45 protein-coding genes (2 of these 45 only partly in view) are annotated in these 57,671 nt (G+C 47.5%); 37 read left to right on the forward strand and 8 right to left on the reverse strand.

The window, feature by feature from the left end:
- The 3 genes from B5Z18_RS27585 to B5Z18_RS27595 form a co-directional block, all read left to right on the forward strand.
- A protein-coding gene (locus B5Z18_RS27585; RefSeq protein WP_079472779.1) for a hypothetical protein crosses the window boundary here: on the forward strand, positions 1 to 2,403 show its 3' portion. 1,161 nt of this gene lie to the left of the window's left edge; the window shows 2,403 of its 3,564 coding nt (coding positions 1,162–3,564); its start codon lies beyond the left edge, outside the window; its stop codon occupies positions 2,401 to 2,403.
- A gap of 86 nt (positions 2,404 to 2,489) precedes the next feature.
- On the forward strand, positions 2,490 to 6,929 hold the full coding sequence (locus B5Z18_RS27590) for a DUF6443 domain-containing protein (protein ID WP_143313725.1): 4,440 nt from the start codon (positions 2,490 to 2,492) through the stop codon (positions 6,927 to 6,929).
- 5 nt (positions 6,930 to 6,934) lie between these two features.
- Complete coding sequence (locus tag B5Z18_RS27595) at positions 6,935 to 7,324, forward strand: hypothetical protein (protein WP_079472781.1); 390 nt, start codon at positions 6,935 to 6,937, stop codon at positions 7,322 to 7,324.
- A gap of 135 nt (positions 7,325 to 7,459) precedes the next feature.
- Here the strand turns inward: B5Z18_RS27595 and B5Z18_RS27600 are convergent, their stop codons facing one another.
- On the reverse strand, positions 7,460 to 8,218 hold the full coding sequence (locus B5Z18_RS27600) for a M90 family metallopeptidase (RefSeq protein WP_200817385.1): 759 nt from the start codon (positions 8,216 to 8,218) through the stop codon (positions 7,460 to 7,462).
- A gap of 29 nt (positions 8,219 to 8,247) precedes the next feature.
- A complete protein-coding gene (locus B5Z18_RS27605; RefSeq protein WP_235016039.1) occupies positions 8,248 to 9,867 on the reverse strand; it encodes a M28 family metallopeptidase in 1,620 nt (539 codons plus the stop codon).
- Positions 9,868 to 10,073: 206 nt separating this feature from the next.
- Here B5Z18_RS27605 and B5Z18_RS27610 point away from each other — a divergent pair, with 206 nt between their 5' ends.
- Genes B5Z18_RS27610 through rpiA form a run of 5 tightly spaced genes read left to right on the forward strand, consistent with a single transcriptional unit; the run spans position 10,074 to position 15,584 of the window.
- Positions 10,074 to 10,997 carry a dihydrodipicolinate synthase family protein gene (locus B5Z18_RS27610; RefSeq protein ID WP_079472784.1) on the forward strand — a complete coding sequence of 308 codons (924 nt, stop codon included), beginning with the start codon at positions 10,074 to 10,076 and terminating at the stop codon, positions 10,995 to 10,997.
- Complete coding sequence (locus tag B5Z18_RS27615) at positions 10,994 to 12,583, forward strand: aldehyde dehydrogenase (NADP(+)) (protein ID WP_079472785.1); 1,590 nt, start codon at positions 10,994 to 10,996, stop codon at positions 12,581 to 12,583. Before B5Z18_RS27610 ends, B5Z18_RS27615 begins: the two co-directional genes overlap by 4 nt.
- Before the next feature lie 14 nt (positions 12,584 to 12,597).
- Entirely contained in the window at positions 12,598 to 13,599 is a 1,002-nt protein-coding gene (locus tag B5Z18_RS27620; RefSeq protein ID WP_079472786.1) for a 4-hydroxyproline epimerase, read from the forward strand.
- An 11-nt stretch (positions 13,600 to 13,610) separates the two neighbouring features.
- Positions 13,611 to 14,855: an NAD(P)/FAD-dependent oxidoreductase gene (locus B5Z18_RS27625; protein ID WP_079472787.1), complete on the forward strand. Its 1,245-nt coding sequence runs from the start codon at positions 13,611 to 13,613 to the stop codon at positions 14,853 to 14,855.
- A 27-nt stretch (positions 14,856 to 14,882) separates the two neighbouring features.
- Complete coding sequence (rpiA, locus tag B5Z18_RS27630) at positions 14,883 to 15,584, forward strand: ribose-5-phosphate isomerase RpiA (RefSeq protein ID WP_079472788.1); 702 nt, start codon at positions 14,883 to 14,885, stop codon at positions 15,582 to 15,584.
- Here rpiA and B5Z18_RS27635 read toward each other — a convergent pair.
- Positions 15,550 to 16,833: an MFS transporter gene (locus B5Z18_RS27635; RefSeq protein ID WP_079472789.1), complete on the reverse strand. Its 1,284-nt coding sequence runs from the start codon at positions 16,831 to 16,833 to the stop codon at positions 15,550 to 15,552. The genes rpiA and B5Z18_RS27635 overlap by 35 nt on opposite strands.
- Positions 16,834 to 17,092: 259 nt before the next feature.
- Here B5Z18_RS27635 and B5Z18_RS27640 point away from each other — a divergent pair, with 259 nt between their 5' ends.
- Together B5Z18_RS27640 and B5Z18_RS27645 are read left to right on the forward strand one after the other, a co-directional pair.
- Positions 17,093 to 17,284 (forward strand): cold-shock protein, encoded by a 192-nt coding sequence (locus B5Z18_RS27640; protein ID WP_079472790.1) that lies wholly within the window; start codon positions 17,093 to 17,095, stop codon positions 17,282 to 17,284.
- A gap of 157 nt (positions 17,285 to 17,441) precedes the next feature.
- The gene (locus B5Z18_RS27645; RefSeq protein WP_079472791.1) at positions 17,442 to 18,161 is read left to right on the forward strand and encodes a hypothetical protein; all 720 of its coding nucleotides are present in this window, start codon (positions 17,442 to 17,444) and stop codon (positions 18,159 to 18,161) included.
- A 471-nt stretch (positions 18,162 to 18,632) separates the two neighbouring features.
- Here B5Z18_RS27645 and B5Z18_RS27650 read toward each other — a convergent pair whose 3' ends face one another.
- Entirely contained in the window at positions 18,633 to 19,586 is a 954-nt protein-coding gene (locus B5Z18_RS27650) for a nitrilase family protein (RefSeq protein WP_079472792.1), read from the reverse strand.
- A 120-nt stretch (positions 19,587 to 19,706) separates the two neighbouring features.
- Between B5Z18_RS27650 and B5Z18_RS27655 the strand changes: the two genes are divergently transcribed.
- The 22 genes from B5Z18_RS27655 (at position 19,707) to B5Z18_RS27760 (ending at position 49,560) form a co-directional block, all read left to right on the forward strand.
- Positions 19,707 to 21,947 carry a helix-turn-helix domain-containing protein gene (locus B5Z18_RS27655; protein ID WP_079472793.1) on the forward strand — a complete coding sequence of 747 codons (2,241 nt, stop codon included), beginning with the start codon at positions 19,707 to 19,709 and terminating at the stop codon, positions 21,945 to 21,947.
- A 158-nt stretch (positions 21,948 to 22,105) separates the two neighbouring features.
- Positions 22,106 to 22,861, forward strand: coding sequence for a (Fe-S)-binding protein (locus B5Z18_RS27660; protein ID WP_079472794.1), 756 nt, complete (start codon positions 22,106 to 22,108; stop codon positions 22,859 to 22,861).
- Entirely contained in the window at positions 22,842 to 24,218 is a 1,377-nt protein-coding gene (locus tag B5Z18_RS27665; protein WP_079472795.1) for a lactate utilization protein B, read from the forward strand. Before B5Z18_RS27660 ends, B5Z18_RS27665 begins: the two co-directional genes overlap by 20 nt.
- Positions 24,215 to 24,787 (forward strand): LutC/YkgG family protein, encoded by a 573-nt coding sequence (locus B5Z18_RS27670; RefSeq protein ID WP_079472796.1) that lies wholly within the window; start codon positions 24,215 to 24,217, stop codon positions 24,785 to 24,787. The genes B5Z18_RS27665 and B5Z18_RS27670 overlap by 4 nt, the downstream gene beginning before the upstream one ends.
- Positions 24,788 to 25,757: 970 nt before the next feature.
- A complete protein-coding gene (locus B5Z18_RS27675) occupies positions 25,758 to 27,560 on the forward strand; it encodes a polysaccharide biosynthesis protein (RefSeq protein WP_235016041.1) in 1,803 nt (600 codons plus the stop codon).
- Between the two features lie 43 nt (positions 27,561 to 27,603).
- Positions 27,604 to 28,419, forward strand: coding sequence for a polysaccharide biosynthesis/export family protein (locus B5Z18_RS27680; protein WP_079472798.1), 816 nt, complete (start codon positions 27,604 to 27,606; stop codon positions 28,417 to 28,419).
- Positions 28,420 to 28,436: 17 nt separating this feature from the next.
- Entirely contained in the window at positions 28,437 to 30,830 is a 2,394-nt protein-coding gene (locus B5Z18_RS27685; RefSeq protein ID WP_079472799.1) for a GumC family protein, read from the forward strand.
- Positions 30,831 to 30,959: 129 nt separating this feature from the next.
- The gene (locus B5Z18_RS27690) at positions 30,960 to 32,273 is read left to right on the forward strand and encodes a nucleotide sugar dehydrogenase (protein ID WP_079472800.1); all 1,314 of its coding nucleotides are present in this window, start codon (positions 30,960 to 30,962) and stop codon (positions 32,271 to 32,273) included.
- A gap of 49 nt (positions 32,274 to 32,322) precedes the next feature.
- Positions 32,323 to 33,843 (forward strand): oligosaccharide flippase family protein, encoded by a 1,521-nt coding sequence (locus B5Z18_RS27695; RefSeq protein ID WP_079472801.1) that lies wholly within the window; start codon positions 32,323 to 32,325, stop codon positions 33,841 to 33,843.
- Complete coding sequence (locus B5Z18_RS27700; protein ID WP_079472802.1) at positions 33,840 to 34,934, forward strand: polysaccharide pyruvyl transferase family protein; 1,095 nt, start codon at positions 33,840 to 33,842, stop codon at positions 34,932 to 34,934. The genes B5Z18_RS27695 and B5Z18_RS27700 overlap by 4 nt, the downstream gene beginning before the upstream one ends.
- 3 nt (positions 34,935 to 34,937) lie before the next feature.
- On the forward strand, positions 34,938 to 35,489 hold the full coding sequence (locus tag B5Z18_RS27705) for a serine O-acetyltransferase (protein ID WP_079472803.1): 552 nt from the start codon (positions 34,938 to 34,940) through the stop codon (positions 35,487 to 35,489).
- The gene (locus tag B5Z18_RS27710) at positions 35,486 to 36,634 is read left to right on the forward strand and encodes a glycosyltransferase family 4 protein (protein WP_159454454.1); all 1,149 of its coding nucleotides are present in this window, start codon (positions 35,486 to 35,488) and stop codon (positions 36,632 to 36,634) included. Before B5Z18_RS27705 ends, B5Z18_RS27710 begins: the two co-directional genes overlap by 4 nt.
- 5 nt (positions 36,635 to 36,639) lie before the next feature.
- The gene (locus tag B5Z18_RS27715) at positions 36,640 to 38,010 is read left to right on the forward strand and encodes a hypothetical protein (protein ID WP_079472805.1); all 1,371 of its coding nucleotides are present in this window, start codon (positions 36,640 to 36,642) and stop codon (positions 38,008 to 38,010) included.
- Between the two features lie 14 nt (positions 38,011 to 38,024).
- A complete protein-coding gene (locus B5Z18_RS27720) occupies positions 38,025 to 40,073 on the forward strand; it encodes a hypothetical protein (protein WP_079472806.1) in 2,049 nt (682 codons plus the stop codon).
- Complete coding sequence (locus tag B5Z18_RS27725; RefSeq protein WP_079472807.1) at positions 40,070 to 41,041, forward strand: glycosyltransferase; 972 nt, start codon at positions 40,070 to 40,072, stop codon at positions 41,039 to 41,041. Before B5Z18_RS27720 ends, B5Z18_RS27725 begins: the two co-directional genes overlap by 4 nt.
- Before the next feature lie 111 nt (positions 41,042 to 41,152).
- Complete coding sequence (wecB, locus tag B5Z18_RS27730; RefSeq protein ID WP_079472808.1) at positions 41,153 to 42,271, forward strand: non-hydrolyzing UDP-N-acetylglucosamine 2-epimerase; 1,119 nt, start codon at positions 41,153 to 41,155, stop codon at positions 42,269 to 42,271.
- On the forward strand, positions 42,268 to 44,160 hold the full coding sequence (locus B5Z18_RS27735; protein ID WP_079472809.1) for a heparinase II/III domain-containing protein: 1,893 nt from the start codon (positions 42,268 to 42,270) through the stop codon (positions 44,158 to 44,160). Before wecB ends, B5Z18_RS27735 begins: the two co-directional genes overlap by 4 nt.
- Positions 44,161 to 44,165: 5 nt before the next feature.
- The gene (locus B5Z18_RS27740) at positions 44,166 to 45,443 is read left to right on the forward strand and encodes a glycosyltransferase family 4 protein (RefSeq protein ID WP_079472810.1); all 1,278 of its coding nucleotides are present in this window, start codon (positions 44,166 to 44,168) and stop codon (positions 45,441 to 45,443) included.
- Positions 45,418 to 46,029 carry a sugar transferase gene (locus B5Z18_RS27745; RefSeq protein WP_079472811.1) on the forward strand — a complete coding sequence of 204 codons (612 nt, stop codon included), beginning with the start codon at positions 45,418 to 45,420 and terminating at the stop codon, positions 46,027 to 46,029. Before B5Z18_RS27740 ends, B5Z18_RS27745 begins: the two co-directional genes overlap by 26 nt.
- Positions 46,030 to 46,049: 20 nt before the next feature.
- Complete coding sequence (locus B5Z18_RS27750; RefSeq protein ID WP_079472812.1) at positions 46,050 to 46,631, forward strand: acetyltransferase; 582 nt, start codon at positions 46,050 to 46,052, stop codon at positions 46,629 to 46,631.
- A 19-nt stretch (positions 46,632 to 46,650) separates the two neighbouring features.
- The gene (locus tag B5Z18_RS27755; RefSeq protein ID WP_079472813.1) at positions 46,651 to 47,829 is read left to right on the forward strand and encodes an aminotransferase class I/II-fold pyridoxal phosphate-dependent enzyme; all 1,179 of its coding nucleotides are present in this window, start codon (positions 46,651 to 46,653) and stop codon (positions 47,827 to 47,829) included.
- 153 nt (positions 47,830 to 47,982) lie between these two features.
- Entirely contained in the window at positions 47,983 to 49,560 is a 1,578-nt protein-coding gene (locus tag B5Z18_RS27760; protein WP_079472814.1) for a T9SS type B sorting domain-containing protein, read from the forward strand.
- On the opposite strand, the gene B5Z18_RS27765 is transcribed toward B5Z18_RS27760, so the two are convergent.
- Both B5Z18_RS27765 and B5Z18_RS27770 read right to left on the reverse strand, forming a co-directional pair.
- Positions 49,561 to 50,301 (reverse strand): tyrosine-protein phosphatase, encoded by a 741-nt coding sequence (locus B5Z18_RS27765; RefSeq protein ID WP_079472815.1) that lies wholly within the window; start codon positions 50,299 to 50,301, stop codon positions 49,561 to 49,563.
- A 47-nt stretch (positions 50,302 to 50,348) separates the two neighbouring features.
- Positions 50,349 to 50,819 carry a GAF domain-containing protein gene (locus B5Z18_RS27770; RefSeq protein WP_079472816.1) on the reverse strand — a complete coding sequence of 157 codons (471 nt, stop codon included), beginning with the start codon at positions 50,817 to 50,819 and terminating at the stop codon, positions 50,349 to 50,351.
- Positions 50,820 to 50,995: 176 nt separating this feature from the next.
- On the opposite strand from B5Z18_RS27770, the gene idi reads away from it, so the two are divergent.
- Together idi and B5Z18_RS27780 are read left to right on the forward strand one after the other, a co-directional pair.
- Positions 50,996 to 51,529: an isopentenyl-diphosphate Delta-isomerase gene (idi, locus tag B5Z18_RS27775; protein ID WP_079472817.1), complete on the forward strand. Its 534-nt coding sequence runs from the start codon at positions 50,996 to 50,998 to the stop codon at positions 51,527 to 51,529.
- A 211-nt stretch (positions 51,530 to 51,740) separates the two neighbouring features.
- Positions 51,741 to 52,715 (forward strand): terpene synthase family protein, encoded by a 975-nt coding sequence (locus B5Z18_RS27780; RefSeq protein ID WP_079472818.1) that lies wholly within the window; start codon positions 51,741 to 51,743, stop codon positions 52,713 to 52,715.
- Between the two features lie 56 nt (positions 52,716 to 52,771).
- Here the strand turns inward: B5Z18_RS27780 and B5Z18_RS27785 are convergent, their stop codons facing one another.
- Complete coding sequence (locus B5Z18_RS27785; protein ID WP_079472819.1) at positions 52,772 to 53,812, reverse strand: hypothetical protein; 1,041 nt, start codon at positions 53,810 to 53,812, stop codon at positions 52,772 to 52,774.
- 11 nt (positions 53,813 to 53,823) lie between these two features.
- On the reverse strand, positions 53,824 to 54,528 hold the full coding sequence (locus tag B5Z18_RS27790; protein WP_159454455.1) for a TMEM175 family protein: 705 nt from the start codon (positions 54,526 to 54,528) through the stop codon (positions 53,824 to 53,826).
- 175 nt (positions 54,529 to 54,703) lie between these two features.
- On the opposite strand from B5Z18_RS27790, the gene B5Z18_RS27795 reads away from it, so the two are divergent.
- The 3 genes in view from B5Z18_RS27795 to B5Z18_RS27805 are tightly spaced (at most 35 nt apart) and all read left to right on the forward strand, a layout consistent with a single transcriptional unit that may run on beyond the window.
- Positions 54,704 to 56,050 (forward strand): TolC family protein, encoded by a 1,347-nt coding sequence (locus B5Z18_RS27795; protein ID WP_079472821.1) that lies wholly within the window; start codon positions 54,704 to 54,706, stop codon positions 56,048 to 56,050.
- A 35-nt stretch (positions 56,051 to 56,085) separates the two neighbouring features.
- The gene (locus B5Z18_RS27800) at positions 56,086 to 57,222 is read left to right on the forward strand and encodes an efflux RND transporter periplasmic adaptor subunit (RefSeq protein ID WP_079472822.1); all 1,137 of its coding nucleotides are present in this window, start codon (positions 56,086 to 56,088) and stop codon (positions 57,220 to 57,222) included.
- Between the two features lie 21 nt (positions 57,223 to 57,243).
- Positions 57,244 to 57,671: the 5' end (the start) of an efflux RND transporter permease subunit gene (locus B5Z18_RS27805; RefSeq protein ID WP_079472823.1), read on the forward strand. 2,746 nt of this gene lie beyond the right edge of the window; the window shows 428 of its 3,174 coding nt (coding positions 1–428); it begins with the start codon at positions 57,244 to 57,246; its stop codon lies off the right edge, out of view.

The raw sequence follows: 57,671 nt of genomic DNA on the forward strand, positions 1-57,671 counted from the left end.
GACAGCATTGCTATAAGCGGAAGTGACAATACTGCGCCAGTGAAATACAAGTTCGATTATTATGTTTCCCAGGATATGCCATCCAAGTTTACCTATTCTCAGGATCATTGGGGCTTTTATAATGGAGCTGCCAATACTTCTCAGTATTCCTTTATACCGAATATTGCTCCGGACATATTTACCGGAGGAGATAGAAGTGTACATTCTTTAAAAGCCAATGTTTTTTCTATCAAGAGTATTACTTATCCGGAAGGAGGGAAAAGTGAATTTGTATATGAAGGTAACACTGCCGGTATATGGAATATGCCTGTGGAAACCTATCAGGATGATAACACTAATATTGCAGAAAAATCTGCGGCTATTGGAATCAGTAGCTATAGCAGGAGTACGTCATATCCATCGCCGGATTATGTAAATGGAAGTGGTGGACGTTGTTTTACAAAAACTTTTGTCGTTGAAAACGGCGTACAGCCGGCGATAGGATATGGCTGGGAATGTAGTACTAATTTTGGTATTTCTGACCTGGAGAAAGATATGCCTCCCAATGTTAACAATGTGAACTTTCTGTTGGAGAAACTGGATGCTGGAAGATATGTATCCGTACGGGAGTTCAATACTGCATACTATCAGGGATCAGTAGTGGTGCGCAAAGGGGAGGATAAACAACCTTTATCGCTCACACCAGGGAGTTATAAAATTACAGTGACGTTATCTTATGGTAATCAGCCTGGCTCTCCGCCTGATAATCAACCCTACAATCTCTCATTTATAGTGAAATGGAGGCAAGTTAATACTGGGTCTAATATGGTAAATGTGGGAGGTTTGCGCATAAAAGACATTAATTACTATGATAATGATGGCAAGTTGGCCAAAAAGAAAAGTTACACTTATTTAAATCCGTACGCCTATCCGGCAAACCCTAATTTCACTTCAGGCAGAGTAGTATCTTTTCCTCAATATTTTCAATATAACTTCAAGTATTATCCCCAAACAACAAGTTCAGGAGGAGGAATTCAAGCACAAATGCAATGGGGAATAAACTTTTACTCCAATTCTGTATTACCTCTGGAAACGACTTCTGGTTCCTATTGTGGATATGAATACGTAGATGAGTATACGGTCGATAATACTAATCCCGATAATAACCAACGGATTGGGTACAAATTTTCCTTCGCTATGCCCTACTTTAGTCAATATTATCAATACAACTATCATGGTATTATAGAACCACAAGAATGGACAAGAGGGAAATTGCTTGAAACAAAATATTATAAAGGCGATAAAGTCGTAAAAAAGGATTCAATCAGCTATTACGATTGGTCTCCGCATTTGAATGATATCTCAGAAGAAGATTACGTACAGGAGATTAATACAAATCTTATCAGCTTCCAGTATCTCAATTTTTTTAATCGTAATACAGCATTGCCGGAGGACTTTTATGATAATGCTCCCCCAAGTATTAATTACGATGACTATCCCAATTTTAACAGGGCTGCCGGGGGAGTTCATTGTGTAAAGTTTAACTTTGGTGCAGTCCCAAGCACAGTTGATTTCGCCTGGCCATATCTCCTTCTCTCATGTCAACCTTCTATTTATGTGAAAGTCCCGTATTTTACTCACAATACAGGCTTTAATAAGCCCAAAACAAAAACGGTTATCACTTTCGACGATGCGGGTAACAGTATTCAGGAAAATGAAGCGTACTACTATGAGAAAACGCCACTCCATTACCAGTTGACGCAAACAGCCATAATAAATAGTAAAAAAGATACCCTGAAACAAAAGAACCAGTATGCGGCAGACTTTGGATCTCTGCTTCCCTATTCTGCTATGGTACAGCGTAATATGGTAAATAGTGTTGTTTCTACATCCAGCTATAAGAATAGTACTTTTCTGCAGTCCTTGAAGGCAAACTATAAGGATTGGGGAAATAATATTTTTATGCCGGTTTCTTCAGAAACTCAGACGGCTGGATTTGCAACAGAGCAACGCATGAATTTTGAAGGCTACGACAGCAAAGGTAATTTGTTAGGTATGTCCCAATCTGGGGGTGTAACCACCGCCTATCTCTGGGGGTATAAGGGACTGTACCCGGTAGCCAGAATTGAAGGCGCAGATTACAACACAGTAAAGACATATATCACGCAAAGTATTCTTGATAACCCTCTCAGCGATCAACAATTGAGAGACGAAATAAATAACCTGAGAGCTAAGCTGCCAAATACACTGATCACTACCTATACTTATATGCCATCCATAGGTATTACAAGTGAAACCAGCCCTGCAAACAGAACAACATTTTATGAATATGATGGTTTGGGTCGCCTCAGATTAATTAAAGACCAAAATGGTAAAATTCTGAAGCAATTTGACTATCAATATCAAAAACCTATTAACCAATGATTTCATCCTTGATATCTATTTCAAAGCAGCATGGGATTTCTTATTATCCAAGGTTGGCTGGTATTGTAGCAGGTTTGTTTTCAGGTATGTTAACTGTAACAGCCCAAACTCCAAACACATCTACAAGACCTGTAGCTACACCTGTGCAAACTCCGGCTGCCTATACCAATCCACTCATCAACTACGTCCGTACCTGGGAACCAGCGTTGCCAACTACAGACACCGCATATGTGGCATCGGCCAGCCGGTCGGTTGCGGAAGTGAGGCAAACAACGGCCTATGTGGATGGTCTGGGAAGGCCATTGCAAACGGTAGCAAAAGCAATGAGCTTTGGTGGTAACGATATTGTATCTCCTGTAGTTTACGATCAATTTGGAAGAGAACAGACTAAATATCTGCCTTATGTTCCGCAGGGTGTGAAAGATGGCAAGTTTAAAACAGATCCATTTAACGCGCAGAAAAGTTTCTACCAGACACAGGTTCCCGGCGCCAGTGGAGAAAGTGTTTATTATAGTCGTGTTGATTATGAAGCATCGCCTTTGAACCGGGTGCTGAAAACCTATGCCCCTGGCAACAGCTGGGCAAAGAACGATCCTTCGACGGTGGAAAGGGGAGGAAACCACCCGGTGGAAAACCAATACCTGATAAATGCCGCGACAGATTCAGTGCGCATCTGGGACTTCGCTGCCGGAGCTATTATTCCTACCAGTGCAGCAGGCCGCATATATGCAGCCGGCCAGCTGTATAAAAATATATCAATCGATGAAGCAGGTGGTCAGGTAGTTGAATACAAAGATAAAGAAGGTAAGGTTCTGCTTAAAAAAGTACAACTGGGTACAAATCCTGGTACTGGTCATATGGGCTGGTTATGCACCTATTATGCCTATGATGATCTGGGTAACCTGCGTTTTGTAATACCTCCCAAAGCAGTGGAAGCCATTATCAGTAACTGGACAATCAGTACAGCCATCGCAGCCGAACTCTGTTTTATCTATCGTTATGATGGTCGCAACCGTATGATCGTAAAAAAAGTACCCGGCGCCGACTCCACAGAAATGGTCTATGATGTACGCGACAGGTTGGCTTTTTCCCGGGATGGCAATATGAAGGGTGAAAGCTGGCTGGTGACTTTCTATGATGGGCTGAATCGTCCTACAATGACAGCCCTCTACAACGTTGCCACCGACCGGGCCATATTGCAGGCAACTATGAATACGGCAACCAGCAATACGCAAAGCCTGTCGTATAACTTTCCGGGAACAGCGGACCTGGTACTGGCGTTTCATAATGGGAGTAACTCCTACGTGGCTACCAACAGTATTACTCTTACAGATGGTTTTGACACCGGAACAGGAACGGAGGTGATCGCAGAGATCAATACCGCAGCCAGTAATGGTACCGCCAGTGTTACTGTTACTAATCCGCTGCCTAATATACCCATCAGTGCACTAACACCGCTGACTTACACCTTTTACGAGAGTTATGGATTTGCCGGTAAGCAAAACTACGCTAGTACAGATATTACTAAACCGCAAGCCGGTAGTAACTTAAATGCAGAAGCGCTACCTGCCACTGCCAGCACTATGATAAAAGGGCTGGTTACTGGCACTAAAGTAAAAGTGCTGGATACCGACCAATGGCTGACCACCACCAACTATTACAACGACAAAGGACGACTGATCCAGACGATATCGGACAATGTCAGCAGAGGGCAGGACGTGACCACTAACCTGTATGATTTTAATGGAAAGCTGTTAAGCACTTATCTCAGTCATAGGAATCAGCGCAGTGGTACCCGTCCTCAAACGGACGTACTAACTATGTTGACATACGATGCCGGCGGGCGTCTGCTTAGCATCAAAAAGAAGCTGAATAATGACGCGGATCTGGAAAGGACAATAGCCGTAAATGAGTATGATGAGCTTGGTCAGCTAAAGAAAAAGCGTTTAGGTATAAACGGAACCGGCGCTCCGGTGGAAACGTTAAATTACGACTACAATATCCGGGGCTGGCTAAAGGGAATTAACAAGGATTTTATTCCTGCAGCCGGAAGCATAACAAACTGGTTTGGGCAGGAGCTTAGTTATGATTACGGTTTCACCGCCTCTCAATTCAATGGAAACATTGCAGGCGCGAAATGGAAAAGCCGCAGTAATGGAATTGCCCGCGCCTATGGATACAGTTATGATAAGGGTAATCGCCTGACGGGGGCACAGTTTACTCAGCAAAACACGGGCAGTACCAACTGGACTGATAATCTGGCAAATTTCTCTGTAAGCGGACTGTCGTATGATGCCAACGGTAATATCCTGTACATGAACCAGAAAGGGTTAAATGGCGCCGTAGTGCAAACCATTGACAGCTTAAAGTATGGTTATGTTGCAGGTAGTAATAAACTATCATTTGTAACAGACAGGAAAAACAACACACAAAGCCAGCTGGGCGATTTTAAAGAGATCAATAACAATGAAACAGCGGATTATATTTATGATGTCAATGGTAATCTCACTAAAGACGCCAATAAGAATATAGCCGCTATTCGTTATAACCATCTCAATCTGCCGGATAGTATAGCTATTACCGGTAAGGGCCTCATCAAATATCAATATGACGCTGCCGGGAATAAACTAAGAAAGATAGTTGTAGATAATACCCTTACCCCGGCCAAAACTACCACGACGGATTATATTAACGGTTTTGTTTACCAGAATGATACCCTGCAGTTTTTGGCTCATGAGGAAGGGCGGGTGCGTGCTGTTTTTGAATCGGGCCAACCACTTGCATTTGCATACGATTACTTCGTAAAGGATCATCTCGGAAATGTACGGATGGTGTTGACAGAGCAAACAGATCTTTCGATGTATGCAGCCACAATGGAAACATCCGCGGCAGCAACAGAAACTGCTTTGTTCAGTAATATTGATAACACCCGTTCAGCTAAACCTGCAGGGTATCCATCAGATGAGAGTGCGGGGACTAACGCTTCTGTGTCAAAATTGACAGCAGCCAATGGTGGTAAGAAAATAGGTCCTTCCCTTGTACTGAGGGTCATGGCTGGAGATACGATCCAGATTGGTGCAAAAGCCTTCTATAAATCCACGGGGCCTCAAAATAAGAATACCCCAACAGCGCCCGCAGAAAGTATGCTGGCGGACCTGGTGCAGGTATTTAATGGTAGCACTTCTGCAGACGGCACTCACGGTGTGGCATCCTCTGAACAGGCAACGCCGTTTAACAGCAGTTTCTATAATAATGATTACCAGCGTCTGAAGGAAAAGGAACCTGATCAGCAAAACGTTGACCGACCCAAAGCGTACCTTAATTTTGTTTTGTTTGACGATCAGTTTAAATTAGTAGACGGGAATAGTGGAGTGAAGCAGGTAAAGGCAGAACCGGATCAGCTACAAACATTGGCCCAGGATAAAATGGTGATGGAGAAGAGTGGGTTCCTGTATGTTTACACAAGTAACGAAAGTCCGCAGGATGTGTTCTTTGATAATGTAGTAGTAGCGCAGGCGAGTGGGCCGTTGTTGGAGGAAACGCATTATTATCCGTTTGGGTTGACGATGGCGGGGATTAGTTCCAATGCGTTGAAGGGTGCCAATTATCCTGAAAACCGCAAGAAATATAATGGGATAGAATTTACGGAAGATCTGGATCTTGATATATATGATGCGCAGTTGAGGAATCTAGATCCGCAGATAGGCAGGTGGAACCAGATAGATCCGAAGATTGAAAAGATGGAGATGTGGAGTCCATATGTATCTAACTATGATAATCCGATTAGGTATAATGACTTTCTGGGAGATGAACCTGGTGGTCCAGGAGATCCAGAAACATGGAATACAAGTAGTAGTGGCTATGATATTCTGAAAGGAGGACTGGAAATTAAAGCGGGTATCAAGAATTTAATATCATCCGTAGTTAGTCAGTTGACTTCTGTAAATGGTATGGGGCCCCGAACTGTTTACAGTGTAACGGAAGGAATGAATGATAATGGAGGAAGAACAGCAGAGATAACAAGTTCCGTTGTTTTTGACAAGGATGCAGGAAGTCGGTTTTTGAATTGGGAGGTAGGTAAAGGAGCCGTTAATTTAGCGTCATTAACCCCAGCGGGGAAAATTGGTGCACTAAATACGCCTATGTTGGCTGCGGAAGCGGGCGGGCCAACTGTGGCTAATGAGGGTATAAAATTAGCAGAGCAAGCATCTTATACATTAACTAAGCATGGAGAATTAACTAATGGAGTATATACAGTATCACAAGAGGCAATGAAGAAACATGTATTTGGTGGTGTTGAAGGGAAAAGTGTGTTTTACCCAACAGTGAATGCTAACGAAACGGTATTAAAAGCGGCAGAGCATGCAGATGCAGCAGGGTTATGGAATGCGCAAGGTAAAGCTAAGGTTCAGGTTCTAAATACCAATGTAGGCATACTAGGTAGTGGAGAGCCAACAAACTTTATTAATATCTACAGGAAAATAAATGGGCTTATTCATGGATCTCCGGGCACTCCGGTAAAATAGGTATTATGAAAGATATCACACATAGTATAGAAAAGGCAATCAGTCAGGATGTATTGTGGCGACAAGGCTTTTCCAACATAATTAAGAAATTGGAGAATAATGGATATATTATATCTTTTTGGGAAAATGAGGAAAATTGGGCCTCCATTCTTTTGGGAGATGAGATTATTGGCTATATGTGGGAAAAGTATCCGTTGGTGTTTATTAAGTCTCAACATTCTGATTCTATAAAGAGTCTTTTAAGTGAAGGGCAGCCAATAGTTTTTATAGATGCCAATGAAATGACAGAGAAAGTATTTATAATTAATTACGAGGCGTTAAAGGATTATATTGATTATGGATTACCTGATGATGGGTTTTCTGCAGAAGACTTTTGGTTTGTTACAAATACATAACATAAAATGAAAGAGCCGCAAGCGTAGATACTTGCGGCTCTTTCATTTTGTCATAGGGCAGAGAGAAGCCGCGGGTATCGCCCGCGGCTTCTCTGTTTATCGTGAAGAGCCGTTTGCGACTCTTCTATAAGAGACTCACCCCTTCCCCGCAGGGTCCTGCCTGAATATCCGCACCAGCATCCCATACAACTCCGGGTGCTTCTCCGCCAATAAATCCGGCCGCTCAAAAAAGTATTCTGATATCACCGCAAAAAACTCCGCTTCATTCATGGCGCCATAAGGATTTATATCCGTATGCCCCTCTGAAATCTGCTGAATCGTTTGATGCACCAGTTTCATCCACGGAATGCTATAGCTGTGATCCAGTAATTTACTGGGGAAGCCATCTATGGAGCCATCGGTTTTATCAAGGAGGTGTACAAATTCATGAATGGCGGTATTGTTTTTATCGGTTACATTGGAGAACCCTTCCCGCAGCGCGGAGCGGGAGAGGATCATTTGTCCGTTCAGTGCACCGGTGCCTACCATGCCGAGGATGTTGCGGCGATTGCCTTCATACTGGTAAGTTTCGTCGAAGGTATCGGGGTAAAGGATTACGTTGGTAAGATTGAAGTATTCCCAGTCTTTGAATCCAAAGATGGGGATGATGGCGCTGGCGGCTACCAGCACGCGGTCCAGCGGTTCTACTTCGGTGCCTACGCCTTCTATGCTGGTTCTTTTAAGGAAGCGTTGCAGCATGCTTTCAAAGCGCGTTTTCTCTGCGGGTTGCAGCTGCTGGTAGTAGCGTACATGCTCTTCTAACAACGACTGGTACCCTTCGGGTACCGCCGTTTTCTTCCCTTTCCTGCGACCGTACATATTCTGGAAGTACAGGAACAGGATAAGTCCTATCATTATCAATCCGAATAAAACCATGTCTGTAGTTATTTTCTGTATGCTTTAAACTCTGAACCTTTCTTCCATGCAGGGAAACTGCTTTCATTGCTGAGGTGGTAGCCCACGTCGAACAGGAGGCGGATATCTTCTACCATGCCGTCCATGTTCCAGGTGGCGGCGTCAAATTCATCGGCAGGGGAGTGGTAACGCAAACGGTTATACGCAGCGGTCTGTTCTTTTCCCCAGCCGGCTTCATGCCCTATGGCGTCGTTACCCGGACCGATATACAACCCCGGCACGCCTTTTTTAGCGAAGTTGAAATGGTCGGAGCGGAAAAACCAGCCACCTTCAGGATTGGCTTCAGGAACGGTGATACGGCCCTGCTTTTTAGCGGCGCGCAGCGCGTATTCATCCAGCTCAGACTGACCGAAACCAATAACAGTGATATCACGGGTACGGCCAAACGTATTGAGTACATCCAGGTTGATATCTGCTACGGTTTTCTCCATCGGGAACACGGGATGTGCGGCGTAGTATTCCGATCCCAGCAGCCCTTGTTCTTCGCCGGTAACGGAAAGGAACAGGAGGGAGCGGGCCGGTGGCTGCGGCAGCTTAGTGAAGGCAGTGGCCAGTTCCAGCAGTCCTGCGGTGCCGGTGGCATTGTCTACGGCGCCGTTGTATATGGAGTCTCCTTTAACGGGCTCGCCTATACCAAAATGATCCCAGTGGGCTGAATATACTACGCATTCCTGCGGACGTTTAGCGCCTGGCAGTATTGCCAGCACATTATGGGAGGTAGATTTTTTGATAGTATTATTTATAACGAGAGATGTATTTAAGTGGAGGTCTACGGGCTTGAAACCTTTTGTCCTGGCCTGCTGCATAATATCGGGCGATACGCCGGCCAGCTGAAAGATTTTCTTTGCGGCGTCCAGTGTGATCCATCCTTCCAGTGCGGTACGATGCATATTGTTATTAGCGGTTTGCAGGTGCAGCTTGGAGTTGGACCAGCCACTGCGCACTACCTTCCACGGATAGCTGGCGGCGGCAGTTTCATGGATGATGATCACGCCGGTGGCGCCCTGCCGCGATGCCTCTTCAAATTTATAGGTCCAGCGACCGTAGTAGCTCATGATGCGGCCTTTAAACAGGGTGCTGTCGGCAAAGCCGGGGTCGTTGATCATCACGATTACAGTCTTGCCTTTTACATCCAGCCCCTTATAATCGTTCCAGTTATATTCGGGTGCTACAATGCCATAGCCGGCAAACACCAGTTCGCTGGTGGGAATGGTTACCTGCTCCTGTACGCGGCGGGTGGCGGCTACAAAGTCTTCGAGGTACTGCAGTGATACTTCGCCGCCAGCGCCTTTTATGACCAGGTTACCGGCGGGTTTGGAACTGATAGACACCATCGGCACTTCCTGGAAATAGCTGTTGCCATTACCAGGCTTTAATCCCAGCTGCTTAAACTGTGCCGCCAGGTATTGAATGGAGCTGTCTTCTCCGCGGGTAAAGGGTTTGCGGCCCTCAAAAGCGTCGGATGCAAGTACGCTGATGTGCCGGGCGAAATCTGCCGGGTTAATAGCTTTGATGGCCGCTGAATCCTGCGCCTTCAGCCCGATACCGGGTAAAAGCGCTGTGAGGGCCAGTATGATAGGTACTTTCAATGTTTTACGGTTTATTCAGGGCAAAAATTAGCGGACTTAAGCTAGAATTCCAAAAAAATAGGTACAGTGATAATATGCGGATATTTTTTAAATATCGGTAGATGAAGGGTTTTTTCGGTTAAAATCTGCGCAGTATTGATTAATTACAGCAGCGTGCTATCGGGCCTCTCCGGCTATTTTTGTTGACATAAAAAAGATAGGAAAAAATGGCAGCAATTAACTGGCAAGGCGTATTTCCCGCACTGCTCACCCCTTTTACTGCGGATGATCATATTGATTATGAGATGTTCGACAAAAACCTGCAGGCACAAATCGATGCAGGCGTTAATGGTATTATCCTCGGCGGCTCGCTGGGAGAAGCCAGTAGTTTACTGAACGAAGAAAAGTATGCACTCGTGAAGCATGCAGTGGCTTTTCTGGCCGGTAAAGTACCGGTAGTCATGAATATTGCGGAACAAACCACTACAGCAGCTATCGCCTGCGCTAAAGCCGCAGAAGAAGCCGGTGCAGCAGGACTCATGCTCCTGCCTCCCATGCGCTATAAGGCAGACGACCGCGAAACTGTGGCTTACTTCCTCGCCATTGCAGGCAGCACTTCCTTGCCAATTATGATCTACAACAACCCGGTGGATTATAAGATCCTCGTAACACTGGATATGTTTGAAGAATTGTCAAAAGCACCAAACATCCAGGCAGTGAAAGAATCTACCCGCGATACTACCAATGTAATCCGCATGATCAACCGCTTTGGCGATCGTTTCAGTATCCTCGGCGGCGTAGATACGCTGGCGCTGGAATGCCTGGTACTGGGCGCTAATGGCTGGGTAGCCGGACTGGTAGATGCTTTCCCACGGGAAACTGTAGCCATCTATCGTTTGGTGAAAGCAGGCCGCATCGCAGAAGCACTGGCTATCTACCGCTGGTTTATGCCACTGCTGGAACTGGATATCGTTCCTAAACTGGTGCAATATATTAAGCTGGCAGCTACCGCTACCGGTATCGGCAGCACAAATGTACGCGCACCACGACTGATGCCGCAAGGCGCTGAACTGGCCCATGCGGAAAAAGTAATTGCAACTGCACTGGCTACACGCCCGCAACTACCGGATTATTTAAAACTCCCTGCATGATAACAGGCAAAAATATCATAGGCTTCGCGGCGGCTGCAACGGGAACGGATACACTTCGTGCGTACGATCCCGTTAGCAACGCCACGCTGCCGGAAATGTTCGCAACCGCAACAACGGAAGAAGTAAACCAGGCGGTGGAAAAGGCCACCACGGCTTTTAAAACATACCGCCACACTTCCCCGGAACAACGGGCAGTATTCCTCGAAGCCATCGCCACAGAAATACTCGCCATCGGCGATCCGTTGCTGGAAAGGACAGTAACGGAATCCGGGCTCCCCCTGGCACGCATTACCGGCGAACGTATGCGCACGGTTAACCAGCTCCGCCTGTTCGCAGCAGTGCTGCGGGAAGGCTCCTGGGTAGAAGCCATCATCGACCCTGCCCAGCCGGAACGTACGCCGTTACCGCGGGCGGATATACGAAAAATGCTGGTGCCGCTGGGCCCCGTATTAGTATTTCCTGCCAGCAATTTCCCGCTGGCATTTTCTACTGCCGGAGGCGATACGGCATCAGCACTGGCCGCCGGCAACCCCGTTATCGTAAAGGCGCATGAATCGCATTTAGGCACCAACGAACTGGTGGCTACTGCCATTCAAAAGGCTGCACAATCCTGCGGTATGCCCGATGGCGTGTTCTCCAGCCTGAACGGCGCCGGCGCTTTATTGGGACAACAACTCGTAAAGCATCCCGGCATTAAAGCCATTGGCTTCACAGGCTCCTTCAAAGCAGGCACGGCTATCTTTGATGCAGTAAACCAAAGGGCAGAACCCATCCCCGTATACGCGGAAATGGGCAGCATTAACCCCGTATTGCTGTTACCCGGCAAACTGGAGGCATCTGCGCAACAAACGGCGCAACAATATGCGCAATCCATCACGCTGGGCACCGGGCAATTCTGCACCAATCCTGGCCTGCTGATAGCGCTGGCCGGCAACGCCACAGAACAATTCGCGGTAGCATTGCAAAAGGAAATGGCTGCAATCAACGCAGGAACCATGCTCAACCCCGGCATCTGTTATCACTATTATGAAAACAGGGAGCAGTTGTCGCGCCGCAAAGGAGTGCAAACATTGTATGCCGGTCCGAAGGAGAAGGATGCTACCAAAGGCTCGCCTGCGCTTTACCGCGTAGATGCAAAGGATTTTATAGCCAGTGAAGAACTGCAACAGGAAGTGTTTGGACCCGCGTCCCTGCTGGTAGTGTGTAATGACGATGCAGAACTATCAAAGTTGTTATTACATTTACATGGCCAGTTAACCGGTACGGTAATGGCTTCCGCCACCGACTTGTTAACATATGCGGATGCAGTGGAAATCCTGTGCCAGAAAGTAGGCCGGGTTATTTTGAATAATGTGCCTACCGGTGTGGAACCTGGTTATGCTATGCATCACGGAGGCCCGTTCCCCGCTACCACGGATATACGAAGTACCTCTGTGGGCGCATCGGCGATCGTTCGTTTTGCAAGACCGCTATGCTTCCAGGATTGGCCGCAGCAGCTGCTTCCGGATGCGCTGAAAGATGAGAATCCGTTAGGCATCTGGAGAAAGATAGATGGTCAGCTGACAAAGGACACCGTTAGTCGTTAAAATATTAAATGATTATGTCGACCAAGACTTTTTTTTGTATAGATGCGCATACCTGCGGCAACCCGGTTCGACTGGTGGCCGGCGGTGGCCCCGTGCTGAAGGGAAACAACATGATGGAGAAACGCCTGCATTTCCTGCAGGAGTTCGACTGGATCCGTAAGGGGCTCATGTTTGAGCCCCGCGGCCATGATATGATGAGCGGCAGCATCCTGTACCCGCCCACTGATGAAGCAAACGATACCGGCGTATTATATATTGAAACCAGTGGCTGCCTGCCAATGTGCGGTCATGGTACCATCGGTACCGTGACTATCGCTATTGAACAGGGGCTTATTATTCCAAAGGTCCCCGGCCAGCTGCGACTGGAAACACCAGCCGGACTGGTACTGGTGAGCTATGTACAGGAAGGGAAGAAGGTGAAATCTGTAAAGCTCACCAACGTAAAGTCTTTTCTCGCTGCAGAAAACCTGGAAGTGATGTGCCCCGATCTCGGGTTGCTGAAAGTAGATGTGGCCTACGGCGGTAACTTCTACGCAATAGTAGATCCGCAGGAAAACTTCAAAGGACTGGAAAATCATACGGCCGATCAACTGGTATCCTGGAGCCGCGAATTACGGAAAAGACTAAACGAAAACTATTCCTTTGTGCATCCGGAAAATGAGCATATCAAAGGATTAAGCCATATTCTCTGGACCGGCGCCACTATCAGCCCGGAAGCAACGGCGCGTAACGCGGTGTTTTATGGCGATAAAGCCATCGACCGCTCCCCCTGCGGCACCGGTACATCCGCAAGGATGGCACAGTGGCACGCCAAAGGAAAACTGAAAGCAGGCGACCGTTTCATCCATGAAAGCATCATCGGCTCACAATTCACGGGCACCATTGAAGCAGAAACCACCATTGGAGGGAAACCCGCTATTGTACCGGGTATCGAAGGTTGGGCAATGGTAACCGGCTATAACACTATTATACTGGATGACGACGACCCGTATGTACACGGATTCCAGGTGATCTAACTTATTAAAACATGAAAGCAATCGTCATCGGTGGTGGAATTATCGGCCTTTGTACCGCTTACTATCTGAACGAAAGCGGTTGGGAAGTAACCGTACTCGATAAAGGAGATTTCAGCAACAACTGCTCCTATGGAAACATGGGCATGATTGTTCCAAGTCATTTTGTACCACTGGCTGCACCGGGCATCATCTCACAGGGAATCAGGTGGATGTTTAGCAGCAAAAGCCCTTTTTATGTAAAGCCTTCGCTGAATAAACAACTCATCGGCTGGGGACTCAAATTCATGAAAAGCGCTACCGCAAAGCATGTGGAAGCTTCCGCGCTGCCACTGAGGGATATCAATTTACTCAGCCGCTCGTTGTATACATCGCTGGCGCAACAGCCCGGGTTTAACTTCGGACTGGAGCGCAAAGGCATTATCATGTACTATAAAACAGCTGCGGTGGCGGAAGAAGAAGCACACCTCGCCGCCCAGGCCAATACAATGGGACTGGACGCGGTAGTACTGGATAAAGCCGCACTGCAGGCGCTGGAACCACAGGTACAGCTGGATGTATTGGGCGGCGTGCATTATCGCTGCGATAGCCATCTCTATCCCAACGACCTGATGCAGCAACTAAAACAATACCTGGAACAAAAACAGGTGAAGTTCCTGCCACAGCGCGAAGTAACAAAAATCAAAACCAGCGGCAATAAAGTAACGGCAGTAATAACCGGGCAGGAAACACATACCGCAGATGTATTTGTACTGGCAACCGGCTCCTGGAGCCCTGCTGTAGCGCATCTGGCGGGTGAACGTCTTCCCATGATGCCAGGCAAAGGCTATTCAGTTACCCTGGAGTCGCCGTCCGTGAACTTAAATATCCCGGCGATTCTTTGTGAAGCACGGGTGGCACTAACGCCAATGGGTAATCGTTTACGTTACGGTGGTACCATGGAAGTAGCGCCGGTGAACGACCAGGTAAACATGAACCGTGTGGCCGGAATCGTGGATTCAGTGAACCGGTATTTCCCCAATCTCCCTATACAAACACCCGATAAAAAACAGGTATGGAGCGGTTGCCGCCCCTGTTCACCGGATGGCCTGCCCTATATCGGTTATGCGCCCTCCCACACCAATTTGCTGATGGGTACCGGTCACGCTATGATGGGCCTCAGCCTGGGACCCGCTACGGGCAAGCTGTTGGCGGAACTGGCCAATGGCTCCAATACCAGTATGGATATTGCTGCATTTTCTCCCGCAAGATATCGTTAGCTAACAGCGAATAGTTATATTTGTTCCATGCAAACAGATATCGGTAAAAAAGCAGCAGGCGAAAAAGCCGCTGAATATATTAAGCCTGGTATGACCGTTGGTTTGGGTACAGGCAGCACAGCGTATTATACAATTCTGCGTATAGGCGAGTTAGTTAGATCGGGCCTTGATATAAAGGCGGTGGCTACTTCCGCACAATCGGAGCAACTGGCCATAGAGCAACAGATTCCCCTGGTAGATTTTGAACAGGTGGAGAAGATAGATATTGATATAGATGGGGCAGATGAAGCAGATGCGCAACTGCAACTGATCAAAGGAGGGGGCGGCGCATTGCTGCGGGAAAAAATTATTGCAGCAGCATCAAAAGAAATGCTGGTAGTGATAGATGAAAAAAAACTGGTAAAGCACCTGGGCAAATTTCCTTTGCCGGTAGAAGTAACCACCTTTGGATGGGAGCTTACCTTCAAACAACTGGCGGCGCTCGGAGCGCATCCTGTTTTACGTTTAAAAGACAACAACCGTTTTGTAACGGACAATGGCAACTATATCCTCGATTGCCATTATCAGAAAATACATAATGCAGCAGCACTGCACGCACAACTGAATAATATTCCCGGCGTAGTGGAAAATGGATTATTTCTCCACTACGCTACCCGGTTGATCATCGGTAATGCCGATGGCTCCATCAGGGAAATTACGCATCCCTATCAAGCAAAGACGTCTTTTTAGTATCCCGCGAAGTAGCGTATACCAGCAGCGAAATAAAGATGCAAATGGTTACATACCAATAGTACAGCGGTTCATACCCTATCTTCTTAAAGTAAAGCGCAATAGGTTCTGCGGTGCCGCCAAAAAGCGCCACTGTAATGGCATAGGGGAATCCAACCCCCAGCGCCCGCACTTCCGCGGGGAACATTTCCGCTTTTACCACGGCATTGATAGAGGTATAACCGCTTACAATCAGCAGCGCCATTAAAATAAGCCAGAAGGCGGTCCATTCAGAGGTAGCATGACTGATGCCCGTTAAAATAGGAACGGTAAATGTTGTCCCTAACACACCAAACCCGATCAGCAAAGGCTTCCGGCCATAGATGTCTGAAATCCAGCCAAAGAGTGGTTGCAAAATGGCAAAGATGAGCATGAGGAAGAAGGTGAGGGTAGTGGCGTGTTCTATGGTCAGATGCACGGTATTTACCAGGAACTTCTGCATGTAAGTAGTATAGGTATAGAAGGCCAGTGTGCCGCCCATCGTTAATCCCACTACCGTCATCACTGCCCGTGGATGCTTTTTAAACAGCAGTTTCAGGGAGCCTTTATCTTTTGTTGCTTTTATTTTTTCGAAAGAAGTGGATTCCTGCATATGCCGGCGGAGGTAGAGCGCAAAAAACGCCAGCGCGGCGCCAATCACAAACGGGATACGCCATCCCCATTCATGCAGCTGGGCCGGCGTAAGGAATACCTTCTGGAGCAGCATCTGCACACCAAGTGCCACCAGCTGCCCGCCTATCAGCGTTACATACTGAAAACTGGAGTAAAAACCCCGCAGATCTCTTGTAGCCACCTCGCTGAGGTAGGTGGCGGAGGTGCCGTATTCGCCGCCTACGCTGAGGCCCTGTAACAGGCGCGCTATCAGTAGCAGCGCAGGCGCCGCCAGGCCAATACTGTTATAGGAGGGCGTAAATGCAATGAGCAGGGAACCCAGCGACATCAGGAGCACGGACAGTGTCATGGAGGCTTTACGCCCCTGTTTATCGGCAATGCGGCCAAACATCCAGCCGCCAATGGGCCGCATCAGGAAACCCACCGCAAATATGGCTGCCGTATTAAGTAACTGGGCGGTATAACTGCCCTTCGGAAAGAAGACCGGCGCGAAATAGAGTGAAAACGTGGCGTAAATGTACCAATCATACCATTCTACAAGGTTACCGGCAGAACCGGTTAATATGGCTTTTATCCGCCATGCGTCAGGATGTTTCATATAGAATGCGAAAATATATTTTAATATGGAATTATGAGCCAGCAGGCCATAGTGGCGAAGAAAAAGTTTAAAATAAATTAGGGTTGTATTCAGGAAATCATTTATCTTCGTACCGCTTCTTAAGGATAATGTATTTCAATTCTGTTGGTAGATCACCTCTTCACATTCAGCTTTTTCTTACAGTCTTTCTTCTAGTTGCCCAGGTAGCCGCCTGCTGTAATAATGGCGAGAACACGTTCACAATTAAATATTAAATATAATGCAAACAGGTGTAGTAAAATTTTTTAATGAAGCTAAAGGTTTTGGATTCATTAAAATCGAAGGTTCAGGACAAGAAATTTTTGTTCACGTATCTGGTATCAAAGAAAGCATCGGCGAAAATGACCGCGTAGTTTTTGACGTGGAAGAAGGTAGAAAAGGCCCGAATGCTGTTAACGTAAGACTGGCATAATTTATTTTATAATAGTTCGTTATAAACCGCGCTGGCTTTGCCAGGGCGGTTTTTTTATGCATGAAATCCTGCGTGTTGTTCATTTTGTTCAGTCTCTTCTTCCTGTCTCTCCGGCCAGCCTGTTTTCGTAATTTTAAGGAAACAGATTTATCAAACGATGGCAAAACAAACAGGGATCGTCCTTTTTACCGGTAAACTGGAAAACCAGGTAGGTTACCGGAGAAATGGAATTTATTTTATCCGCGCAATGGCGCAATCAGTGCGGCAAACCGGCGCTACCAGGCAGTCTGCCCGGGAGTTCGGCATTGCCAGCACAAAGGCGAAGCTGATCCGGCACGCCATTGGGCCGCTGCTGGATATTACGCCGGACGATACCTGCGTAAACCGCCTCAATAAAGCACTGATCCGGGCCGGGAAAAACGGCATGCAGGAGTTGCAGGGCTTCCGGTTCAACAGGCATACCGCGGTGGAACAGTTTTTTAGCCGGCAACCGGTACTAACCCCCGCCGGAACCTGGAACATACCCGCACAGGAGCTGCTTCCCCAGGGCAATGCCACACACCTCCATATCACCGCTATTGCTGTCCGTATCAGCTTTATGCAACGGCGCATCATCAGCAGCCGCGCAAAGGGGATCACCATCGATTTAAGTAAGCCCTTTCAAGGCGCAGCACTGGATACACGCCTCAGTGGACACGGCACATTGCTGCACGTATTACAAATAAATACATCCGCTAACAAGGCCGCCCTGGCCAGCCGCCGCTTCACCGCCGCCGATATCATGCACGTGGTACCCCCCATAACCAGCAAAATAAAAACCGCCGGAACCCCTACTGGTAGTACGTTTCCCGATCAAGTCCACGTCCCCTCCACGTGAACTCCACGTTCACTCCATGTAATCCCCATCTCCACTGTATTTCCTATCCCATCTCCAGGTAATATCCCTGTAATAGCGATGTATATCCATCTCCCACAATAGTAACTATCTCTGATAGCCAAATCAGTGAAATCAGCATAATAAGTTTAATCCAGCTCCAGGACAATTTTAAAGCGCCGAAGGCGCTGCACACCCCCGTCCCGGAAAACAAAAAACCGCTCCACAAGGGAACGGTTCTTTTATACAAGAAGCTAAAAAACGGGTTATCTTAAAGCTCTGTAAACATGTGTCAGGAGTTGCAAAGATAACCGGCCAGATGGATTTCCTGGTTTTATTTAAGGCCAATCGGCCAAAACCCGCAACCAATCGTGTTTTTTTGTTTGTATTATAATTTAGTTTAAATTATCAAGTCCCGGTGCTGCCGGTCAGGAATACCGTATCAGCAGCGCCTCCGCTGCTGCCATAGCGCATTTACTCCTTTTCCTGGAGCCATACCACCTTTTGTACCGGCGTATGTGCCGCTGCAATCACTTCTCCATACAAATCGGGCCGGCGCGCCAGCCGGTACCGGTGCCCACCGGCTTCGGTCAGTTTATTTCGTGTAAGCGTAGCCGTTACTACCTCATTGTCCAGTTTCCGGCATTCTGCGATCACATCACCAAACGGATCAATGATCATGGAGCAGCCGTTTTTCAGCTGGTCGTCGTCCATGCCGATAGGGTTGGAGAAAACGGCATACACCGCATTGTCATACGCACGCGCAGGCAACCACTTCATCAGCCAGGAACGGCCTTTCATACCGTCAAATTCCAGTCGCAGCGAAGTAGGGTCTTCCCGGCGTTTTTCCCAGAGCGCCGGGTCCACAAAACCCGCACCGGGCCGTGTAGATGGCGTACACATGGTTACATGTGGCATGAAAATGATTTCGGCGCCCAGCAGGGCCGTTGCGCGTACATTCTCCGTAATATTATTATCGTAACAAATCAGCATACTGCACTTCCATCCCTTCAGATCAAAGATTACATATTCATTTCCCGGCTGCAGATGCGGATTGATAAACGGATGCAGCTTGCGGTACTTCGCCACCAGCCCGTTTTTATCTACACATACATAGGCTTTGAATAAATTATCGTCTGCATCTTTTTCAAACAATCCCGCCAGCACGGCAATATTATTTTCAGCGGCAATATCCTGCAACGCCTTGATAGACGGACCTCCCGGGATTATCTCCGACAACTCCAGCATCTGCTCCCGCGATAAATTCCTGGCAAAAGTATAACCCGTCACAGAACACTCGTGGAAAGCCACGGCATCAGCGCCGTCGGCAGCGGCCTGCCGGGATAACTCCCGGATAACACCCAGGTTATAGGCTTTATCATTACTCCTGTTTTCAAATTGCGCGGTAGCAATTCTGATATCGTTCATGCGAAAAAAGTTTTTTGTTGACAGAAAGTAAAACGAAGATACTTTACATTTGGTTACACGCAATATCTCCGCCGTTTTCGCCACTTTTTCTGTATATTCGCCCTTTCAATTTAACAGCAAATGCCCCAACCGGATAATACAAATACTATCTTTCACCTGGCGGCAGATTTCATAAACCACACACACCGCCATATCTTCCTTACCGGTAAAGCCGGTACAGGGAAAACTACGTTCCTGAAATATATCAAAGAACATACACGTAAAAACACGGTAGTAGTAGCGCCTACAGGAGTAGCCGCTATCAACGCCGGTGGTGTTACCATGCACTCTTTTTTCCAGTTGCCCTTCGGACCTTTTATCCCCGGCACTAAAAGAGGATTTGGAATGGATGAAATCAGCAGTACAGATAAACACGGCCTGTTCCGCAATATTCGTTTCACCAACGATAAAAAAGTATTGCTGCAGGAAATGGAACTGCTCATCATCGATGAGGTAAGTATGGTGCGCTGCGATATGCTGGATGCTATCGACGTGATCCTCCGCCATTTCCGCAATAAGCCACTGCTGCCTTTCGGCGGTGTACAGGTATTGTTTATCGGGGATCTGTACCAGCTCCCGCCGGTGGTGCCGGATGCAGAATGGCGCATGCTCTCTGAATATTACAACAGCACCTTTTTCTTTGCCGCCAAAGTAATAGAACAGGCGCCGCCACTGTATATTGAACTGAAGAAAATTTACCGGCAAAATGAACAGCACTTCATTGATGTGCTGAACCGGATCCGCAATAATGAAGTACTGCACGAAGACCTGCAGTTGCTGAATGAACATTATCAGCCGAATTTTAAGGGAGAAGATGAAGAGTACATCGTACTCACCACCCATAACCGGAAGGCCGATGAAATCAATGCCCGGCGCCTGGCAGATATGCCCGGAAAAGTATATCGCTTTGAAGGAAAGATAGAAGGGGATTTCAGCGACAAGGCCCTACCTACAGAACTACTGCTGCAACTGAAAGTTGGCGCACAGGTGATGTTTCTCAAAAACGACCTGGCGCAACCCCGTCGTTATTACAACGGCAAAATAGCTACTGTAAAGGAAATCAACGACGATGAAATTATGCTGGTGCTCGCAGGCTCCCATGAAGAGCTTAAACTGGGAAAGGAAACCTGGCGAAACATCCGCTACTCCTACAACCAGGATGAGAACAGCATTGAGGAAGAAGAAATAGGCAGCTTTACCCAGTTCCCGATACGCCTCGCATGGGCCATCACCATCCACAAAAGCCAGGGCCTTACCTTTGAACGCGCCATCATCGACGCAGGATACGCCTTCGCACCCGGGCAGGTATACGTGGCGCTGAGCCGCTGTACTTCACTCGACGGACTGGTACTGCATTCCCGCATCGGGCATGGTAGCATCAGAACAGACCGACAGGTAATTGAATTTGCAGAAAAAGAGAATGAAGCCAATGAACTGGTAGTGTTGCTGGAAATGGAAAAGAAAAAGTTCCAGGCTACGTCACTGCTCCAGTTGTTCGACTGGTACCGTATGCAGGCCACCATCCGCAGCCACGCCGTATGGATCCAGGATAAAAAGCTCCCCGACTTCGACGCGGCCATTAAACTAAGCCGCGCTATGTCTGCCAAAGCAGAACAGCAACAGGAAGTAGCCACCCGGTTTGTAACACAGCTGCATCAACTGCTGGATACCGCCGTGCAAACAGGGGAAATGGAACAGCTGAAGCTACGGGTAAATAAAGCCATCGGCTATTTTACCCAAAGTATTTATGAAGATCTTATCCAGCCTTTGCAAACACACATCGCTGATGTGAAAAAAGCAAAGTCGAAAAAATATCTCCTCCAGCTCATGGCCCTCGAAGCCGATTGCTGGAACAAGCTGCGGCACGTTTGGGAAGTATCCTACGCTGACCTGGACTTTACCACCGGTTTAAAAGACTACACCAAACTCAGAGACGCGGATGCCGCTGCCGCCGCGGCTCCTGTTACCGCTGCCAAGGAAAAAGCTGCCAAAGGCAAAGTGGAAAAAGGCAGCAGCCGTCGCGGTACACTGGAACTATATCTCGCCGGTAAATCTATCCCCGATATTGCCACGGCGCGCCAACTCGCCATCAGTACCATTGAAAGCCACCTGGCCCAATGCGTGGAAGCCGGTGAAATGGACATCAACCGTTTTGTTACCGAACGCACCATGCGCCTTATCCTCAAGCATATCGGCGAATTAGGCGCCACCGCCGCAGGTCCCATCAAGGAAAGAGTAGGCGATGCCGCTACTTTCGCTGAAATCCGCGTGGTACAATGGTATCTCAAAAAGAAACAGGAAGAACAGATCATGAACGATTAAGGCGCGCAACAGGACAGACCGGGTTGCCAACCTCCAAACACTGCTTTAATTTAGATCAGTGAAAAATAAGCCAGTAACCGGTAAAAAAGAGGGAGGATTACTGTCGCGTTGCCCGCTAAATTTGCAGGTCAGCAATGATCATTTAAATTACTTTACCCGTGAAAGTAGGATTATTTATACCATGTTATATTGACCAGTTCTACCCGCAGGTAGGCATTGCCACCCTGCAGCTGCTGCAGAAACTGGGTTGTGAAGTGGAGTTTCCCCAGGGGCAAACCTGCTGCGGCCAGCCAATGGCTAACTCAGGATACGAACATCTTACGCACCAGTGCAATAGCCTGTTCATTAAAAACTTTGCTGACTACGACTATATTGTAGGCCCCTCTGGTAGCTGTGTGCTGCATATCAAAGATCATTTGCACGATCCGGCAGCAGAAACAGCAGCCACTCATATACGTGAACGGATCTACGAACTCACGGAATTCCTCACAGATGTACTCAAAGTAGAAAAGCTGACAGCCCGTTTTCCCTGTAAAGTAGGACTGCACCAGAGCTGTCACGGTCAACGTGGCCTCGCCCTTGCGCAGATGAGTGAACTGGTGGCGGCGCCTTTCTCCAAACCGGAGCAGTTGCTGCGTATGGTGGAAGGAGTGGAGCTGGTACCGCTGGACCGGCAGGATGAGTGCTGCGGCTTTGGCGGCACTTTCTGTGTTACCGAAGAAGCCGTATCCGTAAAAATGGGAAAAGATCGTGTAGCCGATCACGTTAAACATGGCGCAGAGGTGATCACCGGAACAGATGTGAGTTGCCTCATGCACATGGAAGGCATTTTACGCCGGCAGCATGCTGGTGTAAAGGTGATGCATATTGCAGAAATTCTCAATCAGAATATCCATGAACAGGCAAACAGCTGATCACGCCACGCTGGCAGACAAGTTCAACGAAGATGAGCCGCGGGTGGACTGGCACGACCAAACCCTCTGGTGGGTACGCGCCAAAAGGGATAAGATGGCCTGGAGCATTCCGGAATGGGAACAGCTGCGGGAAACCGCTTCCGCCATCAAGCTGAACGCCCTGGGCAACCTGCACGATTATCTCGTTCAGTTTGAACAGCAGGCAATACAGAATGGCGCCATCGTTCACTGGGCCGCGGATGCAGAAGAGCATAACCAGATCGTAACAGGCATCCTGAAAAAACACGGGGTGCGTCACCTGGTGAAAAGTAAGTCCATGCTCACAGAAGAATGCCATCTGAATCCCCACCTCATGGCCAATGGCATCGAAGTAATTGATACCGATCTGGGAGAACGGATTGTGCAGCTCGCCAAAGAGCCGCCCAGTCATATTGTACTGCCCTGTATTCATAAAAAGAAAGAAGAGATAGGAGAGCTGTTCCACGAACACCTGGGTACGCCCGCAGGTAACGCAGACCCGCAATTCCTGACCGCTGCCGCAAGGCAGCACCTGCGGAAGGAATTCCTGCAGGCCAAAGCAGCGATCACCGGTGTGAACTTCGCGGTAGCGGAAACCGGTGAAATGGTGGTATGCACCAACGAAGGTAACGCCGACATGGGCGCGCACCTGGCAGATGTGCATATTGCCTGTATGGGCATCGAAAAAATAATCCCGCAGCGTAAGCACCTGGGAGTGTTCCTGCGCCTGTTGGCCCGTAGTGCCACCGGGCAGCCCATTACTACCTATTCCAGTCATTTCAGGCAACCCCGGCCCGGCCAGGAGCTGCATATTGTACTGGTGGATAATGGCCGTTCCAGGCAGCTGGGACGGGAAGATTTCCGCAATTCACTGAAGTGCATCCGTTGTGGCGCCTGCATGAACACCTGCCCGGTATATCGCCGCAGCGGTGGACATAGCTATCATACCGCTGTAGCGGGCCCTATTGGCGCTATTCTGGCGCCCAACCTCGATATGAAGGATTATGCCGACCTGCCCTTTGCATCTACGCTGTGCGGCTCCTGCTCCAATGTATGCCCGGTGAAAATAGATATTCACCAGCAGCTGTATAAGTGGCGGCAGGTATTGGTAAAGGAAGGCTATACTACGGCCGCAAAAACAGCCAGTATGAAGGCAATGAGCGGGGTATTGTCTACGCCCGCTGTTTACCGGACCGCCGGTAAAATGGGGCGTTGGGTAATGCGCGCTTTCCCCGGTATGGTGAATAACCGTTTAAATCCCTGGTATAAACAAAGAGAGATGCCGGCTCCGCCGAAGCAATCCTTCTCCCAGTGGTACGAAAAAAATAAAAAATCATGAGCAGCAGGGACCAGATATTAGCCGCTGTGAAGCAACATCAACCGGAGGCTTCCGTATTGCCGTCTTTGGAAGGATTATCCGGCAATATGCCGGGTACGCTGGAGGCCTACCGTAAAGTACTGGAAGGATTAGGCGGCAGTTTGTTTGAGATAAAGGATGAAAGTGAAATACCTGCATTACTGGCGGAGCATTATCCGCACCTGCAGCGTATTATCAGGGTAGGGGATGAACAACGTGCATGGATAAACGAAGATCCGCATCTGCTGGAAGATGTGGATATGGCGGTTGTGCCCGGTCAGTGGGGAGTAGCGGAAAACGGCGCCATATGGCTTACAGAAGCCGAAATACCGGTAAGGGTATTGCCTTTTATTTGTCAGCATCTGGCCATTGTACTGCCGGCCGGCAGGCTCCTGCCTACCATGCATGAGGCTTATGAAAAGATCGGCGCGCCGCAAACCGGGTTCGGGGTATTTATTGCAGGTCCATCCAAAACAGCAGATATCGAGCAATCGCTGGTGCTGGGCGCACATGGGGCGAAGAGCCTGGTAGTATTTATTACGGCCGGGTAATATCTTTTACGTATACGCTATTACGTTATACTCACTAAAAAAACGGACTCACCGGTTACCGGTGAGTCCGTTTTTTTAGTGAGGTATCCTGAGTGAGTATGCTATAATTATCTACAGAATATTTTCGTTATTTTTTAACAATTAAAGGAGTATAATAAATACTTCATTAACTTTAGGCCGGGAAATTAAACAGATCCCTTAAATTGGTATGGTGTTTGTTCAATTGCGTGCGTTGCAAGAATCGATAGCGCAGTGATTTTTTTTAACCATATTATTATAGCCATATTTTTAGCAGCTGCGTTAACCAGAAAAATTGAAAGACCATGTTTCATCTATTTAACACTTTAGAGCGGCATCAGAACAAGTCGTTACAGCAAAAGATCGGGGTGCATCACCACCAATGTAGCATCACAGGAAAATTTTCTTTAATAGTATGCAAACTGGACAGCATGATTGGCTGATCCGCATTTTTCGTTTATCCGGCGGGGTTATTTGTCGTTATGTGCCAACAGACCAGTGTTTGAGCAGATAGCCCATAGGAAAAATGGTAGTCATAATCGCTTTGTTAAAAGGGATTCGGAAGTGCTTTGTGTGATTAATCTTTCAGAAGAGTAGAACGTTGAAAAAAAAATTTAACAGTTTACTTTTTCATAACAGAACTTTTCATTTTTAGTAGTTATCTTGCGCTAACTTTGAAAACCGAAAGAAAGATTATAATCAATTAATTCTCCGTCCTGTATTCTAACTAAGCGCCTCTATGAAAACCTTGAAACTTGCGCGACCTTAGTTGAACAGGCGAGCTTATATTTAATAACCATATCTTATTATTGAACCTATGGTGCGTAATTCATCATGGATTACCCCGTCGTGGCTAATCTTACTGTTAGACCTGGGGTGCTCTGTCATCGCAATCAATTTAGCATTTCTCCTGAGACTAAATTTTGATGCATCTGCTATTGTTTTGTTTCCATTGGAAAAGATAGCCTTGCTTACCGGAGCTGTAACGCTCGCGTTATCTTTGCTGCTGCACACTTACAGGGGAATCGTCCGTTTTACCAGCCTTGCTGATATCGGGCGTATTGCAGCATTGAACATTATCAGCTGTGGTATCTATCTCGCTGTCAGCTACAGCCATCTGCTGGATCGGGAACAGGCGCTTTTTCCCATGTCTGTAATCCTGATCAACTTCTTCATCAGCTCCTTCCTGCTGTTATCCTACCGCCTGCTGGTGAAATGGATCTTCAAATATTATAATAATTTCCGCGCGGTGAACAGAACCCGTGCTGCGATTTATTATACAGGACATTCCAGTCTCATGCTGCGGAAAGCGATCAGTGATGATCCGCACTCGGATATCCGTATCACCGCTTTCCTGGCAGACACCAATGCACATGCCGGTAAGTCGCTGGAAGGATTACCCATCTACGCTTCCCGCAAAGGAGAACTGTATAAGCTCGTAAAACAGGCAAAGGCAACTTTGTTGCTGATTCCGGAAGATCACCTGGACAGGACACACCTCAATGAACTCGTAGAAGAATGTATCGCATTAAACATACGTGTACAAAAAATCATTCCCGTGAGCCAGTGGACAGAAGGTAACACCAATAGCGGTATCCAGTTAAAGGATATCAACATAGAAGATCTTCTTGAAAGATCTGTTATCAACATCAAAAACGTACAGCTCAGTAAAGAACTGAAAGGAAAGAGTATCCTGGTTACAGGAGCTGCCGGTTCTATTGGTAGTGAAATTGTAAGACAGGTAATAAAATATGAACCATCGGTAGTTATACTCTGTGATAAAGCAGAATCGCCGCTGCACGAACTGGAGCTGGAACTGGCGGAAACCATCAGCGGGGTTCCGGTGATTCCTTTTATCGGTAATGTATGCGACCGTATACGGATGCAGCAACTGTTTGAAATCTATGCGCCGGTAATCGTTTATCATGCCGCTGCCTACAAACATGTACCCATGATGGAAAAAAATCCTTCCATCGCAGTAATGAATAATGTACTGGGTACTAAAATAGTGGCGGAACTGGCGGTGGAATACGGCGCCGAGAAATTTGTAATGGTATCTACGGATAAAGCGGTGAACCCTACCAACGTAATGGGCGCCTCCAAACGTATTGCCGAAATCTTCTCCCAGTCGTTCAACAACCACCTGAATGAAAAATACCAGAAAATAGGACCGGTGTATGGTACACCTCCCACACGCTTTATCACTACCCGTTTTGGCAATGTACTGGGCTCAAACGGATCTGTAATTCCACGTTTCAAACAACAGCTGGAAAAAGGTGGCCCGCTAACGGTTACCCATCCGGATATTACCCGCTACTTCATGACCATCCCCGAAGCCTGCCAGCTGGTGCTGGAAGCCGGTTCTATGGGACAGGGAGGCGAAATATTCGTGTTCGATATGGGTAAACCCATGAAGATTGCGGAACTGGCGCGTAAAATGATCCGTATGTCCGGTAAAGAACCCGGAAAAGATATACAGATCGTTTTCACCGGCTTACGCCCAGGGGAAAAACTGTATGAAGAATTACTGAACAATGCAGAGAATACCTTACCCACTTACCACGAAAAAATTATGATTGCCAAAGTACGTGCATCAGATTTTACCGAGGTGAATGAACAAGTGAATCAACTGATAGAATCTGCCAGGAAACATTATCTCACGCCAACGGTGGCCAGGATGAAACAACTGGTACCGGAGTTCATCAGCAAAAATTCTACTTATGAAGAACTTGATAAGGGAAAGATGATCATCTGATCATCCGGTATTCATTACTAAATAAGAAACAAGAGCAATCAATATGTGTGAGCGATCTATCAGAGATTTTAAAGGATTATTAATGGTGTTGTCGGGTGTGGTCACGTTATTTATCACTTCCTGTTCGGCGCCAAAAAACATTACGTATTTCAGAGATGTACCGGATACTATCAAACAACATGAAATACAACAGGCCACTTACTCAACGCCGTTAATCCAGGCAGATGATATCTTACAGATAACCATCCAAACGCTTGATCCAACGGCTACCGCCATGCTGAATCAATCCGGCGCAGCAGTGCCGGTAAGCGGTAATACCGCTGCAGCACCCGCTGCCGCAGCAGTAAGCGGCTACCTGGTAGATAAAGACGGATATGTGGTACTGCCATTGATTGGTAAAATAATGGTGCAGGGCAAAACAACCGACAGCGTCAGGGAAGAGATCAAAACAAAAGCAGCTACCTACTATAAAGATCCGGTAGTAAACGTGCGGTTTGCCAATTTTAAGATCACCGTACTGGGAGAAGTGAACAAGCCTTCTACCTATGTGATGCCCAATGAGAAGGTAACCTTACTGGATGCACTGGGCGCAGCCGGCGATCTTACTATCTACGGAAAAAGGGAAAATGTATTACTGATCAGGGATAATAATGGAAAGAAGGAATTTGTGAGACTGAATCTGAACCAGAGCAATATTTTTTCGTCTCCCTACTTTTACCTGCATCAGGGAGATGTAGTATATGTAGAACCTAATAAATCGAAAGTGTCCAGTACGGACTTTGCACAGGTAAAACGTATTTCAATCCTGGCATCTGTTTTATCACTGTTGATCGTGGCGGTGTCGAGAATTAATTTTTAATTTTTTAATAAGAAAATATGCCAGAGCATATCTTTACGAATCACGCAGCTCATTTAAATGGGCACGAGGCAAGGGAGCCGGAAAAAGACGGCGGGATCAACCCCCGTTATATACTGGATACCCTTATGAGACATTGGTACCTGTTTGTTATTTTCATAATAATGGGTGTGTCTGCTGCGTGGTTGTATCTCCGCTACGCCACTCCCAGTTATAAAATCAGTGCTAAAGTACTGGTAAAGGATGACCAGAAAGGTGGCGATATCCCCGGTCAGGAGATACTGCAACAGCTGGAAGTTTTTTCCAATAAAAGCAGCGTGGACAATGAAGTGGAAATATTAAAGTCACGTACCCTCATGCAGAAGGTAGTGAACAACCTGCAACTGAACACATCTTATTTTGTAGATGGAAGAGTGAAAGAATCCGAGCAATACGGTAACCTTCCTTTTTCATTGCAATGGCTTTCCCTCAATGATACCATTAACAAAACCTCTTATGTTATCACACCATTGGGGAATGATAAATTTGAATTGTCCGGCAAAAAAGGTACACGTACCGCTGCCTGGAATGATACGCTTCACCTCCAGGAAGGCGTGGCAAAAATAACCCGTACAGAGTTTCCTTTCACCCGGTCGGCTTACACCGTCAAAGTGGCGTCTGTAGATGAAACTACGGCTAATTACCAGCTGCTGCTGGATGTGCGTATTCCCAATAAACAGGTGAGTACCATCGATCTGAGTTTAGATGCACGGATTCCTGAAAAAGGAGAAAAAGTGCTGAACAACCTGCTGACCACCTACCTGAAAGCAAGTGTGGAAGACAAAAACCGTATTGCCGACAGCACCATCGCCTTCATCGACAACCGTCTTGTTATTGTAACACAGGAGTTGTCGGGGGTAGAAAAAAATATACAGCAGTTCAAACAGGATAATGAACTGGCAGATATTGAATCACAGTCGAAATTACTGGTAGAAGGTACCGGCGACGCCCGCAAACAGCTATTGGAACAACAGGTACAGTTAAACGTGGTAGAGTCGCTGGAACAATATATGCGCGACACCGAAAACAATAAAAGGGTAGTGCCTTCCTCCCTCATTGTACAGGACCCTACCTTTGTAGGATTGGTACAGCGTTATAACACCCTGCAGCTCGACAGGGAACGCCAGCTGATGTCCAGCACAACTACCAACCCGGTAGTGGTGAATATGGACCAGCAGCTCGCAGGCATCCGTTCCGACCTGCTCAGCAACCTGGCTTCCCTGAAAAGAGGTATCCAGGTGGGCATCGAAGAACAGCAAAAGAATGCCAGCGCCCTCAATCAGAAAATCAGGCAGGTGCCTGCCAAAGAAAGGGTATTCCTGGATATCTCCCGTCAACAGGCCATCAAACAGGAATTATACCTGTTTCTCCTGAAGAAAAGAGAAGAGTCCGCGATTTCCAAAACTTCTAACCTGGCTATCGCCCGCATTATTGACGATGCCAAAAGCGATGCACTGCCTTTCAAACCAAAACGCATCCTCATCCTTCTGTTAGGACTGGTACTGGGCGTAGCACTCCCGGCCGGATACCTGTACATGAGAGAACTGTTAAGCAGAAGGATCCTCAATAAGCAGGACATTACCAGCAACACACCGGTGCCGGTACTGGCGGAAATTGGTCACGCCTCATCAAATATGATTGTCACCAAAGCCGATTCACGTACGCCGGTAGCGGAGCAGTTCCGTGCTTTAAGAACCAATCTCCAGTTTGTATTGTCTGATATCAGTAATAAAGCGGTAATTGTTACTTCCAGCATGGGAGGAGAAGGAAAGTCCTTTGTGTCTACCAACCTGGCGGCCATCCTGGCCCTTTCAGGGAAGAAGGTAGTGCTGATGGAAATGGATTTGCGCAAGCCTAAGATCGCAGAGCGACTGGGCCTGCCCAACCATGAAGGCTTCAGCACTTATGCCATCGGTAAAACTTCTATGGAAGCGCTGATCAGGCCATCAGGGATTCATGAAAACTGCTGGATCATCAGTTCCGGTCCTATTCCGCCAAATCCTACCGAGCTGTTATTACAGCAAAGGACAGAAGCGCTGTTTAAAGAACTGAATGAACGCTTTGATTATATCGTGATCGACTCCGCCCCGATAGGGCTGGTAACAGATGCGCAGGTACTGGCCCGCTATGCGGATGCCACCCTGTACCTGGTTCGCCACGGCGTTACCTTCAAACAGCAGCTGCAGATCTCTAAAGACCTGTACCTGCAGCGTAAACTGCCCCGGATCAATATCGTTATCAATGATGTGAAGAATAAGAGCGCCTACGGCTATGGCTACGGGTATGGATACGGGTACGGTTACGGCAATGAAGACGGCGGTGGTAAGCGTTTCCTGGGGAAATGGAGGAAACGGGCCGTGCTGGACGGGAAATAGCATTACGATATTATGTATATTCGTGTATGCATCGCCATTTTGCCCCGGATATACCCTGTACTTATCAGTTGGATGGATGGCAGGACTGTATTAAAAGACTTAAAAAAATAAAAGACAGACAAATATTTTATGGTTAAGATTAGCAACAGCGTTGAGAATATCCATCTTGCCGTTATAGGCCTGGGCTATGTTGGTTTGCCGTTAGCAATTGAATTTGGCAAAAAATACGATGTGTTGGGATTTGATATCAACAAGGAAAGAGTAAAAGAACTGGCTGCGGGCGCTGACCGTACCAGGGAAGCTAACATGGAAGATCTGACCGCCGTGATAGCATTGAAAGCCGGGAAGAAATCAGACATCGGGCTTTCTTTCTCTTCCAATGTGGAAGATCTGAAAAAGTATAACACGTTTATTGTAACGGTTCCCACACCGATAGATGCCTACAAGGCGCCGGATCTCCGCCCGCTTATCAAAGCGTCTGAAATGCTGGGAAGCATCCTGAAAAAAGGTGACCTCGTAATCTATGAGTCTACCGTATACCCAGGCTGTACAGAAGAAGACTGCGTTCCCGTACTTGAAAAAGTATCCGGACTGAAATATAACACCGACTTCTTTGTGGGATACTCCCCGGAAAGGATCAACCCGGGTGATAAAGTAAACACCCTCACAAAGATCAAGAAAGTAACCAGCGGCTCTACCCCTGAAATTGCAGATAAAGTAGATGCCCTGTATGGTTCTATCATTGAAGCAGGTACCCACAAGGCGCCAAGCCTGAAGGTGGCCGAGGCTTCCAAAGCCATTGAAAACGCACAGCGCGACGTGAACATCTCGTTTGTGAACGAACTGGCGCTGATCTTCGATAGGATAGGTATCGATACCAACGACGTTATCGACGCCGCCGGCACCAAATGGAACTTCCTGAAATACAAGCCAGGATTGGTGGGTGGTCACTGCATCGGTGTAGATCCTTATTATCTCGCACACAAAGCGGAATCTGTAGGCTATCACCCGCAGGTGATCCTGTCCGGCCGCCGTGTAAACGATCATATCGGTCACTTCGTAGCCAATAAGGTAGTGAAGCTGATGATCGATAAAGATCATAAAATCAAAGGATCAAAAGCGCTCATCATGGGAATTACCTTCAAGGAAAACTGCCCGGATGTACGTAATACCCGCGTGGTGGATATTTATCACGAACTGAAACAGTTCGGTCTGAATGTAGATATCTACGATCCCTGGGCTGATCCCGCAGAAGTGGAAGAAGAATACGGCGTGAAAATCTTAAACGCTATTGATAAAGGCGCTGTATACGACGCTATCATCGTAGCAGTAGCACATAAAGAGTTTTTAACCTTTGATTACCTGAAGTACAGACGTAACAACGGGGTCATTTTTGATACCAAAGCTTGTGTAGATAGAAGCCTGGTAGACGGCAGGCTCTAAAAGCAGTTAACGCAGAAACATATATAAATAATTTGGAAATTGATATTTGATGTCAACGAAAGGGGTGAGCTATGAGATGTCGCTAAACTTAGGGACTAACTTTCTGGCTTTGGTTTTAAATATTTTACTGGGGCTGGTAGTAGTACCTTTTTATATCGCGAAGATCGGTGTGGATGGCTATGGTATCATAGCACTGGCTACTTCTTTCAGTTCATACTTGTCTATCATTACCATTGCTATTGACGCGGCGGTAGGAAGGAACTTTACACTGGCAATGAGAAAGGATGATCATGCGTCTTCAAACGCCATCTATTCTTCCTCCATCATTTCAGCCACCCTGTTAATTGTTGCTATCCTGCCGCTGATAGGCTGGTTCTTATATAAAATAGACAGCATCATCAGTTATCGCGGATACGCCGTGGGAGAAATGAGGTGGGTGTTCATCGCCATTATCACCTCTTTCGTACTCACCTTTATCCGCGGACTTTTCCTGGTACCGGCATTTGCGTCGAATAAAATTTATATCCAACGCATCATTGCCATCCTGGAAATAGTGGTAAGAACAGCGCTGATCTTTTTACTGCTGAATACTTCGGCAAAGTTAAGCCTGATAGGAGTTTCCTTCTTCCTGGCTTCACTGGTGTCATTTGCAGCAGCGCTGATCTGGATCATCCGGAAATTTCCGTTTCTGAAATTACGGATGGCCAGTTTTGATAAGAAGATAGTGAGATATGTGGCCTCCATGAGTTTCTGGCTGGTGATTAACCAGATAGGCACCTTGCTCTTTATCAATATTGACATCATTTTACTGAATCATTACTATGGAGCCACAGCTACCGGTGAATTCAGTACCGTAGCCCAGTGGCACACGTTATTACGTTCATTTGCAGGGGTATTTGTAGCCATATTTACACCAGTGGTATATAAATATTATGCAGATAAAGACTTCAGCAACCTGCTGAAGTTTTCGAAGTATTCGGTGGTAGCAATGGGACTGGTACTGGCTATTCCAATAGGTATTATCGTTGCCTATTCGGATGTGATCCTCCGGTTGTGGGTAGGTGAGAAGTTCACACATTTTTACCCGCTGATGATCCTGCTGACCGGTCATTTGATCTTTAACCTGTCAGTATTGCCCATACTGTCTATCAATTCGGTATATAACAAAGTAAAAGTACCGGGACTCACGTCCTTCTTTTGTGGCATACTGAACCTGGTGTTAGGCATACTGGTCATAAAATATTTTAACTGGGGCATCTATAGTGTAGCCATTGTATCGGCAGTATTATTAACGGTGAAGAACCTGATATTCTCACCCACCTATGCTGCCAGGATCCTGGAGCAGAAACCCTGGTTTTATTATCCCAGTATTTTGCGAGGATGCGGATTGTTTGTGTGGGTACTGTTATTATCGTGGGGGTGCAGGAAATTCATGTTGCCCGGTTCCTGGGGCGGGCTGATGGTATCGGCCATCATAATTGGCATTGGCAGTGTTCCTTTTGCCTGGTTTGTAAGTTTAAATAAAGATCAGCGATCATTGATCGGAAAATTGATAAGAAGACAAATATGAAAAAGGCGTTAATCATTAATGAAGGGTTTTCCAATAATCTGGGTGATCAGGCCATCCGTGAAAGCATGACCAGTTTATTGCGGGATAGCGATTTCAGTACAGATTTTGCCTATTTCACCAACCCCGGTATGAACAGCATGCCGGCATATAATTACCTGGAAGCGGGAACAGGCGCTATAGCGCCGCCTGCGCTGTCGTTTGCAAAAAAAGCAAAGTTGAAACTGGCTGGTTTATACTGGATCGGTATCAACTATAAACATATCCGCGCCAAATTACGTAAAGGGAACTACGACATCGTGGTGATTGGCGGCGGACAACTGATTGAATCATCAGGAAAAGACTATCCCAGCCGCTTTGCAATTGCCATGTATTGGTGGACGCTCCTGGTAAAGAAATTTACCCGTGCGAAAATTTATATCATTGGTGTGGGAGTGGGTACTACCTTCAATGCAAAAGAGCAGTCCCTCTTCTCAAAAGCATTGTCAAAGGCAGACCTCATCTGGGTCAGAGACAGTTATTCCAAAGCATCCCTGTTTGAAAAGTTTGGCCACAAAGCAGTGCTCACGCCGGACATCGCTTTTTACAGCGGTAAAAACAGGATTGAAGAAGGAAATACAAACAGGAAAGCACTGGTAGGAATTACCAGTTTTAACGAGGTGTTTGCAAAATATAACCAGCCCGGTAAAACCAATGCAGATTACTATGAAGAGTGGTTTGCAGTGGTAAAAGGATACCTGGATGCAGGATTATCGGTAGAGCTGTTTTATACTACCATCACCGATGCGGCCGAAACCATTGCTTTCCGGAATTATATAAAACTGAATTATCACCTGGAGTTGCCGGTGGCAAAGCTGTCTTCTGTCAATGACCTGAAGCAGCTGTACCAATCCGCTTCGGATGTGTATTCCGGCAGGATGCACGCATTGATCTTAGCCATGAAACATCAATGCACCGTGAAGGCTTACCTGATTTCGCAGAAATTAAAATCCTTTCACCAGGAATATATTTTACCGGGAAATCAGCCTACGGAATACAGCCGGAAGATCCGCGGAACATTTAATGATCTGATGCTCAACAATGTTAAACCGTAGTTTATGAGAGTCAGGCAATTGATTAAATCAGATTTACACCGGTATCACGGGAAAACAGATGCAAAAAGCTTTGTAAAGGCTTTCTTTTTAATAGAAGGATTCCGTTACATGTTTTTTTTCAGGCTGCATAAAGGGGCTGCGGCGCCATTCAGAATTTTGCTGCGGTTAATACTCCGGCATTATTCTTATAAGTATGGATTCCAGATACCACATACCACCAAAGTGGGTTATGGATTGTATATCGGGCATTTCGGCACGATTGTTATCAATGGGAATGCGCAACTGGGAAACAATGTAAATCTTTCGCCCGGCGTAGTGATAGGGCAGTCGAGCCGTGGCCGCCTTATGGGCGTGCCGGTGGTAGGCAACCGGGTGTGGATTGGTTCGAATGCAATAATTGTAGGTAAAATTAATATCGGAGATAATGTGATGATAGCACCGGGAGCATATGTAAACAGGGATATTCCTGCTAACTCGCTGGTGATGGGTAACCCCGCAGTGATTTACGAGGGAAAGGATGTAGAGGGGTATATCTGTAACGAATGGGGTCTATGAAAAATGTTTTAATCATATCTTACGAATTTCCGCCTATCATCGGTGGCGCGGGCGTGTATGCACACGACCTGGCCATAGGACTGGTGAAAAACGGGCACCAGGTGAGCCTGCTCACCTATAAAACGCCGCGTAATGAAGCCTTCCTGGCATCATTTGAAAAAACGTATGGCATTCACTGTTATACTATCCCCGAAAAGAAATATGTTCACTTTTACCTGTTCTTCCGTCAGCTGAAGAAGATAGTAAAGGAGCAGTCGTTTGATACCATCATTTTCAGCGACGCCCGTGCAAAAAAAATGGGCGCCCTGTTCCACCCGGCATTAAAGGACTTGTCGGCCCGCTCCTTGTCGGTGCTGCATGGCAGCGAAAAGGCCAGCTTCTTTGAAAAGCCTTCCTTCCTGCTGCGCGCTTTCGGCATGCAGCGGCGGATGCTGAACTTCCTGCAACAACAGAAGAAAATAGTAGTGGTTAGTGAAGCCGAATATGAGTTGTGGACAAAAACTGCACTCAAAGAAAAGCTGCTGCTGATCCGTCATGGAATTGATACGGATATTTTCCATCAGCGTACCCCGCAGCAGGTAAGCGCTATCAAAGCCCGGCTGGGCATAGATCCTGATCGCCCTGTGCTTTTCAGCGCCTCCCGCCTGGTAAAAGAGAAAGGACAGGAACTGGTCATTGAAAGCCTGCCCGGAATAGTAGCTGCTGTGCCGGATCTGCTTTGCATTATTGCAGGCAGCGGTGCTTATCTCCCTGCATTACAACAACAGGTAAAGGAACTGAAACTGGAAAAACATGTATTGTTTACCGGGGGCGTTGCCCGCGAAATACTCTCCGATTATTTCGCCGTCTGCGATCTCTTTATTCTTCCCAGCCAGTTTTATGAATCTTTCGGATTGGTATACCTCGAAGCGGCAGCCTGCGGCAAAACAGCCATTGCAGGTAACCGGGGAGGAACCAACGAAGCGGTGGTAAATGATGTAACCGGCTACCTGGTAGATCCGGTATCAAAAGAAGAAATTATCAATAAAGTGGTGACTGTTCTGAAAGATGCAGATTTGAGAAACAGGTTGCAAACCACTGCTTATACACGGGCCCTGTCGGAGTTTTCAAATGTAACGATGGCCGGCAAAATTATTAATATCTGATAGGAATGAGGAATAGCAATGCCAATACCAATTTACTGCTCCTGCTGAATTTTATATTCGCTTGTATTGCTGGTATTGTATCAGTGAGTGTAGCCACTTTCCTGTTTAATATGATCCTGCTGGGTACCGGCATGCTGATTATAACCGCCATGTTTAAAGAACCGGCCCGCAGGCAAACAGGGATGCGGCTTTTCCTCTCGTTTTTCCTGGTGTATGGTATCTTTATGCTGGTAACGAATGCTATCTATATCCAGGACCCTTTCCGGGATATTTTCTATGCAAAGGATTCGGTAACGTTTTATACCTACATCGATAAAGTAGCATCGATGCGGACGTTGGGCGATATTACAGCATATTACCGGGATGACTTCTTCTCGGCCGACTGGAAGGGCTTCGCCTGGTTTTCCAGCGTGCTGGGCTTCCTGGCCAAAGGCATTGATAATAATACGCTGGTATTGCAGAAATTACAGATCGTGTTCTGCTCGGCGCTGATCCCCGTGATCCTGTTCAGCATCTTATCAACTTATATCAATCGTGAACTCAGCATAAAGTTTACGGTTGTATATGCTTTCCTGTCTTATAACTTTTTCTTTTCTGCTGTTTACCTGAGAGATGTACACATCGGTTTGCTGTTTGGCTTGTACTTCCTGCTGATCATTAACAGGCAGGGACTGGCAGGTATTTTTTATGGCATCCTGCTTACGGTACTGATCTATTTATTCCGGCCGGAGCATGGCTTTTTCAGCGCCTCGTTCTTAATGGCGTATATCTATCTGCTGGTAACAGACAAGAATAACAAAACACTCAATAAATTTAAAATACCCATCTTAATCCTGCTGGCATTACCGGCGTTAACGCAGGTGGTTTACCTGCAGCAGGGCTTCAACACTATTCAGAGTACCAGTGAAAATTACCTGGACTCTTCCATGTCAAACGCAGGGTTAGGTTCATTTGGCAGCCTGCTGCTGAAACTGCCTTTTGGTGTGCGGCACGTGGTGGTGGGATTGTTTTCCCAAACGTTGCCGTTTCCTTTTTATGCAGTGCTGGAAGAAAACCCCTTCTTCATTCCCTGGGCATTGGCGGCCCTTTTCTGGTTTGTGGTTTGGGGCGTTATTATTTATACGGCTATTATTAAACCGCGTAATCCACTCTTTAAGATCAGGGAATTACGTTTCCTGTTCATCATTGCAGCGCTGCTGATCCTCGGGGCCAGCTCCAATGCGGATACGAGAAGGATTATGTCGGTATACCCGGTTATATATGTTGTTTTTGCAGGTGGATTTTTATCACTGGATAAAGTAAAGCGGAAGCAGCTCATCGCAGCATCGCTCCTGTTTTACTTTGGGTTGGTATTTGTTTATGCGTTGATTAAGTGACAAATTTTTTTGCTATGGTGAGATCAGTATTTTTCCTTTTTTGCATGATACTGGCGATACAGTTTCCCGCTGTTTCCCAGCAGGCCATCTCCAGGTGGCAATGCAAGGTAACGCCTGCACCAAATTATAGTCTTACGAAAGATCAAAGCCAGGTAAGCTCTTTATCTGACGGAAAATATACTACCGGTAATTCTTTCTGGAAAGATCCCGGAACATTGGGCTGGCAAAACACCGGTAAAATTACCATTGATATTACCTTGCCGCAGCCGGTACCGGTAACGGGTATTAACCTCAATACCGTAACGGGGCAAAAAGCCCAGGTAACGCTGCCCCTGAGCGTATTGGCGTTTGTAAGCAATGATCAGCAGAACTGGTCATTTGCAGGTGATATGATGGGGCAGTCGTCCGTAAAAGATGAGTACTACCGCATTGTGCCATTATCGCTCCGGAACATTGGTATAACGGGAAAGTATATACGGCTGATAGTAGTTCCCAATGGCAGTTACTTTTTTACAGATGAAATACAGGTGTTCACAGGTAAGCAGGCCGCCGGCAAAAAATCAATGATGGTGGCTTCTTCTGCGATGGAAGGATTTGTAAAGGAGCAGCGTACCGCTACTATCAATAAACGTTTCTCGGCAGAAGGCGCGGGCGGGGATGCACCGGTTGCCAAAAGTATGGCGCCTGCCGGCGGAAGTGGTGTAACATTAACGCCGCTGGCTTCCGGTTTGGCGGGTTCCGGTCAAACAGCCGGCGGGGATATTGCGATCCAAACCCTGCCCGGTGTTTCTGAATATGCGGCTTTTTCCTTAATCAATAATACAGCGGCGGCTACCGGTGTGAAGGTTGCTTTTACGGCCTCCACACCAGCTGTCCGTTACCAGGTGTACTGGGCGAAGCCGGTGAAAAGCCGCGATTTTAAAGTGGTGCCCGATGCACTCATGGAAATAAAGAGCGGGGAAACAATGAACCTTGCCAAAAATGAGTCGGGGCTGTTGCTGGTAAAGGCGGTGGCAACGCAAAGCGGCGCGGGTAAACTTACATTGAGTGCAGGCAACACCAGCAGGACGCTTACCGTTACTGCCGGCAACGGCGCTTTATCTGCCTACCGGCAATACAAACCCGATGTAAATGTATGGCCTTACTTTAATGATACCTTCTTTAAAGGACGCGAAGAAAGCGCCCGGCAGGATTTGCTGGCGCACTATGTAAATACCTTTGTGTTTCATCCGGGTATTTTGCTGCCCAATATAGAACTGGCTAAAAATGAAAAGCTCCGTAATAACCTGTCGTATGTAAAAGGATTTCAGAATGTGTTACTCTTCCTTGATTTTTCCGGGAAGAAGGACGACTTTTTATCCGACACCTGGAAGCAATCTTTTTTAACGTGGTATGATGCGATGGTAGCTGCCTTGCAGCAACAGGGCATTGCGGCATCCAATATTTACCTCTATCCTTTTGACGAAATTAAACCGGCGCAGTTACCGGTGTACAGGCAGTTTGCCACATGGGTGAAGTCGGTCAGGAAAAATGCAAAACTGTTTGCTACAGTGTCCAATGCCACGGTATTAAATGGCTTATCCGGGCAGGTGGATATTTTCCAGCTATACGATAACGGCAATGTGCTGAGAGCTTACCGCCAGCAACGTTTATCGGCCCAACAGGTATGGCTATACGATACAAAGAAACCTACCAAGTCATTGTCGCCCTACGGCTACTATCGCTTAATGGCCTGGAAGGCGTATGCAGATGACGTTACCGGTATCGGGTTCTGGCAGTATGCAGATGCGGGACACGAGGCGGGCGCCACCTCACTCTGGGATGATTTTGATGGCAAATCGGCCGACTTTGCCGTAGTATACGATAATGGCAGCCAGGTGATTTCCAGCAGGAGATGGGAGGCTTTTAAGATGGGCGTGGAAGATTATATGCTGCTGAATGCCTATGCTAAAAAGTATGGTAAGGCTGCGGCCATGAAAATATGTAACCGGGTGTTAGGCGATGCGGACAACCCGCAAACAGGCGATCAGGCAAGGACTCAACTTATAAAAGAACTGGAATGAAGCAACGCTCAAAATTATTAATACTGGCTACCACGCCGCCGCCTATTGGTGGTGTGACCATCCATATACAAAGACTATTACAATACCTGAATAATAACGGATATGAGTATACGTTTACCGATTTCCGGAGAAGTACCAAAGGTGATATTTTAAAGCAGATCAGGCAGCACCGGTTCATTCATTTTCATATTTATCACCCGGTAGTCCGCTGCTGCTTTGTGTTGTTGGGTACAATATTTGGTAAGAGGATGCTCTTTACTTTGCACGGAAACCTCGGCAGGCACAATGCTTTGTACAACCTGCTGGATCAGCTTGCATTCAGGATCGCTTATATGCCTATTGTACTGAACCAGAAAAGCTTTGAAAAAGGCAGGAAGTGGAATAAACGGACACAGATGATCGGCGCATTTATTCCGCCACAGCAGCCGGAAGAGCTAACAGCGTCAATCCAGGCCGCCGTGGCCGGCATGCGGGCGAAATATGCAGGAATATATGCTACCAATGCATCTACTGTTTCTATTGATAAGGCCGGCAATGAAACCTACCAGGTAACACTGCTGGTGAATATTTTCCGGAAAATGAAGGACGATGCGCTGGTGATTTCAGACGCTTCTGGTCGCTATAAATCTTTCCTGCAGCAACAGGGACTTGAAATACCCGCCAATGTTTTATTGATCAGTGAACCACATCCATTCTTCGAGATCCTGAAAAGGTCGGATGTGTTTTTAAGGATCACTACTACAGATGGCGATTCTTTATCAGTGAAAGAAGCCCTGTTTCTTGGCAAACAGGTGCTGGCTACTGATGTGGTGAACCGGCCTGCCGGCACACAGCTGGTGGCATTGAACGAATGGGATATTGCAGACGCGATCGGTAAAATGCGGCATGATAACACCGTATACAACCGTCACACCTTAAGCAATGGGGGAGAGGAATTACTACAACTGTATAAAAAAGTAGTAGCATAATAAACGTGCCGGGTAAACGAAGTATCCCGCACGCATAAACGAAAAACCAGATTGAAAAATCCCCTGCACCTCCGGGACCGCAGGGATAAACCATATTAAAACCATATCGATATGAAGTTAACCATCATCGCGGGTGCGCGCCCTAATTTTATGAAAATAGCTCCTATCATCGCTGCCGTTCAGGAAAAGCGGAAGGAGGGTTATAACATCAGTTACCGCCTGGTGCATACCGGGCAGCATTACGACAAAAACATGAGCCAGTCGTTTTTTGAGCAGCTGGGTATTCCTGAACCGGATGCAAACCTGGAATCAGGTGGCGGTACCCAGGCGGAACAAACGGCGAATATCATGATCCGCTTTGAAAAAGAACTGACGGCGCACCCATGCGATCTGTTGCTGGTGGTAGGCGACGTTACCTCTACCCTTGCCTGCGCCATTGTAGCCAAGAAAATGAAAATAAAAGTAGCGCATGTGGAAGCAGGCATCCGTTCCGGTGATATTACTATGCCGGAAGAAATTAACCGCCTGGTAACAGACTCTATCACCGATTACTTCTTTACCACCTCGGTAATTGCAAATACAAATCTTCAGAAAGAAGGTAAGTCACCGGAACAGATCCTCTTTGTAGGAAATACCATGATTGATACCCTGCTGAAACAGCGGAGCCGCTTTACACCGCCCGCTATCTGGCAACAGGCAGGATTGCAGCCGCAGCAGTACCTGGTAATGACCCTGCACCGTCCGGCGAATGTAGATGAAGAAGAAAACCTCGCTTTACTGATCAATGAAATTATGATTCATAGCCAGCAATTGCCGGTCATCTTCCCGGTACACCCTCGTACCGCTAAGAACCTGGAAAAGATTGCAGTGGCACATCCGCGTTTGCACCTGGTAGAACCACTGGGATACCTGGAGTTTAATTACCTCGTGGAAAATGCAAAAGCCGTTATCACCGACTCCGGCGGCATTACAGAGGAAACCACTGTAATGGGCGTTCCCTGCATGACATTAAGGGATTCTACAGAAAGACCGGAAACATGTCTCACCGGTACCAACGAATTACTGGGCACTGATCCCAAGGCATTGGCGCCGGCTATGCAGAAATTATTTGCAGGCCAGTGGAAGAAAGGTTCCATCCCTGCTTTATGGGACGGCAAAACATCAGAAAGGATTACCGAACATTTAACACAAATATTTGCTGTAAAACAGCAACAGACAGAAGTGGTATGAGTAGTTTGAATACAGTAATAAATGGATTGAAGGTAGTGAGGAATATGGGTTGGCGCTATGTGGCATTCCGTTCTGTTCACGAGTTGAACCGCAGAACCGGGCGCCTCAAAAAGCGCTTTCCCCAGGCGCCTGCATTTCAGCGTTATCTGTCATTGGAAGAGTGGAAAAAACAACCAGTGGTGTTCTTTTTCCAGAGCAGGGAAGAAGTGACTGCTGTACGGAAGCCGGAACCGGCGCTGGCAGAGCGCTTTAAACAGATCAAAGGAGGAAAGCTCACTTTTTTCAACGGCGCTACTTTATCGCTCGGCAAAGATTTCCCCTGGATGAAAAACCCGGATTCGGGATTCATGTATAATGGAGAACAGCACTGGACGGAAGTAAACGATTATTCAGCAGAAGCCGGCGATATCAAGTATGTATGGGAGAAAGCCCGTTTCGCTTACCTGTACGATATTATCCGGTATGATCATCACTTCGGAAAAGACAATGCCGCACTGGTGTTTGGTGATATCCTGTCGTGGATCAGCGCCAATAAAGTAAACAGTGGTCCGCATTACAAATGCAGCCAGGAAATAAGTTTGCGGGTGCTGAACTGGACCTTTGCCTTATATTACTACCGGCACTCGCCTGCACTCACAGAAGAAGTTTTTGACCAGATCCAGTACGCTATTTACTGGCAACTGCATCATGTATTTCATAACATCAATTTTTCGCGGATCGCTGTACGTAACAATCACGCGATCACGGAAACGCTGGCATTATACCTCGGCGGATTGTTGTATCCAACATTGCCCGGTGCCGCTACCTGGAAAGAGCAGGGGCGGAAGTGGTTTGAAGAAGAAATTGCTTACCAGGTATATGACGATGGCACCTTCCTGCAGTTTTCCATGAACTATCACCGGGTAGTGATCCAGCTGTTTACCTGGGCATTGCGGTTGTCGGCGCTCAACGGGGAATCCTTTGCGCCGCATGTGAAAGAAAAAGCGGCTAAGTCGCTGCGCTTTCTGCGTGTATGCATGAACGATGGCAACGGCTGGTTACCGAACTATGGGGCCAACGACGGCGCACTGTTCTTCCGTCTTAATAATGAGCATTACCGCGACTACCGTCCGCAGCTACAGGCGCTTGCCACGCTGCTGCAAATGGATGCGGAGTTCCCGGAAATCAGTGAAGACCTTTACTGGTACGGATTGCAGCCGGCCGCATATGAAACCACGGTGCTGGAAAAAGATCAGATGCTGTATTCGTTTCCCGAAGGTGGATATTTTATCTGCCGGGAGATGGAAACGCTCACCTTCCTGCGTTGCGGAAATCACCGGGACAGACCCTCGCAGGCGGATAACCTGCACCTGGATATCTGGTATAAAAACGAAAACCTGCTGATGGATGCAGGCAGCTATAAATATAATACCGATGAAGAAACCCTGCGTTACTTCATGGGCACCGCTTCGCATAACACCGTTATGCTGGATAACTACGACCAGATGTTGAAAGGGCCGCGATTTATCTGGTATAACTGGTCGCAGTGTTCACGCGCAAGACTATACGAAACTACGGATGAATATATCTGGGAAGGCGCCATAAGCGGATTTCAGCATGTGGGGCCAGATATTGTCCACATCCGCCAGGTACGGAAGAAAAAGAACGCGCCGGTATGGATTGTAAAAGATCATATCCAGCACAAACCTCCTTACCTGGTGATGCGGCAGTTGTGGCATACCAGCACACCGGAGAAATTAATTACCAGAGCGGAAGACAGCAGTGGCGCCATTTTGCAGCCGCTGTGTAAGCCGGGCATGTATTCATCTCTCTATGGCGTGAAGGAAGAAAACAGCAGCATCATATTTACTTCGGATGCTGATACCATTATTACTGAGATCATAATTTAATATCCATGAAAATTTTATTAGTACACCAATATTTTTTAGAAGAAGATGATCCGGGTGGCTCGCGGTGGAATGAAATCACGAAGTCCTGGACAGATCAGGGCGCAGAAGTGACGGTGCTGGGTGGCATGATGCATTACAACGGTTCCGCAAAAAGAGAGGAGTACAAAGGGAAATACTTTGTAAAGAAACAACAGGGCGCCGTTACCGTATGGCGTTGTCATGTGTCGGAGTCTTATAACACTAACTTTCTCGGCAGGCTGTGGGGATATTTCTCTTTCATGTTTTCCTCCCTCTGGGCCGGCCTCTTCAAGGTGAAAGGTAAGTTCGATGTAGTAGTGGTTACCTCTCCGCCTTTATTTGTGGGCTTCTCCGGCTACCTGTTGTCCAGGTTGAAACGGATGCCGCTGATATTTGAAGTGCGCGATCTCTGGCCGGAATCGGCCATTGATACCGGCGTTCTGAAAAATAAGCTCGTCATTAAACTGGCCTATTGGGTAGAAGATTTTATTTACCGGAAAGCAGACCTGATCAATGTATTAACGCCTGCGTTTTATAATACGCTCCGGGATAAGAAAAAAGTGCCGGAACAGAAACTGATCTTCATTCCCAATGCAGCAGATTTTTCCTTGTCGGATCACCTGCTGCAATCCTTTGACAGTGAGGCTTTCCGCCGGGAACATCAGCTGGACGGAAAATTTGTGATCACTTATGTGGGAGCACATGGCGTGGCGAATCACCTGGAACAGATCCTGGATGCGGGCAAAGCGCTGGAAGATACGCCGGTGTTATTCCTGCTGATAGGACAGGGAATGGAGAAGCCCAGGCTGCAGCAACTGGTCGCCGAAAGAGAGGTAACGAACGTGCGTTTCCTGGATGCAGTACCAAAGGCAGAAGTATTCAAATATATCCTCGCGTCTGAAATGGGCGCTTCGGTATTGAAAAGAGTAGACACATTTAAAACGGTTTACTCCAATAAAACCTTTGACTACATGGCCTGCAAAAAGCCTATCCTGATGGCCATCGACGGCGTATCAAGAGAGCTGGTGGAAACAGCCGGAGCGGGTTGTTATGTGGAGCCGGAAAACACCGCGGCCTATAACACTACGATCCGCAGCTACCTGCAGGACCCGCAGCGCCTGCAACGTGAAGGTGAGAGCGGCTTTCAGTACGCCAAACAAAATTTCGACCGGCAGGTACTGGCCCTCCGCTATCTGAATTATATCAGGCAAAAAGTAACAAAAGAAATAAAAGCAACCGATGCATTGGTACAGGAATCTATTTAAACCACTCGTGGACATTTCCGCGGCGCTGCTGGCACTGGTATTACTATCACCGGTGATGGCAGTGCTGATCGTATTACTGACCATCGCCAATAATGGTAAGCCTTTCTTTCTGCAGCCCAGGCCGGGAAAGAATGGCCGCGTATTCCGTGTCATCAAGTTTAAAACCATGAACGACCGGAAAGGTGCGGATGGCCGGCTCCTGCCGGATGAAATCCGGCTCACACCCGTGGGGAAATTTGTCAGGAAAACATCGCTCGATGAAATTCCCCAGCTGATCAATGTACTGAAAGGAGATATGAGCCTGATAGGCCCGCGGCCTTTGCTGGTAGACTATCTCCCGTTATACAACGCCACGCAGCACCGCCGTCATGAAGTACGTCCCGGTATCACAGGCTGGGCGCAGGTAAATGGCCGGAATGCCATCAGCTGGGAGCAGAAATTTGAATACGATGTTTGGTATGTAGATAATATCAGTTTGGCCCTTGATATAAAAATAGCCTGGATGACCGTACAGAAAGTAATTAAGTCAGAAGGGATTAACGCGGCCGGTGCAGCTACTATGGAGCGTTTCATGGGTAATGGATGAAATAATTAAAATAAGCAGATATGTATTTATTCGGCGCAGGCGGACACGCTAAAGTGATTATCGAAATATTACAATCCCGGGGAATCCCTGTGGACGGTTTGTTTGATAGCAACCCGGATATAAAGCAGATCTGGCAGTACCCGGTAACAGCGTATTCGCCCGCATTATCATCTCCGGAAATTATTATCTCCATAGGTAAAAATTCAACCCGGAAAACCATTTCAGAACAACTGCCGGGCCGCTTCGGAATGGCCCTGCATCCGCGGGCCAATATCTCCGTTACTGCCATGATCGCAGAAGGAACAGTGGTGATGGCCGGTGCTACCATTAATGTCGACGTGCTGATTGGCAGGCATTGCATCATCAACACCAATGCTTCGGTAGATCATGATTGTGTGCTTGAAGATTTCGTTCACATTTCCCCTAACGTAGCCTTATGTGGAAATGTAAGGGTGGGGGAAGGCGCACATGTTGGCGCCGGCGCTGTAGTTATTCCTGGTATTACTATTGGCAAATGGGCCGTGATCGGCGCCGGCGCTGTAGTTACCAAAGATATTCCTGATCATAGTGTAGCGGTGGGAAACCCCGCACGTAAAAGATAAACGCAAAAAAATTATCGTCATGAACAAAAAAATATGGTTATCGTCGCCTCATATGGGATCAAATGAACAGGTGTATGTGAAAGACGTATTTGATTCCAACTGGATCGCCCCTTTAGGCGCCTATGTGGATGGATTTGAAAAAGATCTTGCAGACTATACGCATACTGCATATGCCGCGGCTTTGTCGTCCGGAACAGGCGCGCTGCACCTTGCCCTGATATTGGCAGGTGTGGGTGCAGGCGATGAAGTGATTTGCCAGAGCATGACCTTCTCTGCGTCAGCCAACCCAATTGCTTACCTGGGCGCAACGCCTGTTTTTGTTGACAGTGAAACCAGTACCTGGAATATGGACCCGGTGCTGCTGGAGCAGGCCGTGAAAGACAGGATTGCAAAAGGTAAGAAGCCTAAAGCCATTATCCCTGTTCATTTGTACGGCATGCCGGCACAAATGAATGAAATCATGGAAATAGCCAACCGCTATGAAATCCCGGTAATTGAAGATGCGGCGGAAGCATTGGGTTCGCTATATCACGGACAGCCATGCGGCAGCATCGGCAAGCTGGGGATTCTTAGTTTTAACGGCAATAAGATCATCACCACCAGCGGTGGCGGCGCCCTGATAGGCAATGATGAAGCGGCCATCAGCAAAGCCCGCTTCCTGGCTACACAGGCCCGTGATCCTGCTCCGCATTATGAACACACGCACATCGGTTACAACTACCGGATGAGCAATGTTTGCGCTGCTATCGGCCGCGGACAAATGGAAGTGCTGGACGTGAGAGTGTCCCAGAGAAGAGCCAACTACCAGCATTATGTTGAGCAGTTGTCAGATCTGCCAGGTGTTACGCTGGTAGCGGAACCAACCGGTTTTTTCAGTAACCGCTGGCTTTCCACTATCCTGATTGACCCGGTGCTGAGCAATGGCATTACCCGTGAAACGGTGCGCCTTGCACTCGAGAAAGAAAATATTGAGTCCAGGCCATTATGGAAACCCATGCACATGCAGCCGGTTTTTGAACACGCGCCTGCATATGTAAACGGTGTTTCAGAAAACCTGTTTAATAATGGACTGTGCCTGCCGAGTGGATCTAATCTCACCACAACAGATCTTTCAAACGTTACAAATCGTATAAAGGAATTATTCGCGGGGAATACAGCAGAAGTAAACGTTTCCCGTGCTTATGCTCCGCAGGAATAAGTTCATTAGGATGATTACGCTGATTTTATTTTCCTTTGCAGGAAATTTATTTTTCCAACCAGGTTTTTGAGAAGATAAAATCAGCGTAATCATCTTAATCGTTTTAATCCTGAGAAAGACAAAAGGCTTTCTGTTCTCAAAAACATACTAACTATGAAACCACTGCTGTTAAAATATTCCGATATTATGTACGGTGTATGTAAACACCTTGCAGCAGTATTGTTCTGTACTATGAGCGCCTTGCATCCCCTTACCGCGCAGAATATTCTACTGAAAAATCCTTCCCTGGAAGGAACCCCGGGGCAGGGTAAAGTGCCCCCTTCCTGGAGAGGAAGAAATACGCCTGATATACAACCGGGCACTCTCAATATCACACAACCCGCTTCGGATGGAGCAACTTATATAGGACTGCACAGCGGTCCCGCATGGCTGGAATCCATTAGCCAGGAGGTGCCGCTTATTGGCGGTAAAAGTTATACGGTATCAATGGATCTCGCCTATGCTCCTGAATACGCATTCCTGGCCTGTTACGCAAACCTTACGGTGTATGGCGGCAATGCCCCCAGCGATACAGCGGAAAGACTGGCAAGTACCGGCGCTTTCTTTCATACCAACTGGAAGCGCTATACTTTTGTTTTTCATCCTACCCGCAACTATAAGTTTATCACTTTCATGGCCGATCCGGCCATTCCCTGCGATAAAAGTATTTATGGTTCTGCACTGTTGATAGATAATATTTCTGCTGCACTGCTGGAAACGCCGCAGCTTTCCCTCACGCTGAAACATACCTGTAAAGGGGAACGCACCGGTGAGGCAAGCGTGAGCATTACCGGGGTTACCAGCAATTGTACAATCCGCTGGAGCCCGGGCGGGGAAACCACTTCACGCATCACCGGGCTGGCGCCCGGCGATTACGAGGTAACGGTAACACATCCCAATGGCGTGAGCGTAACAAAACGCGCCACGATTATTGGAAAAGAAGTGAAAAGTAAAGTGACCGTAACGCCTTCGCCGTGTTATGGCGACAACAATAATACCATCGCACTGGAAACTGATGGCGGTACGCCGCCCTATCGTTATTATTTCAACGGCAGTACCAGCGGTACCTATACGCCTTCTTTCCCAAAACTGTCGCCGGGCAATTATAGTGTGCTGGTGAAGGATGAAGAAAATTGTGCTGAGCAATTGGATCGTATTGAAGTGGTGGAGCCTTCGCCGGTGAGCATTGCAGGAGTGCGTAAAAAAGATGTGAGCTGCACTACCACGATGGATGGAAAGATCATGCTGGATATCACGGGAGGTACGCCTCCTTATGCATATAGCCTGGATAATGGCCACTGGCAGGGAGATAGCAGCTGGTCGGGGTTAGACGCGGGCACGTTTCATTTCAAAGTGAAGGATGCACACAGTTGTGAAGTTGATGGCAGCGCGGATATAATCCGCAATGTCCGTGAATGCGCCGTTTTCGTACCCACTGCATTCTCTCCCAACGGCGACGGGCAAAATGACCTGTTCCGGGCAAAAGTACACGACGATGTACATGATTACAAGCTGGAAGTGTATACCCGCTGGGGACAAACGGTATTCAGTACCAACAGTCCGGATGGCGCGTGGGACGGCCTCTTCAAAGGAAAGATGTTACCAACGGCCGCTTATGTATGGGTGCTTTTGTATACTGACAGTAAGCAGCAGGCGAGAAAGCAAACCGGTTCGGTGATGCTGATCCGCTGATTATAGTGCGGCGTTGCCGAATGGATAGGCTTCCAGTGTTTTGCGGAGCTTCGTGTTTTTGGCAATGCCGGCAATGGCGCGCAGGTGCTTCTCGTGATGAAGGTCGGTGCCGATCAGGTCCAGTAAGCCGGCAGCCATGAGTTTTTCAGCCGCCTGTTGTACATGTTTTCCATAGTAGCCGGTGAGCGACAACAGGTTAAGCTGCAACAGGCAGCCCTGTTGTTTCAATTGTTCGTACTGCGGTATGTTAGCGTGGTAATAGCCATATCTCTCGGGGTGGGCCAGTACCGGCTGATAGCCGGCCGCCTGTATATCAAACAGCCATTGTGCCAGTTGTGGCGGGGCCGACATAAACGAAATTTCCACCAGTACCATATTCCCGGAGATGGTAAGCAGCGGTTGCTGCATCAATGGCACAAACTGTTCATCAAGATAGTATTCTGCAGCAAAGTGAAAAGGAAGCGGGCTGTTTTTCCGGAGCAGCTCCTGTTGTACCTGCTGATATGGATCGGTTAAGGTGCCGGCGGAATTGGGATACCGGTCCATCATGATGTGTGGGGTGGTAATAATTTTCCGGATCCCCATTGCCTGCAATTGTTCAATAAAATGTAAAGACGTAGCCACGTCGGGTACGCCATCATCCACACCCGGTACAAGATGCGAGTGGATATCTGTCGTCATAAATGCCAGCAGATCTGCAGGTGGTACTGTTTCGGTATTTTTTTTTCTGAAAAAAAGCATAATAATGGTTCCTCAATAAAGCGATGATACAAAAGTCCGCTTTGTTATCACACAATCAGTGCCACAATTTCTTCCAGGTATTGCTGATCAGTAACATCAAAATGAGCAAGATGTTCACTATCCACATCCAGTATGGCCGTTACTTCGCCATTGCGGATTATCGGTACCACTATCTCAGATTTTGATAAGCTGCTGCAGGCGATGTGTCCGGGGAAGGCTTCCACGTCCGGCACAATAAGCGTACGGGCCTGTGCCCAGCTGCTGCCGCAAACACCCCTGTTCTTACGGATACGGGTACACGCTACCGGACCCTGAAAAGGACCAAGCACCAGTTCATCTTCTTTCACCAGGTAAAAGCCTACCCAGAGCCATCCAAACTGCTCTTTCAGCGCAGCGGCCACATTGGCCATATTGGCCACCAGGTCGGTTTCCCCTTCCAGTAATCCTTTGATCTGGGGAAGAAGGGAAGTGTACTGCTCCGCTTTATTTCCTTTGACGATTTGTAAGTCTTCTGCCATTTTCGTGGTTGTTAATATTGCAAAAGTCCGGAAAATTTATATTATATTTATCTAAGTAACCGTTAAAGTATTGCTGTTAACCACTCAACCAATTATTATTTGTTTAAGTATAGTTTTTTGCTTCTTTGTCCTATTTTCATCTGCCGGAAGCGTAATTAAAATATCTTTGACAGTCTATGAAATCACCGGATGTAATATTAGTGAACGAACAGGATGAGGCTATTGGAACGATGGAGAAGATGGAAGCCCACGAGAAAGGGTTGCTCCATCGCGCTTTTTCTGTATTTATCATCAATGATGCAGGCGAGATTTTATTGCAGCGCAGGGCGCTGGAGAAATATCATTCTGCCGGGCTATGGACCAACGCCTGTTGCAGCCACCCTTATCCAGGGGAAGATACTGCGTCAGCAGCGCACCGGCGTTTAAAAGAAGAAATGGGATTCGATTGTGACCTGCAGGAAATTTTTTCTTTTACTTACAGAACCGGTTTTGATAACGGGTTAACCGAACATGAATTTGATCATGTATTGCTGGGTACCTATAATGGCAGCATATTTCCCGAAGCCTCCGAGGTGTGTGATTACCGCTATCTGTCACCCGGCGAAATACTTGAATTAATGGAAAAAGAACCGGCTGCGTTTACCATCTGGTTCCATCGCGCACTACCATTGGTACTGCAATATCTCGGTACGCCGGTCAGCGCTGTTTAATTAAATTTTTATTTTACTATGCCAGTTTTTTTACTGTTAACCGGGTTGTTTTAATTTAAGAGATTATACACACCTATCTGCCTTGTTTTCTGCTTTTAAGTAGCGGATGTTTACCTGTGCCCGCTCCTTTGCACCCTTCCGGGATTCCCTCCCGGTAATGCCAACGTCATTTTTATTACCCACCATAGTTAACTATTAAACCAAAAGACACATGACAACCATCCAAATGCCAACTGTCAGTTATCCATTCCCTTCCGGCGTTAACCAACACGCAGATGAAGCCCAGCAACACATTGCTTCCTGGGTACAAACTTATGGTCTGATCACCTCCGAGCTTGCCTGGCGGCGCTTTGAGAAAGCCCGTTTCGCCTGGCTGGCAGCCAGGGCCTTTCCTGATGCGGCTTTGCACGAGCTTTGCATCATCGCGGATTTTAACACCTGGCTGTTTATCCTTGATGATCAGTGCGATGAAGCTGCTACGGGGCGCAAAGCCGATTACCTCAAAAGCATGATGTCCGGGTTAATGGATATCATGCGTCATAACCGCCAGGTGACCCTGGAAAGCGGCGGCCCGCTGGCGGCAGCCCTGAGCAGCATATGGGAACGTATGCGCGCCATCGGCAGCCCGGCCTGGCGCCTGCGCTTTATCCGTAGCATGGACGATTATTTCACATCCTGTATCTGGGAAGCCGAAAACCGCGAGGCGGGTATTGTTCCCTCCGTGGCCGATTATGTACATATGCGGCCCTTTACAGGCGCCCTCCTGGCGGATATTGAAGCGATAGAGATTATTGAGAAAGTGTATCTCAGCCGGGAAATAATAGAACAGCCCCTGATACAGCGCATGATCCAGGCCTGCAACAATATTGTTTGCTGGGCCAACGACCTGTTTTCCTGCACGAAAGAAGCCAGGCAGGGCGATGTGCATAACCTGGTGCTGGTGCTGCAACATGCGCGGCAATGCAGTCTCCAGGAGGCTATTAATGAAGCCACCCGGATGCACAACGAAGAAGTAGCCATTTTCGTTACGCTGGAAAAACTGCTTCCCCTGAAAGGCGTTGAAACCGATTATGAATTGTTAAGGTACGTGTCTGTGCTCCGTTCCTGGATTACAGGCAATTACGACTGGAGTGTGAAAGATACCGGCCGCTATGGTATGGCCATGGGAGATGTGGTAGCAGCGTAGAAGAGCGCCTGTGGCGCTTGTTTTTTCAGAAAGAAGCATACCGCCGCAGGCCTTTTTTATTTTCGTTCATTTCCCTGTTTCATCCGTTTTTCAATAAGCCGTCCCACCCACCAGAACGACAGCGCCAGGATGCCAAAGAAGAGTCCCTTATTGGTGAAATCCCAGAGATATTCAAAATAGCGGGTATACAGGTCCAGCAGCAGGAAGGCAACACCCAGGTCGCGCAGCAGGTCGTCTTTTAACCGCAGCCCCAGCAGGAATACGCCGGCACACAGCACGGTGTAGATGATCACCCATTGCAATAAGTGAACCTGCCGTAATTGCTGCCATTCGTCCCAGGTACCACAGTTACCAAAAATAGAGATCAGCCAGCCGGAAATCAGCAACAGTAGCCAGCCCCCGCTCCACGTAATATCCTTGATGGGCGCATATACTTTGAACTGACGCAGGAGCCAGGCCACACCGGTGAGCAGCACTCCCAGCAGGGCCATGCGGCAGGGGAGATTCATGCCCAGGAAATAAGCCGCGTCTCCGGTAAGGAAATAGGTGAGCTTTACGTAAGCCGGGATCAGGCAAAGCAGGGTGGCAACCCATAACAGCCGGGAGTGAAGCGTAATACCCAGCACGCCGTAGCAGGCGGTAGCCAGCAACCAGAAGGCGCCATAATTGCCTTCCAGGTAGTTCACGCTTTTACCCAGGTAAACCACGCTCACGCCTATACTAAGAACAGGAAGCAGCCAGAAAAGTTCCCGGTTAAACGAAAACAGCGGTTGATGTTTATTACGGCGCCATCCTTCGTAACAAAGAAAAACAGTGAGCGCACCAAATACCAGGGCAATCACACTGTCGGTCAGCGAAAACTTCTTCCGGATAATCTCTATCCACTTTTCATCCAGCACCAGCGATCCGAAAGCCATCAGCGCGCAGGATATGGCCGCAATAAAAATATAGAGTGTAAGGGTTTGCCAGTCGGTGTTCACCACTTTATAGCTTTTCTGCAGCTCGCCGGCCTGCTCATCGTTGATGAGGCGGTCACGCTGCCACGACTGAATAGCCCGTTGTACTATCTGCGCTTCCTTTTTGTCCAGTTCTAACATAGGCTGCTTTTTCAGTTGTTTGCCCCCATTTTGTGTACCAGGCGGAGCGTATTGCGTTTCTTTATCTTTAAACGGAAATAATTAAACAAAGCCAGCGCAGGGATCAGCATATAACTGATACGCTGGTACGCTGTATTCTCCGGGTACAGGAAATAGGTCATGGCTATGCAGGTGAAACCCGTTGCCATAGTGAGAAAGCCGTATTTAAACCGCTGGTATAATAGTTCTTTTTCGGTATGATGACCGGCAATGGCCAGGTCCGGATTTTTCTGGAATACGTAATAGCTGATCCAGAACAAGGCTGCCAGGCAACCCGCCAGGTTACAGAGGTAGATAAAGAAAGGCAGCATAAAATGCGAACTGGTATGCAGCAACGCAGAAGTAGAAAAAGGAAACGTCACAATAAAAAATAAAAAGAAAAGATGCCGGTGAATCAATCCTTCATTGTAATTTTGGAGAAACCGGCATAATTGAAGATGCCGTACCCAGAAGTTCCCGATAAAGACAAAACTTACCACGAATGTTAAAAATTCAATAGCGGTAGGTTCAAAAAAATCCCAATAGCCGTTGGCAGGCATTTTCCCCGGAAGGGCAGGCAGTTTTATTCCGATGATCAGTAATGTAATAGCAATGGCAAACACCGCATCACTGAAAAACATCAATCGCTCCAGCTCAAACTCACGATGAAACGGTTTGGGTTCTTTTATGACAGACATAGACATAGTTAACAATAACTTTTCCGAAAGATACGAAAATAGCTTTTAGCTGGCAGTTATTAGGCATTCTGCCCGTTTTCCGGAGCCCATGCAATAGCCGGCTCCCCAACAGAACCTTTTTACCTGTTTGTTGTTAAGTATTTATCAATCATCATATACTTTCAAAGTAATACGTATGCATTGTCGTCTTTTTCTATTCACCTTTGTTTTACTTTCAGGGATAACAAGAGCTTACGGGCAAACAGATACGGCGCAACAGGGACCCTTTGCTTTTAATCTGGCGAATTGCATACAGTACGGCCTGGCCCATCAGAACGATGTCGTAAATGCCCGGCTGGATATCAATTTCTCCCGGGAACAGATCAAGGAAGCTACCGGAAAACTGCTTCCCCACGCAGATGTCAACGCCAGCTTTACCGATAACCTGAAACTGGCTACGTCTTTAATACCCGATCTGACTAATCCGACTTCCGGCGTAAGAATCCCCGTACAATTCGGAACCCGCTACGCCTCCTCCGTAACCGGGCAGGTAAACCAGACCATCTTCAACAGCGACTACTTCCTCGGACTGAAAGCCGCAAAAGTATATGGCGGCCTGGCAGAAAGAACCTATAAAAGAACAGAAATTGATACCCGCGTGGCCATTACCAAAGCCTATTACGCCGTGCTGGCCAATGAGGAAAATATCCGTCTCTCCAAAGCCAATATGGAACAGCTGGAGAAAACCCTGAAAGACACCAAAGCCCGCTACGATGTAGGAGTGGCGGAAAGAGTAGATGTGGACAGGATCCAGGTGTCCTATAATAATGTGGTAACCGATATCGAAACCCAGATCCGTTTACTCGTATATACGACCCAGTTATTAAAATTCCAGATGGGCATGCCCCAGGAAGCAAAACTGGACCTCACAGAATCCGTACAGGACCTCAACGTGGAATCGTTTATTGCTGATACCGTTGATTACCAGGTGCAGGACCGGGTAGAATACGGGATACAAACTACCCAGATTGCCCTGAATCAACTGAACCTGAAAAGTAAGAAGATGGCCTACCTGCCATCTTTAAATGGTTTTGTGAATTACGGCTGGAACTATTTCTCCGCAAATTTCGGGGATCTGTATAAAACCGGCTTCGGCGCCTCCGCACTGGGACTAACCCTGGCATGGCCCATTTTTACCGGTACTGAAAGATTACACCAGATCAGGCAGAATAAAATTACGCTGGAGAAATCAGAGAACGACCTCAGTTACCTGTCGCAGCAGATCAAACTGGAAGTGACCAACGCCAATACACAATATCTTAATAACAAGTCCCGGTTCGTGACCCAGAAAACAAACATGGGATTGACCCAGGGCATTTATGACCGTATTGTGCTCAAATTTGAACAGGGAGTGGCGAGCAGTCTTGATGTGATTTCAGCGGAAAGTGAACTGAAACAGGCGCAGGTGGATTATGTGCAGGCCCTGTTAAACACCCTGATCAGCAAAACAGACCTGGATAAAGCTATGGGCAAAATTAAATAAGTATCAGCATTCGTAATTCGCAATTAATTTCTCATATGTATCTAATAAATTACAAGCGGACCTTTTATGTGGCAGGAATGATACTCTGTGTAGCCTGTGGCAACAGCAAAAAGCAACAGCAACAGGCCGCTATGATGGGGAAGATGAAGCCAACCGTAGTAGCCGCAGAAGTAGTACCGGCCGTGTATACCGTGTCGGAGAAATTCCCTGCTACCCTGATGGCCCACGATATCGTGCAGCTAAAGCCGGATGTTTCCGGTTACCTGGAAGCCATCCGGGTGGCCGACGGCAGCAACGTAACGAAGGGCCAACCCCTGTATGATATTGACAGAAGCCGCTATGCCGCCGCCTACGGGCAGGTAGCCGCCACCCAGCAACAGGCGGAAGCTGAACTGGCGCAACGGCAACGCGACTACGAAAGATATAAATCCCTCCTGGACCACGACGCCATTTCCAAACAAACGGTAGATCAGGCTTACACCGCCATGCTAACCGCCCAGGCCAATGTGGCGGCTGCAAAAGCTTCCGTGACAAGGGCCGGCACCGATGTAAGCCATGCCGTGGTGCGGGCGCCCGTAACCGGTAAAATTGGTATCGCCCAGATAAAAGTAGGAGACGTGATCAATGCCGGGCAAACCCTCATTAACACCATCGTAAATGAACACCCCATGTTTGCGGATATGGATATTCCACAGGCCCGCCTGCCGGAATTCCTGCGCATCCAGAAAGGCCAGGGCGGTGATGAAAAATTCTATATCCAGTTTGGCGATGGTACCCGCTACGGCGAAACCGGTAAAGTGTTAACCATCAATAATATTGTAGATCCGCAAACCGGTACCGTAAGGGTACGACTCGTTTTTGAAAACAAGGATAATATGCTGAAGTCAGGTATGAGTATCGTGATTGTGATGCAATACGGCACTCCCGCCACACAGCTGGCTATTCCGGCGAAAGCCATTATCCAGAATTTATCGGAAACAAGCGTATATACAATTTCAAAAGACAATGTAGTTGGCGCCCAGGATATTGTTCCCGGCCCGGTTACAGATACCATGCAGCTGGTTACCAGCGGACTGAAAGCCGGCGACAGGATCGTGGTGGAAGGCATCCAGCGGGTGAAACCCGGAGATACCGTAAATATCGCCGGAGCAGGAGCAGGGGCAAAACAATAAATCCTAAATCACCATCACAGTATGATCTCAAAAACATTTATAGAGCGCAAGAATACTACGATCGTAATTGCTATCATTATTGTGATTGTAGGGCTCATCTGTATGTTTAACCTCCCTATTGCACAGCTGCCGGATATTGCACCGCCGGTAACGGATGTAAGGGCCAACTACGTGGGAGCCAACTCCACAACGGTAGAGGAAACAGTGACCACCCCCATAGAAAACCAGGTGAATGGTACACCCGGTGCCATGTACATACAATCAGTAAGTGCAAACGATGGCTCCATGAGTATTACCGTGAGCTTTAAACTGGGTACCAACCCGGATATCGCTACCCTGGATGTACAAAACCGTGTGAGCCTGGCGCTGCCAAGTACGCCCGATGAAGTACGTCGTGTAGGGGTAACCGTTAAGAAACGTTCCAATGATATGTTGATGGTAATCGCGCT

This window comes from Chitinophaga ginsengisegetis (assembly GCF_900168065.1).
Taxonomy (GTDB): Bacteria; Bacteroidota; Bacteroidia; order Chitinophagales; family Chitinophagaceae; genus Chitinophaga; species Chitinophaga ginsengisegetis.

Coding starts and splice junctions, on each gene's coding strand:
- B5Z18_RS27700 (WP_079472802.1), top strand. CDS start 33,840: ATGAAAAAGGCGTTAATCATTAATGAAGGGTTTTCCAATAATCTGGGT.
- B5Z18_RS27615 (WP_079472785.1), top strand. CDS start 10,994: ATGATAACAGGCAAAAATATCATAGGCTTCGCGGCGGCTGCAACGGGA.
- B5Z18_RS27765 (WP_079472815.1), bottom strand. CDS start 50,301: ATGCTTTTTTTCAGAAAAAAAAATACCGAAACAGTACCACCTGCAGAT.
- B5Z18_RS27600 (WP_200817385.1), bottom strand. CDS start 8,218: ATGATAGGACTTATCCTGTTCCTGTACTTCCAGAATATGTACGGTCGC.
- B5Z18_RS27755 (WP_079472813.1), top strand. CDS start 46,651: ATGAACAAAAAAATATGGTTATCGTCGCCTCATATGGGATCAAATGAA.
- B5Z18_RS27620 (WP_079472786.1), top strand. CDS start 12,598: ATGTCGACCAAGACTTTTTTTTGTATAGATGCGCATACCTGCGGCAAC.
- B5Z18_RS27705 (WP_079472803.1), top strand. CDS start 34,938: ATGAGAGTCAGGCAATTGATTAAATCAGATTTACACCGGTATCACGGG.
- B5Z18_RS27590 (WP_143313725.1), top strand. CDS start 2,490: ATGTTAACTGTAACAGCCCAAACTCCAAACACATCTACAAGACCTGTA.
- B5Z18_RS27725 (WP_079472807.1), top strand. CDS start 40,070: ATGAAGCAACGCTCAAAATTATTAATACTGGCTACCACGCCGCCGCCT.
- B5Z18_RS27745 (WP_079472811.1), top strand. CDS start 45,418: ATGCATTGGTACAGGAATCTATTTAAACCACTCGTGGACATTTCCGCG.
- B5Z18_RS27790 (WP_159454455.1), bottom strand. CDS start 54,528: ATGTCTGTCATAAAAGAACCCAAACCGTTTCATCGTGAGTTTGAGCTG.
- B5Z18_RS27750 (WP_079472812.1), top strand. CDS start 46,050: ATGTATTTATTCGGCGCAGGCGGACACGCTAAAGTGATTATCGAAATA.
- B5Z18_RS27690 (WP_079472800.1), top strand. CDS start 30,960: ATGGTTAAGATTAGCAACAGCGTTGAGAATATCCATCTTGCCGTTATA.
- idi (WP_079472817.1), top strand. CDS start 50,996: ATGAAATCACCGGATGTAATATTAGTGAACGAACAGGATGAGGCTATT.
- B5Z18_RS27770 (WP_079472816.1), bottom strand. CDS start 50,819: ATGGCAGAAGACTTACAAATCGTCAAAGGAAATAAAGCGGAGCAGTAC.
- B5Z18_RS27640 (WP_079472790.1), top strand. CDS start 17,093: ATGCAAACAGGTGTAGTAAAATTTTTTAATGAAGCTAAAGGTTTTGGA.
- B5Z18_RS27645 (WP_079472791.1), top strand. CDS start 17,442: ATGGCAAAACAAACAGGGATCGTCCTTTTTACCGGTAAACTGGAAAAC.
- B5Z18_RS27710 (WP_159454454.1), top strand. CDS start 35,486: ATGAAAAATGTTTTAATCATATCTTACGAATTTCCGCCTATCATCGGT.
- B5Z18_RS27625 (WP_079472787.1), top strand. CDS start 13,611: ATGAAAGCAATCGTCATCGGTGGTGGAATTATCGGCCTTTGTACCGCT.
- B5Z18_RS27715 (WP_079472805.1), top strand. CDS start 36,640: ATGAGGAATAGCAATGCCAATACCAATTTACTGCTCCTGCTGAATTTT.
- B5Z18_RS27735 (WP_079472809.1), top strand. CDS start 42,268: ATGAGTAGTTTGAATACAGTAATAAATGGATTGAAGGTAGTGAGGAAT.
- B5Z18_RS27655 (WP_079472793.1), top strand. CDS start 19,707: ATGCCCCAACCGGATAATACAAATACTATCTTTCACCTGGCGGCAGAT.
- B5Z18_RS27795 (WP_079472821.1), top strand. CDS start 54,704: ATGCATTGTCGTCTTTTTCTATTCACCTTTGTTTTACTTTCAGGGATA.
- B5Z18_RS27695 (WP_079472801.1), top strand. CDS start 32,323: ATGTCAACGAAAGGGGTGAGCTATGAGATGTCGCTAAACTTAGGGACT.
- B5Z18_RS27670 (WP_079472796.1), top strand. CDS start 24,215: ATGAGCAGCAGGGACCAGATATTAGCCGCTGTGAAGCAACATCAACCG.
- B5Z18_RS27800 (WP_079472822.1), top strand. CDS start 56,086: ATGTATCTAATAAATTACAAGCGGACCTTTTATGTGGCAGGAATGATA.
- B5Z18_RS27595 (WP_079472781.1), top strand. CDS start 6,935: ATGAAAGATATCACACATAGTATAGAAAAGGCAATCAGTCAGGATGTA.
- B5Z18_RS27785 (WP_079472819.1), bottom strand. CDS start 53,812: ATGTTAGAACTGGACAAAAAGGAAGCGCAGATAGTACAACGGGCTATT.
- B5Z18_RS27780 (WP_079472818.1), top strand. CDS start 51,741: ATGACAACCATCCAAATGCCAACTGTCAGTTATCCATTCCCTTCCGGC.
- rpiA (WP_079472788.1), top strand. CDS start 14,883: ATGCAAACAGATATCGGTAAAAAAGCAGCAGGCGAAAAAGCCGCTGAA.
- B5Z18_RS27680 (WP_079472798.1), top strand. CDS start 27,604: ATGTGTGAGCGATCTATCAGAGATTTTAAAGGATTATTAATGGTGTTG.
- B5Z18_RS27685 (WP_079472799.1), top strand. CDS start 28,437: ATGCCAGAGCATATCTTTACGAATCACGCAGCTCATTTAAATGGGCAC.
- B5Z18_RS27650 (WP_079472792.1), bottom strand. CDS start 19,586: ATGAACGATATCAGAATTGCTACCGCGCAATTTGAAAACAGGAGTAAT.
- B5Z18_RS27740 (WP_079472810.1), top strand. CDS start 44,166: ATGAAAATTTTATTAGTACACCAATATTTTTTAGAAGAAGATGATCCG.
- B5Z18_RS27665 (WP_079472795.1), top strand. CDS start 22,842: ATGAACAGGCAAACAGCTGATCACGCCACGCTGGCAGACAAGTTCAAC.
- B5Z18_RS27760 (WP_079472814.1), top strand. CDS start 47,983: ATGAAACCACTGCTGTTAAAATATTCCGATATTATGTACGGTGTATGT.
- wecB (WP_079472808.1), top strand. CDS start 41,153: ATGAAGTTAACCATCATCGCGGGTGCGCGCCCTAATTTTATGAAAATA.
- B5Z18_RS27635 (WP_079472789.1), bottom strand. CDS start 16,833: ATGAAACATCCTGACGCATGGCGGATAAAAGCCATATTAACCGGTTCT.
- B5Z18_RS27720 (WP_079472806.1), top strand. CDS start 38,025: ATGGTGAGATCAGTATTTTTCCTTTTTTGCATGATACTGGCGATACAG.
- B5Z18_RS27610 (WP_079472784.1), top strand. CDS start 10,074: ATGGCAGCAATTAACTGGCAAGGCGTATTTCCCGCACTGCTCACCCCT.